The sequence below is a fragment of the Quadrisphaera setariae genome (assembly GCF_008041935.1).
Taxonomy (GTDB): Bacteria; Actinomycetota; Actinomycetes; order Actinomycetales; family Quadrisphaeraceae; genus Quadrisphaera; species Quadrisphaera setariae.
In genome coordinates this window covers 224700-282370 of record NZ_VKAC01000002.1, presented here as the reverse complement: position 1 = coordinate 282370, position 57671 = coordinate 224700, and the positions used below count along the sequence as shown (strand labels likewise).

Sequence of the window (57671 nt, the reverse complement as noted above, 5' to 3'; positions counted from 1 at the left end):
CGTCGCTGCCCGAGATGCCCGGAGGCACCCGCAACTGGGACTACCGCTTCTGCTGGCTGCGCGACGCGGCCCTCACGCTCGAGGCGCTCCTGGAGCACGGGTACACCGAGGAGGCGCGGGAGTGGCGGGGGTGGCTGCTGCGCGCCATCGCCGGAGACCCCGAGGACGTGCAGATCATGTACGCGGTGGACGGCGCGCGGGACCTGCCCGAGCGCGAGCTGGACCACCTGCCCGGCTTCGGCGGCGCGAAGCCGGTGCGGATCGGCAACGGCGCGGTCGAGCAGTACCAGGCGGACGTGCTCGGCGAGGTGATGGTGGCGCTCGACGCCGCGCGCCGCGCGGGGCTGGCGGAGGACGAGTTCTCCTGGCCGATGCAGCGCGCCCTCCTCGACTTCGTGGTGTCGCACAGCGACCGCAAGGACTCCGGCATCTGGGAGATGCGCGGGCCGGAGCAGTTCTACGTGCACTCACGGGTCATGGTGTGGGCCGCGCTGGACCGCGGCGTGCGCGCCGTGCGCGAGAGGGGCCTCGACGGGCCCGCGGAGCAGTGGGAGGTCCTGCGCGACCAGGTGCGCGACGAGGTCCTCGAGCACGGCGTCGACACCGGGACGCCCGACCGACCCGGTCGCGGCTGCTTCGTGCAGCACTACGGGACGCGCGAGGTGGACGCCTCGCTGCTGCAGCTGCCTCAGGTGGGCTTCGTCGAGCCCGACCACCCGGCGATGCTCGCCACCGTGGCCGCGATCGAGTCCGACCTCCTGCCGGACGGGCTGGTGCTGCGCTACCGCACCGAGGCGTCCTCCGACGGCCTCCCCCCCGGCGAGCACCCGTTCCTGGCCTGCTCGTTCTGGCTCGTGGAGCAGTACGCCCGCAGCGGCCGGGCCGAGGCCGGGCACGCCCTCATGCGCCGCCTGCTGGAGCTGCGCAACGACGTCGGCCTGCTCTCCGAGGAGTATGACGTGCACGGGGGCCACCAGCTGGGCAACACTCCGCAGGCGCTGTCCCACCTGGCGCTCGTGAGAGCGGCGGACGCGCTGGCCGCGGCGGACCAGCGCGCAGGACGGCCCGACGGACAGGAGCTGGAGCGCTGATGCTGGACCTGCGGACGGTCTCGGTGGGGCCGATGGACAACCGCGCCCACCTGCTGACGGACGCCGTGCCGGGAGGCAGCGGCGCCTGGCTGCTCGTCGACGCGGCGGCCGAGCCCGACCGGCTCCTGGAGCTGCTGGAGGAGGCCCTGCCGGCGGAGCGCCGGGGCCAGGGCCTGGTGGTGACGACGCACCGCCACGACGACCACACCGGCGCCCTCGTCCGCTTCGCGGCCGCCACCGGCGCCACCACCGCGGCTGGCGACGACGACGCCGACGCGCTGCCGCTGGCGCCCGACCGCCGCCTGCGCCACGGCGACGTCGTGCGCGTCGGCGAGCACGAGCTGGGCGTCACGGCCCTGCGCGGTCACACACCGGGGTCGGTGGCGCTGCTGCTGCCGGCGGGGGCGCTGCCCGGGGCCGAGGGCGAGGTGGCGCACCTGTTCACCGGTGACTCCCTGTTCCCGGGCGGGCCGGGCAGGACGTGGTCGCCGGAGGACTTCACCTCGCTCATGGACGACCTGGAGGAGCGCGTCTTCGCCGTCCTGCCCGACAGCACCGTGGTGCACCCCGGCCACGGGGAGACCACGACGCTCGGCGCCGAGAGGCCGCGCCTGGGCGAGTACCGGGCGCGCGGCTGGTGACCTCCCCCTGAGACGACCCGGCACGGTCTGAGAACGTCGTGCGCACGCAAGGGGCCGTCGTCCTCCCCCGCGGGGAGGACGACGGCCCTTGCCGGTCGTGCCGTCGACGGGGGCCGTCAGGCCCTCAGGCCTTCTCGCCCCGGCGCTCCAGCTGGCGGCTGCGCAGCAGGCTCGCCACCGTGGTGATGGCCAGGACGGCCACGATGAACACCAGCGAGACCCAGATCGGGACCTCCGGGGCCCACGGGAACGGCTCGCCGCCGTTGAGGAACGGCAGCTCGTTGGTGTGCAGCGCCTCCAGCACCAGCTTCACGCCGATGCCGCCGAGCACCACCGCCAGTCCGATGGACAGGTAGACGAGCCGGTCCAGCAGACCGCCCAGCAGGAAGTACAGCTGGCGCAGCCCCATGAGCGCGAAGAGGTTGGCGGTGAACACGATGAACGGGTCCTCGGTGAGGCCGAAGATCGCCGGGATCGAGTCGAGCGCGAACAGCAGGTCGGTGCTGCCGATGGCGAAGAACACGATGACCATCGGGGTGAACAGCTTCTTGCCGTCCACCACGGTGCGGACCTTCGCGCCGTCGTAGTGCTCGCTGAGGGGCAGCACCTTCCGCATCCGGCGGATGAGGACGTTGTCCTCGTACTCCTCGTCCTCGTCCCTGTCGAGCACCAGCTTGACCGCGGTGTAGATGAGGAACGCGCCGAAGATGTAGAACACCCAGCTGAACTGCTCGATGACCGCTGCCCCGAGCAGGATGAAGATCCCTCGCAGCACCAGCGCGATGAGGATGCCCACCATGAGGACCTTCTGCTGGTCCTCCGCGGGCACCGCGAACCTCGACATGATGATGACGAAGACGAAGAGGTTGTCGACGCTGAGCGAGTACTCGGTGATCCACCCGGCGAAGAACTCCGACGCCGGTTCGGTGCCTCCGCCGGGGATGAGGAGCATGACCACGCCGAAGACGATGGCGAGGGCCACGTAGAAGGAGACCCACAGGGCGCTCTCCTTGGTGGACGGCACGTGGGGCCGCCGCCCGACGACCAGCAGGTCGGCGAGCAGCAGCCCCACGAGCGCGATGAGAGTGCCGACCTCGAACCAGGTCGGCAGCTCCTGCACCGTCAGCCGTCCTGGCGGGTGGAGCCTGTGCCGGCTCCAGTGGTGCTGCTCATCGTGTTCCCCTCACGCTCGGAGTCCTTGCCGGCGCCCGACTGCGAGTCCTTCTTGGACTTGCGCAGGCTCAGCACCGTGGTGACTGCGAGCGCGACGACGATGAACCCTAGCGACACGGGCGTGGAGATCTCCGGGATGGCGGTGATGTGCTCGCCGCCGTTGAGGAACGGCAGCTCGTTCTCGTGCATGGCGTGGATGATCAGCTTGGCGCCGATGAAGGCGAGGATCGCGGCGAGGCCGTAGTGCAGGTACACGAGGCGGTCGAGGAGGCCGTCGATGAGGAAGTACAGCTGACGCAGGCCGAGCAGCGAGAACGCGTTGGCGGCGAAGACCAGGTAGGCCTCCTGGGTGAGGCCGAAGATGGCCGGGATCGAGTCGACGGCGAAGATCAGGTCGGCCGTCCCGATGGCGATGATCACGACGAGCATCGGGGTGACGAACCGCTTGCCGTCGATCTTCGTCGTGAACTTGTCGCCGTGGTAGTCGTCGGTGGTCGGCAGCACGCGCTTGGTGAAGCGCAGGACCGCGTTCTCCTTGAACTCCTCGTCGTGGTCGTTCTGGGCCCTCACCTGGGCGATCGCCGTGTAGATGAGGATGGCGCCGAAGATCCAGAAGATCCAGGAGAAGTTCTGGATGGCCGCGGCACCCACCGCGATGAAGATGCCGCGGAGCACGATGGCGATGGCGATGCCGATGAGCAGCACCTTCTGCTGGTACTCGCGCGGGACGCCGAAGCTGCCGAGGATCAGCACGAACACGAAGAGGTTGTCGACGCTGAGCGCCTTCTCCGTGATGTACCCGGCGAAGTACTCCCCGCCGTACTGCCCGCCGTAGAAGACGAGGATGCCCAGGCCGAAGAGCACGGCGATGCCCACGTACGCCGCGGACCAGATGGCGGCCTCGCGGATGGTCGGGGCGTGCGGCGTGCGCACGTGCCCGACGAAGTCGTACACGATCATGCCGAGGATGGCGGCGAGGGTGGCTCCCCACAGCCAGAGGGGGACGTCCATCAGAACCTCCGGTTTTCGAGCTGATGCGAAATGACCGGAGGTCTCTCCCACTGCCGGCGGTGGGCCGGTCAGCCGCAGGCCCGGGTCCCGGCACCGACCGGGATCCGTGATGACGGACCTGCGCGCAGGGATACTCCCCTCACGTTCTCTTTACCGTACCTTGAACATCCGCCCGCGGCACGCTGTGACGATCAGACGGGCGAGCCGCCCGCCCGCCGCCCGCGCGACCAGCCCGTCAGACGGTCGTGGCCCGCTGCATGCCCCGCAGCTCGCGCTTGAGGTCGCCGATCTCGTCGCGCAACCGCGCCGCCAGCTCGAACTGCAGCTCCGCGGCCGCGGCGTGCATCTGGTCGGACAGCTGCTGGATGAGGTCGGACAGCTCGGCGCCCGCCATGCCCGCGGTCGAACGGCCCTCGGCCCCCTTCGACGCCATGCCGGGGACGGGCGCCTTCCCCCGCGACTGCTGACGCCCACCACCACCGAGCAGCGCGGCCGTGTCGGCGTCCTCCCGGGCGATGAGGTCGGTGATGTCCGCGATCTTCTTGCGCAGCGGCATCGGGTCGACACCGCGCTCGCGGTTGTAGGCGATCTGCTTCTCGCGGCGGCGGTTGGTCTCGTCGATGGCCTGCTCCATCGACGGCGTCACCCGGTCCGCGTACATGTGCACCTGGCCGGAGACGTTGCGGGCCGCGCGGCCGATGGTCTGGATGAGCGAGCGCGCCGAGCGCAGGAAGCCCTCCTTGTCGGCGTCGAGGATGCTCACCAGGCTCACCTCCGGCAGGTCGAGGCCCTCGCGGAGCAGGTTGATGCCCACGAGCACGTCGTAGTCGCCCTGGCGCAGCTCGCGCAGCAGCTCCACGCGGCGCAGCGTGTCGACCTCGGAGTGCAGGTAGCGCACCCGCACGCCCTGGTCCAGCAGGTAGTCGGTGAGGTCCTCGGCCATCTTCTTGGTGAGCGTGGTGACCAGGACGCGCTCGTCCTTGGCCGCGCGCTCGCGGATCTGCCCGAGCAGGTCGTCGATCTGGCCCTTCGTGGGCCGCAGCACCACCTGCGGGTCGATGAGGCCCGTGGGGCGGATGACCTGCTCGACGAACTCCCCCCCGACGCGCGACATCTCGTAGTCGCCGGGGGTGGCCGACAGGTAGACCGTCTGCCCGATCCGCTCGAGGAACTCCTCCCACGTCAGCGGGCGGTTGTCCATGGCGGAGGGCAGGCGGAAGCCGTGGTCGACCAGGGTGCGCTTGCGGCTCATGTCGCCCTCGTACATGGCGCCGATCTGCGGCACGGTGACGTGGGACTCGTCGATGACGAGCAGGAAGTCCTCGGGGAAGTAGTCGAGCAGCGTGTGCGGGGCGGTGCCGGGAGCGCGGCCGTCGATGTGGCGGGAGTAGTTCTCGATCCCGGCGCACGTGCCGACCTGGCGCATCATCTCGATGTCGTAGGTGGTCCTCATGCGCAGCCGCTGGGCCTCGAGCAGCTTGCCCTGCGCCTCCATCTCGGCCAGGCGGGACGCCAGCTCGGCCTCGATGGTGCCGATGGCCCGCTCCATGCGCTCTGGCCCTGCGACGTAGTGCGTGGCCGGGAAGAGGTGCATCGTCTGCTCGTCGCGCAGCACCTCGCCGGTGAGGGGGTGCAGCAGGTAGAGCTTCTCGATCTCGTCACCGAACATCTCGATGCGGATCGCGTGCTCCTCGTACACCGGGATGATCTCGATCGTGTCACCCCGGACGCGGAAGGTGCCGCGGGTGAACGACAGGTCGTTGCGGGTGTACTGCATGGTGACGAACTGGCGGAGCAGGTCGTCCCGCTCGACGGTGTCCCCGACCTTCAGCGTCACCATCCTGTCGACGTACTCCTGCGGCGTGCCCAGGCCGTAGATGCACGAGACCGACGCCACCACGACGACGTCGCGGCGGGTCAGCAGCGAGTTGGTCGCCGAGTGCCTCAGCCGCTCGACCTCCTCGTTGATGGAGGAGTCCTTCTCGATGTAGGTGTCGGACTGCGGGACGTACGCCTCGGGCTGGTAGTAGTCGTAGTACGAGACGAAGTACTCGACGGCGTTGTTCGGCAGCAGCTCGCGGAACTCGTTCGCCAGCTGCGCGGCGAGGGTCTTGTTGGGCGCCAGCACCAGCGTCGGCCGCTGCAGCTGCTCGATCGTCCACGCCGTGGTCGCGGACTTGCCGGTGCCCGTGGCGCCCAGCAGCACGACGTCCTTCTCACCGGCGCGGATGCGGCGGGTGATGTCGGCGATGGCTGTCGGCTGGTCACCGGCGGGCGAGAACTCGGACTCGACGGTGAAGGGCGCGACGCGACGCTGGAGATCGGTGACCGGGCGCATGGTGACAGTCTGAACGCCGGGTCTGACATCCGCTGTTCCCAGCAGGTGCCCACCAGGTGCCCGACGATCACGACGCGCGGGACAGCACCTCGGCGATGAACTCGGTCTTGCCTGCCGCGTAGCTGTCGATGTCGCGGTGCTTCAGCGCCAGACCGCGCTTGAGCAGTGCGTACGCCTCGCGGGCGTGCGGGTCGGCGCGCAGGGCGTCGCGGAAGGCCAGCACCTCGCGCGCCTCGGGGTTGGCGGCGTCGCGCACGTGGCAGTTGACGAGCCTGCCCGGGTCGGCGTTCGCGGCGAAGGCCTTCGGCACGCGCCGGTAGGCCTCGCCCCCCTGGCCCCGGCGCGACGTCGGCTCGTCCCACCACTCCCCCGCCTCCGCCACGAGCCCGGCGGAGCGCAGGTCTGCGGCCACCTCCCGGGCCGTCGCGAGGTCCGCGCAGACGACCTGCAGGTCGATGCAGTCCTTCGCCAGCAGGCCGGGCACCGCCGTCGAGCCGGTGTGCTGCACGTCCAGCGCGCGCCCCCCCGCGGCCCGCGCGACGCGCGCCACCAGACGCTCCCCCGCCACCGCCCACGCCGGGTCCGCCGGCACGAGCACCGGGTGGTCCGGGCGCGGCGCCCGCACACCGGTGCGCAGGTGCTCCTCGAACGGCGACAGCCGCTCGACCCACAGCCCCCTCAGCTGGTCCGCCAGGTCCTCCGGGGAGCCGGAGCCGTCGAGCAGCACGTCGGACGCGGTGCGGCGGGCGTCGTCGTCGGCCTGCGCCGCGACGCGGGCGCGCGCGTCGTCGTCCGCCATCCCGCGGCCCTCCACGAGCCGGCGCAGCCGCACCCCCTCGTCCGCCATGACCGCCAGCACGAGGTGGTACCAATCCGTGCGGCGCAGCTCCACGAGCAGCGGGATGTCATGGACGACGACGGCGGTGGGGTCGGCCGCCACCGCCGCGGCCACGAGGGCCTCGGTGCGCTCCAGCACCAGGGGGTGGGTGATCGCCTCCAGCGCCCGACGCCGCTGCGGGTCCGCGAAGACCACCCGCCCCAGCGCCGGGCGGTCGAGCGCTCCGTCGGCACCCAGCACGCCCTCCCCGAACTCGGCGACGACGGCGGCGAGCCCGGGCGTGCCCGGCGCGACCACCTCCCGCGCGATGGCGTCGGCGTCGACCACCACCGCCCCCAGGTCCCGCAGCGCGGCGGCCGCCGTGCTCTTGCCCGCACCCACGCCACCGGTCAGCCCCACGAACAGCACCCGGTGACCCTACGGCGGGGACGGCCGGACACGGGCGAGGCCCCGCACCCCCTGGGAAGGGGCTGCGGGGCCTCGTCGTGCGTGAGCGAGCGCTCAGCGGTGGTCAGCCGCCGGTGAGCTTCTCGCGCAGAGCGGCCAGCGCCTCGTCGGAGGCCAGGGTGCCCTCCGCCGCGGGGCCGCTGGAGCGGCTCGAGCTGGTGGACTCCGCCGGAGCCGAGCTGGAGTAGCTCGTCGCGGCCGACTCGCCGGAGGTCGCTGCCTCGGCGTCGCGCTCGCGCGCCTCGGCGACCTGCTTGCGGTGCGCCTCCCAGCGGGCGTGGGCCTCGGCGTACTGCCGCTCCCACTCCTCGCGCTGGCGCTCGAAGCCCTCGAGCCAGTCGTTGGTCTCGGGGTCGAAGCCCTCGGGGTACTTGTAGTTCCCCGCCTCGTCGTACTCCGCGGCCATGCCGTACAGCGACGGGTCGAAGTCGTCCGACTCGGTGTCGACGCCCTGGTTCGCCTGCTTGAGCGACAGGGAGATGCGGCGGCGCTCGAGGTCGATGTCGATGACCTTGACGAAGATGTCGTCACCGACGTTGACGACCTGCTCCGGCAGCTCCACGTGGCGCTCGGCCAGCTCGGAGATGTGCACCAGGCCCTCGATGCCCTCCTCGACGCGCACGAACGCACCGAACGGGACGAGCTTGGTGACCTTGCCCGGCACGACCTGGCCGATCGCGTGGGTCCGGGCGAACTGCTGCCACGGGTCCTCCTGGGTCGCCTTCAGCGACAGGGAGACGCGCTCGCGGTCCATGTCGACGTCGAGGACCTCGACCTTGACCTCCTGGCCGACCTCGACCACCTCGGAGGGGTGGTCGATGTGCTTCCAGGACAGCTCCGAGACGTGCACCAGGCCGTCCACGCCGCCGAGGTCGACGAAGGCGCCGAAGTTGACGATCGAGGACACGACGCCCGGGCGGACCTGACCGCGCTGCAGGGTCTGCAGGAAGTTCTGGCGGACGGCCGACTGGGTCTCCTCCAGCCAGGCGCGGCGCGACAGGACCACGTTGTTGCGGTTCTTGTCGAGCTCGATGATCTTCGCCTCGAGCTGCTGGCCCACGTAGGGGGCCAGGTCGCGCACGCGGCGCATCTCGACGAGGGAGGCCGGCAGGAAGCCGCGCAGGCCGATGTCGAGGATGAGGCCGCCCTTGACGACCTCGATGACGGTGCCGGTGACGACCCCGTCCTCGTCCTTCAGCTTCTCGATCGTGCCCCAGGCGCGCTCGTACTGAGCCCGCTTCTTGGACAGGATGAGGCGGCCTTCCTTGTCCTCCTTCTGGAGGACGAGGGCCTCGACCTCGTCACCGACGCCGACGACCTCGCTGGGGTCGACGTCGTGCTTGATGGACAGCTCGCGCGAGGGGATGACGCCCTCGGTCTTGTAGCCGATGTCGAGGAGGACCTCGTCGCGGTCGACCTTGACGATGGTGCCGGAGACGATGTCCCCGTCGTTGAAGTACTTGATCGTCTCGTCGATCGCGGCGAGCAGCTCTTCGGCGGTGCCGATGTCGTTGATGGCGACCTGGGGAGCGCTCGACGTCGGGAGGGTGGCGGTCATGAAGGGGTGGGCTCCGATGCGGACAGGGAATGAGTGGTGGACGGTTGACGGGAGCGACGCTCGCGCGACCACCACGGGGAGTAGCACCGGAAAGCACACCCTCTGCACCGCAGCGGCCGGCGCTGCTGACATCGACCCCGCCCGGCGGGACCTGTGACAGCGCACGACACACCCAGCGGAGAGACTACCGGAATGAGCGGATCCCTTTCCAGCGCGGGCTACGGCCACGCCGGCAGCGACGAGAGCGTGCGCGCCAGCCGGAGCCACTGGGACGGCGCCTCCCGCACCTACCTCGAGGAGCACGGGGACACCCTGGGGACCGACGTGCTCGTCTGGGGCCCCGAGGGGCTCACCGAGGACGAGGCGCACCTGCTCGGGGACCCCGCCGACCTCGCCGGCACCGTCGTCCTCGAGGTCGGCTGCGGTGCGGGCCAGGGGTCGCGCTGGGCGGCCCGCCACGGCGCCCGGCCCGTCGGGGTGGACCTGTCCGCCGGCATGCTCGCCCGCAGCCGGGCCCTGGACGCCGCCACGGGCGCGTCGGTGCCGGTCCTGCAGGCCGACGCCGGGGCCATCCCGCTGGCCGGCGGCAGCGCCGCGGTGGCCTTCTCGGCCTACGGCGCTCTGCCCTTCACCGCCGACGCCGCCGGCGTGCTCGCCGAGGTGCACCGGGTGCTCCGGCCGGGCGGGCGGTGGACCTTCTCCGTCAGCCACCCCGTGCGGTGGGCGTTCCCGGACGACCCCGGACCCCGGGGCCTGGTGGCGGAGCGCTCCTACTTCGACAGGACTCCCTACGTGGAGCGGGACGACGACGGCGCGCTCCTGTACGCCGAGCACCACCGCACCCTCGGCGACTGGGTGCGCATGCTGCGCGCCGCCGGCTTCGGGCTGCTCGACCTGGTGGAGCCGGAGTGGAGCCACCCGGAGCAGCCCACCTGGGGCGGCTGGAGCGCGCTGCGCGGCGAGCACCTGCCCGGCACCGCCGTCTTCGTCTGCGAGCGGCTCAGCCGCTGACCGCCGGAGGGGACTCCGGGACCGCCGCGCCCACGACCGGCTCCCGGGCGGGCGGGGGCGGCAGCGGGTCCACGTGGTGGAAGGCCGCGGTCCACGCCTCCTGCGGGTGCGGCTGCGCGGTCCCAGCGCCGACGCTCAGCGTCAGTGCGCTCACCGGGTCGTCGGCCTGGGCGGCGCCAGGGCGACGGCGCCGGTGCTGGCTGCCGTCCAGGCGAGCGTGACGCACGCCGTGAGGACGAGCTGCAGCTGCGCGTGCGGGTGCAGGACGACCACCGTCATCACCGCGATGAGCACCGCGTTGAGCGGGGTGAGCGGGGTGAGCGCACCGGTGAGGATGCTGACCACCGTGACCGCCGTGCAGAGGACCACCCCTGCGACGAGGACGCTCGCCGCCGCCGTCCACGTGCGGCTCGCCCGTACGGCGATGATCGCAGCGGTGGCCGCGGTGAGCAGGACGGCGCTGGTGACCAGGCCACCGAGCGCTGCGGACAGCCCGCCGGCCTGCTGCACCTGGTCCAGCACCGCCCACGCGTTGTAGACCAGCCCGGCTGCGCAGACCACCTGCACGTCGCGCCGCAGCACCCGCTGGCCGCTGGCCCGGAAGCGCTGCTCCTGCGCGTCGTCGACGAGGACGCCGGTCCACCGCGCCACCACCGGACGACCGGCGTGCGGCTCGGAGCCGGCACCGTCGTGCGCGCGGGACTCCACGCCCCTCCACCGGCAGACCGGCCCGGCGGCGCAGCAGGCGCCGCACGCCGTCACCCGGTCGGTCCGCCACCCGTCAGGCGGCGGACCGCCTCGGCGTCAGTGACCGGCCTCGTGCCACGACGCCCCGACGCCCACCGACACGTCCAGCGGAACGGACAGCCGGGTGCGCTCCTGCACCCGCGTGCCCATCTCCTCGCGCAGCAGGGCCTCCACGGCCTCCCGCTCCCCCGGGGCGACGTCGACGACGAGCTCGTCGTGCACCTGCAGCAGCAGGCGCGAGCGCAGGTCCTGGCTGCGCAGGGCGCGCTCCACGCCGAGCATCGCCAGCTTGATGACGTCGGCGGCAGAGCCCTGGATGGGGGCGTTGAGGGCCATCCGCTCCGCGATCTCGCGGCGCTGGCGGTTGTCGCTGGTGAGGTCGGGCAGGTAGCGGCGGCGGCCGAGCACGGTCTCGGTGAACCCGGTGGCGCGAGCCTCCTCCACGACGCCGCGCAGGTAGTCGCGCACGCCGCCGAAGCGCGCGAAGTAGTCGTCCATGAGGCCGCGGGCCTCGTCGACCGGGATGGTCAGCTGGCGCGACAGCCCGAACGCCGACAGGCCGTAGGCCAGCCCGTAGGACATCGCCTTGATCTTGGCGCGCATCTCGCCGGTGACGTCGGCCGGCTCCACGCCGAAGACGCGGGCGCCGACGAAGCGGTGCAGGTCCTCCCCGGAGCGGAACGCCTCGATGAGGCCCTCATCGCCCGAGAGGTGCGCCATGATCCGCATCTCGATCTGGCTGTAGTCAGCTGTGAGCAGCACCTCGGCGTCCCTGCCGACGACGAACGCCTCCCGGATCCGACGGCCCTCGGCGGTGCGGATGGGGATGTTCTGCAGGTTCGGGTCCGTGGACGACAGGCGCCCCGTGGCCGCGATGGTCTGCTGGAACGTCGTGTGGATGCGCCCGTCGGCGGCGACGGACTTCAGCAGCCCCTCCACGGTCTGGCGCAGCCGGGAGGCGTCGCGGTGGCGCAGCAGGTGGTCGAGGAAGGGGTGGGGCTGGCGGACGTTGAGGTCGGCCAGGGCCTCGGCGTCGGTGGTGTACCCGGTCTTGGTGCGCTTGGTCTTGGGCATGCCCAGCTGCTCGAAGAGCACCACCTGCAGCTGCTTCGGCGACCCGAGGTTGATCTTCTGGCCGCCGATGGCGGCGTAGGCCTCCTCGGCGGCGTCGGCGACCACCTCGGCGAACTCGCCCTCGAGGCGCTCCAGCGCCGTCGTGTCGACCGCGATGCCGTCGGCCTCCATCTGCGCCAGCAGAGGCACCAGCGGGAGCTCGAGGTCACGCAGCAGGGCCGTGCCCCCGCGCTGCTCGACCTGCTGGGCGAGGACCTGCGACAGCTCCAGGGTCGCGGCCGCGCGCACGCACGCGAGCTGTCCCTCGTCGGGGCCGCTGGCGTCCCCGTCGAGGTCGAGCACGCCCTGCTCCTCCCCGGGGTCGGAGGAGCCCTCGTCGACGCGCAGCTCGCGCTGCAGGAACCTCACCGCGAGGTCGGCCAGGTCGTAGCTGCGCTGGTCCGGCTGGCACAGGTAGGCCGCCAGCGCCGTGTCGGCCGACAGACCCTCCAGGGGCGTGCCCCGCTCGGCGAGGGCGTGGAGGGCGGTCTTGGCGTCGTGCAGGACCTTCGGCGCGCTCTCGTCGGCCAGCCAGGCCGCGAGCGCCGACTCGGCCTCCGGCGAGAGCTCGCGCAGGTCGAACCACGCGGTGGCGCCGTCGGCGCCCGCCAGGGCCAGGCCCCACGCGTCGCCGGCACCGCCGCTCCAGCGGCCCAGCACCGCCACGCCGGAGGCGGGACCGCCGGGAGCGGCGTGGGCGGCGAGCCAGGCGGCGGCGTCCTCACCGGCGGGGCGCTCGGCGCTGACGGCGAAGCCGCCGTCCACCTCGGGCTCGTCGGCGGACAGGGTGGCGAAGAGCCGGTCGCGCAGGACGCGGAACTCCAGGCCGTCGAAGACCCGGTGCACCTCCTCGCGGTCCCACGGGCGCACGGCGAGGTCGTCGACGACGACCGGAAGCTCCAGGTCGCGCACGGGGGCGTTGAGGCGCTTGTTGCGCAGCACCTGGTCGAGGTGGTCGCGCAGGGACTGGCCCGCCTTCCCGGTCAGGGACCCGACGCCCGCCACGAGGCCCTCCAGGTCGCCGTGGGCGGTGAGCCACTTGGCGGCGGTCTTGGGGCCGACGCCGGGCACGCCCGGGAGGTTGTCGCTGCTCTCGCCGACGAGCGCGGCGAGGTCCCCGTAGCGCTCCGGGCGCACCCCGTACTTCTCCTCGACGGCCGCCGGGGTCATGCGGGCGAGGTCGGAGACGCCCTTGCGGGGGTACAGGACGGTGGTGGCGTCGTCGACGAGCTGGAACGCGTCGCGGTCTCCGGTGACCACGAGCACCTCGGCGCCCTGCGCACGGGCGGCGCCCGTGAGGGTGGCGATGACGTCGTCGGCCTCGTAGCCCTCCTTGGTCACCACGCGGATGCGCAGCGCCGCGAGGACCTCCTTGACGAGGTCGACCTGGCCGAGGAACTCGGTGGGGGTGGACGCCCGCCCCGCCTTGTACTCGGGGTACTCCTCGGTGCGGAAGGTGCGCTTGGAGACGTCGAAGGCCACCCCGACGTGCGTGGGCGCCTCGTCGCGCAGGAGGTTGATGAGCATGGAGGTGAAGCCGTAGACGGCGTTGGTGACCTGGCCGGTGGAGGTGGAGAAGTTCTCCGCGGGCAGCGCGAAGAACGCGCGGTAGGCCAGGGAGTGCCCGTCGACCAGCAGCAGGCGCGGGCGGGGTCCGTCCAGCACGGCGTCGTCGCTGGTGGCGCTGCTCGTCGTCGTCACGTCTGCCAGCCTAGGCGGGGTGACCGACAGCCCGACCACCCTGACCGGCGTCCCGGCGGACCTCGCCGGCAACGCCGTCCTGCTCACCGCGGGCACGCTCATCGAGCGGATGGGCATCCGCCTGGACCTGAGCGACCCCTCCCGGCCCACCGGCACGATGCCGGTGGAGGGCAACACCCAGCCGTACGGGCTCCTGCACGGCGGCGCCTCGGTGGTGCTCGCCGAGACCCTCGGCTCCGTGGCGGCGGCGCTGGGCGCCGGCCCCGGGCGGGTGGCGGTGGGCGTGGACATCAACGCCACCCACCACCGCGCGGTGCGCTCCGGCGTGGTCACCGGTCGGACGGAGCCGCTGCACCAGGGGCGGACCACCGCGACCTACGAGGTCGTCGTCACCGACGAGCAGGGGCGGCGCGTGTGCACGTCCCGCATCACCTGCCAGCTGAGGGACGCCCCTCCGCGCTGACCCGCTGCCGCCCCGCGCCGGCCCGGGTCAGCCGGGCGCGCGGTCCAGCTGCCGGCGGCGGCGGGCGACCAGCTCGTCGAGGGCGGCGCGACGCCGGTCGCGCCGCACGCCGGCCGCCGGGCCCGCCGCGGCGAGCCGGGAGCGGAGCACCGGCAGCGGTGCCGAGCGGACCACCATCGGCCGGGCGAAGCCCAGGCGGGCCAGAAAGCGCTGCACGTCGCGCTGGCCGGACGCGGCCGCCGCGCTGACCTCGTCGGCCCCCGCGGCCTCCGCGCACGCGGCGGCCGCGGCCACGAGCTGGTGGCCGACGCCGCGGCGGCGCCAGGCCGGGTCGACCCACAGCTGCTCGACGTGGACGACGACGGCGGGGGCGGGCAGCACGACCTGCCCGCGGCGCAGCACCGCCAGACCCACCACCTCGGGACGCTCGCCGTCGGCCGACAGCGCCAGGAGGACGTCGACGTCGGGGTGGGCCAGCAGCGCAGCGACAGCCCCGGCCGAGGCGGTCGAGCCCTCCGGGGCCTCGGCCGCGGCGGCGAGGGGCTCGCGCTGGGCGGGCACCGGTGCGGCTCCGGGGGCCGCCGCCACCGCCTCCTGGAGCAGCGAGAGGTCGACCGGGTCGGCGGGGTCCGCTCGCCGCACCGCGAAGGTCCTGCTCGCCACCGCACCCTCCAGCTCGCGCACCGCTCCGGTCCCCCGCGGGAGAGTAGCCCTGCGGCCTGGTTGGGGGCACCCGTGCGGGGCCCCTCGTGCGCCCGGGGCTCCAGCCCCGCAGACTGCTGCATCACAGCCAGGTCACGGCTCAGCCAGCACGCCCACCTGGAAGTTATGCTCGCCCGCCCCTGACGACAGGCTGTGTGCCCCCACGACGACGTGCGGTGCACCACCCGCGCCACACCCCTTGGAGGTCCGCACCGTGCGGAGAACACCCCGACGAGCAGCCCAGGTGCTCCTGGGCCTCGTGCTCGCCGCGGCAGCACTGCTGGCCGTCCTGGTCGTCGGCGTCGCCGGCGCAGCACCGGCCACAGCTGCCGCCTCGCCCTCGGCGAGCCCGTCCGCTGCCGACCCCTCGGCCAGCGCGGGTGACGGCGCCGCGGCGAGCGGGCTGTCCATCAACGTCAGGGTCCGCACCGGCGACGGTGAGGACGTGCCCGGCGCCACGGTGCAGCTGCTGCAGGGCGGCCAGCAGGTCGCCACCGCGGAGACCGACGACCGCGGCACCGCCGCGCTGGCTGCCCCCTCTCCCGGCGACTACCAGGTCAAGCTCGACGTCGCCTCCCTGCCCTCGGCGGCCAAGGGCCTGGAGCCGCGCAGCGACACCATCGCCACCACCGTGCAGGAGGGCCTGGGCCGCACCGTGGCGTTCCGCCTGTCCGAGCCCGGCAGCGACGAGGCCGCCGGCGGCGCCTCCAGCAGCCAGGTCCTGCAGCGCATCGCGACGGGCCTGCGCTTCGGCCTGGTCATCGCCCTGGGCGCCATCGGCCTGTCGCTCATCTTCGGCACGACGGGCCTGACCAACTTCGCCCACTCCGAGCTCATCACCCTCGGTGCGCTCACCACCTACCTGTACACGGCGGTCGCCGGGCTGCCGTTCCTCCTCGCCGCGGCCCTCGGGCTGGTGAGCTGCGCGGTCTTCGGCTACCTCAACGACAGGGTGCTCTGGCAGCCGCTGCGGCGCCGCGGCACCGGGCTCATCGCCATGATGATCGTGTCGATCGGCCTCTCGCTGTTCCTGCGCTACTTCTACCTCTACCTCTTCGGCGGCGGCGTGCGCACCTTCCCGGGCTACGCCGGCCAGGCGGGCGTCCAGGTGCTCCCCGGGGTGCTGCTGCGTCCGCTGGACCTGTGGACGATGGGCCTGTCCGTCGTCGTCCTGGTGGTCGTGGCCCTGGCGCTGGTGAAGACCCGTCTGGGCAAGGCCACCCGCGCGGTGGCCGACAACCCGGCCCTCGCCTCGGCCTCCGGCATCGACGTGGACAGGGTCATCCGCACCGTGTGGATCGTCGGGTCGGCCCTGGCGGGCCTGTCCGGCGTGGTGCTGGGCCTGCAGCAGGGCATCAGCTTCCAGATGGGTTTCCAGATCCTGCTGCTGGTGTTCGCGGCGGTCACCCTCGGCGGTCTCGGCACGGCGTTCGGCGCCGTGCTCGGGTCGCTCATCGTGGGGCTGTTCGTCGAGATCTCCACGCTGGTCATCCCGACGGAGCTCCAGAACCTGGGCGCGCTCGTCATCCTGATCCTCATCCTGCTCGTGCGGCCCCAGGGCATCCTCGGCCGCGCCCAGCGGATCGGCTGAGAGGCCACCATGGACATCTCCATCCTCAACAACGCCCTCGCCGCGGCGATCGGCCTCGACACCGTCATCTACGCCCTCGCGGCGCTCGGCCTGAACATCCAGTTCGGCTACGCGGGCCTGCTGAACTTCGGCCAGGCCGCGTTCGTGGCCATCGGCTCCTACGGCATCGCCAGCATCGTGAGCATCGCCGGGCTGCCCTTCTGGGTGGGCGTGCTCGTCGGCCTCCTCGGCTCGGTGGTCTTCGCGCTGCTGCTCGGCGTCCCCACGCTGCGGCTGCGAGCCGACTACCTCGCCATCGCCACCATCGCGGCCTCCGAGGTGGTGCGCCTGCTGGCGCGGTCGAACAGCCTGGGCGCCTACACCGGCGGCTCCAACGGCCTCACCGGCTTCGCCGACGACTTCTACGCCATGAACCCGTTCCCCCAGGGCACGTACGGCTTCGGCCCGTGGCAGAACAACGAGCGGACCACGTGGGTCCTGCTCGTCGGCTGGCTGCTGGTCGCGTTCGTCGCGCTGGTCACCTGGGCGCTCATGCGCAGCCCGTGGGGGCGCGTGCTCAAGGGCATCCGCGAGGACGAGGACGCCGTGCGCGCCCTCGGCAAGAACGTCTACGCGTACAAGATGCAGGCGCTCGTCCTGGGGGGCCTCGTGGGCACCCTGGCGGGCTTCGTGTTCTCGGTGGGTCGCGCGGCGGTCCAGCCCGACAACTACGCCACCGCCTTCACGTTCTTCGCCTACACCGTGCTGCTGCTCGGCGGCGCCGCCCGCGTGCTCGGCCCCGTGGTCGGCGCGGCGATCTTCTGGGTGGTGCTGTCCCTCACCGACGGCGTCCTGCGCGGCGCCATCGCCGAGGGCTGGATCCCCGACGGGCTCATGTCGACCACGCAGGTCGGCCAGGTCCGGTTCATGCTGGTGGGGCTCGCGCTCATGCTGCTCATGATCTACAGGCCGCAAGGCATCTTCGGCGACCGGAGGGAGCTGGCTCTCGATGGCCGGTGACACGACCGCCCCTGCTGCGGCAGAGGGCACTCGCAAGCAGGCCGCGACGCGCGCGCTGGCCGACGTCCCCCGCGTGCCCGGGGCTGAGAAGCCGGACCCGGTGCTCGTCGCCGACGGCGTGGTGCGCCGCTTCGGCGGCCTCGCCGCCGTGTCCGTCGACCACGTGGAGGTCCAGCGCGGTGCGATCACCGCGCTGATCGGGCCCAACGGCGCCGGCAAGACCACGTTCTTCAACCTGCTGACCGGCTTCGACAGGCCGGACGAGGGGAAGTGGTCGTTCGACGGGACGGACCTGGCGCGGGTGCCCGCCCACAAGGTGGCCCGGCGCGGCATGGTCCGCACGTTCCAGCTCACCAAGGCGCTCTCGCGCCTGACGGTGATGCAGAACATGCTGCTGGGCGCCTCCGGCCAGAAGGGCGAGAGCCTGCTGCGCGCGGCGTTCGCCGGCACCTGGCGCAGCCAGGAGAAGGCCAACACCGAGCGCGCCATGGAGCTCCTCGGACGCTTCAAGCTCGACACGAAGGCCGACGACTTCGCCGGCAGCCTCTCCGGCGGCCAGCGCAAGCTCCTCGAGATGGCCCGGGCGCTCATGAGCGACCCGCAGGTGGTCATGCTCGACGAGCCGATGGCCGGGGTGAACCCCGCGCTGACGCAGTCGCTGCTGGGCCACGTCAAGGACCTGCGCGAGCAGGGCATGACGGTGCTCTTCGTCGAGCACGACATGGACATGGTCCGCGACATCGCCGACTGGGTGGTCGTCATGGCGCAGGGCAAGGTCGTCGCGGAGGGCCCGCCGGACTCCGTCATGGCCGATCCCGCCGTCATCGAGGCCTACCTCGGCGGCCACCACGACGTCTCCCTCGCCGACGACTCCGCCGCGGAGGCGCTGGAGAGGGCCGTCGAGGCCGAGGTCGAGGCGGAGATCGCCGCCGAGCACAGCGACGACGACGCGAAGGGCGGCCGAGCATGAGCGGCGCGGGGGCCACGACCATCCAGGACCGGTCGGTGCACGTCGCCGCCGCCGAAGGGGCCGTGCTGCGCTCCGACGAGCTGGTGGCCGGGTACTTCCCCGGGGTGAACATCCTCAACGGCACCGACCTGTACTGCCACGAGGGTGAGCTGGTCGGCATCATCGGCCCCAACGGCGCCGGGAAGTCCACCTTCCTCAAGGCGCTGTTCGGCCTGGTGAAGATCCGTTCCGGGAGCGTGAGGCTCAAGGGCGAGGAGATCACCGGGCTGCGCGCCGACCGCCTCGTGCGGCAGGGCGTCGGCTTCGTGCCGCAGAACAACAACGTCTTCCCGTCGCTGACCATCGAGGAGAACCTCCAGATGGGCTGCTACCAGGCGCCGAACCGCTTCAAGGAGCGGTTCGACGTGGTCACGGAGCTGTTCCCCGCCCTCGGCACCCGGCGGGCCCAGCGCGCCGGGTCCCTGTCCGGCGGTGAGCGCCAGATGGTGGCGATGGGCCGGGCCCTCATGATGGACCCGTCGGTGCTGCTGCTCGACGAGCCCAGCGCGGGCCTGTCACCCGCCATGCAGGACGAGGTGTTCCTGCGCACCCGCCAGATCAACAAGACCGGCACGTCCGTGGTCATGGTCGAGCAGAACGCCGCGCGGTGCCTGCAGATCTGCGACCGCGCCTACGTGCTGGACCAGGGTCGCAACGCCTACACGGGCACCGGTCGCGACCTCGCGAACGACCCGAAGGTCATCGAGCTCTACCTGGGCACGCTCGCCAAGAACTGAGCAGCCCGCACCGACGACGAGGGGCGCCACCCGGCCGGGTGGCGCCCCTCGTCGTCGTCCTCCGCTCCCGGCCGCCCGTGGAGGGCTCAGGACGACGACGGACGCGCCCTGGGCCGCCCCGAGGACAGCCTCTGCCACCCGGGACCCGCCCGTGCGCCCCTGGGGCCCGCCCCGGGGGCCTCGCGGATCTGCGGGGTCGCAGGCCTCGCCCCCCGGCCACACGCAGCGAGGGCGCCGCCCCCGGGTGGGAGCGGCGCCCTCGGCGCGGTCCGGGCAGCCCATCGGCTGCCAGCGGCTACCTGCAGGTCACAGGGAGCCGGTGATGTAGTCGACGTTGGTGTACTTGTTGTCGTCGCCGTACTGGTAGATGCCGATCGTCGCCTTGGTGGGGTCACCCTTGGCGCTGAAGTCGATCGGGCCGGAGAAGCCGTCGTAGTCGATGTCCGTGCCGGCGTTCAGCAGGTCCAGGCACTCCTTGTAGGCGGTGCACTTGGTGCCGCCCTCGGAGACCTCCTGCATCTTGGAAGCGACGGCGGTGCCGCTGTCGTCCTTGGCGGCGGCCGCGGCCAGCGCCACGAGCACGGTCGCGTCGTAGGACTCGGGGGCGTAGCTGAAGTCGGTCAGCTTCGGGTCCACCTGCAGCAGCCGCTGGCGGAAGTCGTCGCTGGTCTTCGCGCCGGGCAGGGTGCCCTTGACGCCCTTCAGCGTGCCGGCCGGGAAGTCGGTCGAGTAGTCGGCCAGGTTGCCGTCGACGAAGTAGATCGGCATCTTGTCCGGGCCGATGCCCTGGGCGATCATCGCCTGGATGATCTGGACGGTCTGCTCGAAGCCGATGACCACGACGGCCTCGGGCTTGGCGGCGGACACCTCGGAGGCGATCGAGTCGAAGGTCGCGGCGTCGGGGTTGAACACCTTGTTCGCCACGATCTTGCCGCCGCCGGCCTCGAGCGACTTCTGGATGTTCGACTGCAGGCCGGAGCCGTACGGGTCGTCCAGCGTGATGGTCGCGACGTCGAGGTGGTTGTCCTGCAGGAGCAGGTCGCCCATGACGCGGCCCTGGAGCACGTCGGACGGCGCCGTGCGCCAGTAGAGGCCGCGGTCGGGGTAGTCGGTGAAGTCCGGCGAGGTGTTGGCCGGGCTGACCTGGATGACGCCGGCGCCGGTGATGGCGTCGATGACGGTCTTGGAGACGCCCGAGGAGGCGGCGCCGATGATGGCGTCGGTCTTCGCGGCGATCAGGCGGTCGACCGACTGCGAGGCGATGTTGGTGGTCGTGTCGCCGGAGTCCGTCTGGTTGTAGACGACGTCCTTGCCGTTGTAGCCACCGGCGGCGTTGATGTCGTTGAGGGCCAGCTGCACGCCGGCGAACTCCGGCGGACCGAGGAAGGCGAGGGAACCGGTCTGCGGGAGCAGCGTGCCGATGGTCAGCGTGCCGTCACCGGGCTCGACCGGGGCCTGCTCCGTGCCCGCGGTGCTGCTCGCGGAGGCGTCGGAGCTGGCCGGCGCTGCGGACGTGGCAGCGGGGTCGCTGCTGCCGCCGCCGCACGCGGCCAGGGTGAGGGAGGCGACGCCGAGCACGGCGAAGGCGCCGGCTCCGCGCAGGGATCGGATCATGGAGGTCCTCTCGGGGGTGCGGCGCTCACGTGCGGCGCCGCGCGGGTCTGGCGACCGTAAGCGCCTGCGAGCCCGCCCGAGGAGGTCCTGACCTCGGTTGTTGTGCATCCGTGACCTAGACGCGCCTCGGACGCGCGTGCGGGCGGCCTCCGAAGGTGCTGTGAATCTTGCTCAGCACCCCCGGTGACCGCCCGTCACCCGGAGCTCAGCCGCGGGTCAGCTGCTGACCTGGCTCAGCACCGCGTCGGCGACCTCGCGCATCGTCAGCCGGCGGTCCATGGAGGTCTTCTGGATCCAGCGGAACGCCTCGGGCTCGGAGAGCCCCATGCGGGTCATGAGCAGGCCCTTGGCCCGCTCGACGCGCTTGCGGGTCTCGAAGCGCTCGGTGAGGTCGGCGACCTCCTCCTCGAGGTCGGCGATCTCCTGGAAGCGGGAGACGGCGATCTCGACGGCGGGCAGCAGGTCCGCGGAGGTGAAGGGCTTGACCACGTAGGCCATGGCGCCGGCGTCACGGGCGCGGTCCACCAGCTCGCGCTGGGAGAACGCCGTCAGGAGGACGACGGGCGCCAGACGCGCCTTGCCGATGCGCTCGGCGGCGCTGATGCCGTCCAGGACGGGCATCTTCACGTCCATGACCACCAGGTCGGGCTGCAGCTCCTCGACGAGGCGGACGGCGCTCTCGCCGTCACCGGCCTCTCCGACCACGTCGTAGCCCGCCTCACGGAGGATCTCGACGACGTCGAGGCGGATGATCGCCTCGTCCTCCGCGACGACGACGCGCCGACGCGGCCCCGCGCCCGGCTCCGCCTGGGTACCCTGCTCGCTCACGACCGGTACTTTAGTGGTCGTGGAGTGGGGTCCTGACGAAGGTCGTGCCCTCACCGCCGGGTTGGTGGAACAGGCAGACACCGAGATCTCAAAAGTCTCTGCCCGAAAGGGCGTGCGGGTTCGAGTCCCGCACCCGGCACACATCCCCCGGGCGCTGTCAGTGGCCGCGTGTTCGATCACCACGTGCCCGCCCCCACGCCTTGGCCCGTCCTGCAGGAAGCAGCCCGTCTCCGCGCGGCTGGCCTGACCGACGCGCAGGTCGCGCTCCGGCTCGGCATCTGCGTGAACACGATCCGGCGGTGGCGGAGGCGCATCCGCCGTGAGGGGCTGACCAGCGCCCCGGGCCGCGCCGGATCGGCCCCTCGCCCGCGCTGCGAGAGCGGAACGCTCGACAGAGCCGCGTACGCCCACCTCCTGGGCTGGTACCTCGGCGACGGACACATCGCGCTCGCGCGCGGTACGTCGCGGCTGCTGTCCATCTACAACGACGATCGGTACCCCGCGCTGAACGACGAGGTCGAGGCGTCCATCAAGGCGGTGCAGCCGGGCACGAGCGTCTGGCGGCGCCGCCTCAAGGGCTGCAGCGCCATCAGCGCCTCGTGGCACCACTGGCCCTGCTTGCTCCCCCAGCACGGGGAGGGCCACAAGCACGACCGCCCCGTCGTGCTGGAGCCGTGGCAGCAGAACATCGTCGACGAGCACCCCGGGCGGCTGCTGCGCGGCCTGTTCCACAGCGACGGCTGCCGCGTGCAGAACTGGGCGATCGGCGCCAACGGGCAGCGCTACGAGGGGTACCCGCGCTACCTCTTCAGCAACGCCCCTGCCGACATCATCAGCATCTGCTGCGCCGCCCTCGACCGGCTGGGCGTCGCCCACACGCACCCACGGCGCGACGTGGTCTCCGTGGCGCGCAAGGCATCCGTGGCGATCCTCGACGAGCACGTCGGCCCCAAGAGCTGACCGCTCCCCCGCCGCGCGATGAGCTGCGCCCCGGAACGACGGCGAGGGGCCGGGCCCGGCGCAGCAGCTGCGCCCGACCCGGCCCCTCGCCGTCGTCGTCCTACTGGTTCTTGGCGTCGCCCACGCGGTGCACGCGGATCGCGTTGGTGGACCCGACCTTGCCCGGCAGCGAGCCGGCCACGATGACCACGGTCGAGCCGCTCTCCACGCGGTGGATCTCGAGGAGCGCCTTGTCGACCTGGGCGACCATGTCGTCGGTGGTGTCGACGAACGGCACCAGGAACGGCTCCGTGCCCCACGTCAGGGCGAGCTGGTTGCGGGTGGCCGCGTCGGGCGTGAACGCCAGCGCCGGGATCGGGGAGCGCAGGCGAGCCATGCGGCGGGCCGAGTCTCCGGAGACCGTGAAGGTGACCAGCTGGCTGGCGCCGATGTTCTCCGCGATGGCGCGCGCCGCCCAGGTCACCGCACCGCCCTGGGTGTGGGGCGTGGTGCCGAGCGGGCGGATGCGGTCGAGCGCCTCCTTCTCGGTGTTCGCGATGATCCGGGCCATCGTCTGGACCGTCTCGATGGCGAACTCGCCGACGCTGGTCTCACCGGACAGCATGAGCGCGTCAGCGCCGTCGAGGACGGCGTTGGCGACGTCGCTGGCCTCAGCGCGCGTCGGGCGCGGGGCGCTGATCATCGACTCGAGCATCTGCGTGGCCACGATGACCGGCTTGGCGTTGCGGCGGCACAGCTCGACCGCGCGCTTCTGGACGATCGGGACCTGCTCCAGCGGGAGCTCCACGCCCAGGTCGCCGCGGGCGACCATGACGCCGTCGAACGCGGCGACGATGCCGTCGAGGTCGGCGACGGCCTGCGGCTTCTCGACCTTGGCGATGACCGGGCGGCGGACGCCCACCTCGTCCATGATCGCGTGGACGTCGTGGATGTCGGCACCGGAGCGCACGAACGACAGGGCGATGAAGTCCACGCCGGTCTTGAGGGCCCAGCGCAGGTCGTCGGCGTCCTTCTCCGACAGGGCGGGCACGCTCACGGCCACACCGGGCAGGTTGATGCCCTTGTTGTTGGAGACCGGGCCCGGCACGACGACCTTCGTGCGGACGCGGGGACCGTCGACCGCGAGGACCTCCAGGCCCACGCGGCCGTCGTCGATGAGCAGCGGGTCGCCGGGGGCCACGTCACCGGCGAGGCCCTTGTAGGTGGTGGAGCAGATCTCCTTGGTGCCCGGCACGTCCTCGGTGGTGATGGTGAAGCTGTCACCGACGGCCAGCTGGTGCGGTCCGTCCGTGAAGCGACCGAGGCGGATCTTCGGGCCCTGGAGGTCGGCCAGGATCGCGACCGCGTGGCCAGCGGCGTCGCTGGCCTCGCGGACGAGGTTGTAGCGACGCAGGTGGTCGGCCTGGTCACCGTGGGACATGTTGAGGCGGGCGACGTCCATCCCGGCCTCGATGACGGCTGCCATCCGTTCCGGGGTGTCCAGTGCCGGCCCCAGCGTGCAGACGATCTTCGCGCGGCGCATGGCCCCAACCCTAGGCCCGCGCCGGGCGCTCCCGACCTCGGGGGCTGCTCGCGCGCGACACGATGTGAACGTTCACACGGCGTTCACCTGGGTCAGGAGTTGGTCATCCGGCGGCGGAACCGTGGTCCCGCCGCCGGATGACCGGTCGAGCGACGGAGCGTCAGACGACGAGCGGGCGAGCCGACGGCGTCACCGGCGCCGGCAGCGTGCTCGGGCGGCCCGTGAGGAACTCGTCGACCGCGGCAGCGCAGGCGCGCCCCTCCGCGATGGCCCACACGATGAGGCTCGCGCCCCGACCGGCGTCGCCGACCACGAACGTGCCCGGGCGTGAGGACTGCCACCCCGCGTCGCGCACGAGAGCACCGTCACGACCGACCTCGAGGCCCAGCTGCTCCACCATGGGCATCTTCTCGACGCCGGAGAAGCCCAGCGCGAGGAGCACCAGCTGCGCCGGCAGCTCGCGCTCGGACCCCTCGACCACGGTGTACGTGCGGTCGGGGTGGCGGACGACCTCGACCATGCGCAGCCCCGCCACGCCACCCTCGCCGTCGTCGACCAGCTCGGTGGTGGAGGCGGTGTAGACGCGCTCGCCGCCCTCCTCGTGGGCCGAGGAGGTGCGGAACACCAGCGGGTAGGTCGGCCAGGGCTGGTTGCCGGTGCGGTCCGGCGGCGGGGTCGGGCCGATCGCGAGCTGCGTCACCGACTTCGGGTTCTGCCGCAGCACGGTGCCGAGGCAGTCCGCGCCGGTGTCGCCGGCGCCGATGATGATGACGTCCTTGCCCTCAGCCGTCAGGCGCTTCTCGGCGGGCACGGAGTCGGGCACCGGCTGGCCCAGGGCCAGCTTGTTGCCCTGCGGCAGGAACTCCATGGCCTGGAGCACGCCGCGCAGGTCGCGCCCGGGCACGTCCAGCTCTCGCGGCTGCAGCGCCCCCACGGCCATCACGACGGCGTCGTACCGGTCGGCCAGGCGCGCGGCGTCGACGGCGCCGCCGACGTCCACCCCGGTGCGGAAGCGGGTGCCCTCCGCCTCCATCTGCTTGACGCGCCGGTCGATGTGGCGCTTCTCCATCTTGTACTCGGGCACGCCGTAGCGCATGAGCCCGCCCAGGGCGTCGTCACGCTCGTAGACGGCCACGGTGTGACCGGCGCGCGTGAGCTGCTGTGCGGCGGCCAGGCCCGCGGGGCCGGAACCGATGACGGCCACGGTCTTGCCCGTGAGGCGCTCGGGCGGCAGGGGCTGCACCCAGCCCTCGTCCCAGGCCCGCTCGATGATCGACTCCTCGACCAGCTTGATGGTCACCGGGTCCTGGTTGATCCCGAGCACGCACGCCGCCTCGCACGGGGCGGGGCACAGCTTGCCGGTGAACTCCGGGAAGTTGTTGGTGGCGTGCAGCTGCTCGATCGCCTCGCGGAAGTCACCGCGGCGCGTGAGGTCGTTCCACTCGGGGATGAGGTTCCCCAGCGGGCAGCCGTTGTGGCAGAAGGGGATGCCGCAGTCCATGCAGCGCCCCGCCTGGCGGCTGAGGACGGCCTGGTCGACGGGCTCGTAGACCTCGCGCCAGTCCTTGATGCGCACCGGCACCGGGCGGCGCGGGGCGTTCTCGCGGACGGGGGTGGTGAGGAACCCTCGGGGGTCAGCCACGGACGGCCTCCATGATCTGCTGCCAGACGTCGGCGCCGTCGGGGTCGTTCCCCTCGGCGATGGCGCGCTCGCGCAGCGCCGTGACGCGCGCGAAGTCGCGCGGGACGAGTGCGGTGAACCTGCCGAGGGCCTCGCCCGTCAGGGCGCTCCCCTCGAGCAGCGACGAGGCGACGGAGGAGCCGGTCTCCTCGACGTGGCGGGCCAGCAGCCGCGCGACGAGCTCGCGCTCGGCGTCGGTGCCCTCCGCCAGGGGGCGGGAGGTCAGCTCACCGCTGCGCAGAGCAGCGGCGTTCAGCTTCTCGGGCACGAGGTCGAGCACGTACGCCGTGCCGCCGGACATGCCTGCGCCGACGTTGCGGCCGGTCTCGCCGAGGACGACGACGACGCCTCCGGTCATGTACTCGCAGGCGTGGTCGCCCGTGCCCTCCACGACGATGGAGGCGCCGGAGTTGCGCACGGCGAACCGCTCGCCCACCCGGCCGGACAGGAACAGCTCACCGGAGGTCGCGCCGTAGCCGACGGTGTTGCCGGCGATGACGTTCTCCACGGCGCCGGCGCCGGCGAACGGCGCGGACTCGTGCGGCGTGACGACGACCCGGCCGCCGGACAGGCCCTTGCCCACGTAGTCGTTGGCGTCTCCCACGAGGCGCAGCGTGATGCCGGCCGGCAGGAACGCGCCGAAGGACTGGCCCGCAGACCCCACGAGCGTGAGGTCGATGGTCCCGTCCGGGGCGCCGTCAGGGCCGAAGCTCTTGGTGACCTCGTGGCCGAGCATCGTGCCGACGGTGCGGTTGACGTTGCGGATGGCGAAGGTGGCGCTCACCCGCTCGCCGCTGTCCAGCGCAGCCCGGCTGGCCGCGACGAGCTGGTGGTCGAGCGCCTTCTCCAGGCCGTGGTCCTGCACGGAGGTCTGGCGGCGGGCGGCGCCGTCGGCGACCTCCACGTCCGCCAGCACCGGGGACAGGTCCAGCCCGGACGCCTTCCAGTGCTCCACCGCACGGCGCACGTCGAGCGAGCCGACCTGGCCGACGGCCTCGTCGAGGCTGCGGAAGCCCAGCGCGGCGAGGTGCTCGCGCACCTCCTCGGCCAGGAACTCGAAGAACGTCACCACGAACTCCGGCTTGCCGGTGAAGCGCTCGCGCAGGACGGGGTTCTGGGTGGCCACGCCCACCGGGCAGGTGTCGAGCTGGCAGACGCGCATCATGATGCAGCCGCTGACCACGAGAGGTGCGGTGGAGAAGCCGTACTCCTCCGCGCCGAGCAGCGCCGCCACGACGACGTCGCGGCCGGTCTTGAGCTGACCGTCCACCTGCACGCTCACCCGGTCGCGCAGGCCGTTGAGCAGCAGCGTCTGCTGCGTCTCGGCCAGGCCGAGCTCCCAGGGGGCGCCCGTGTGCTTCAGCGAGGTGAGCGGTGCCGCACCGGTGCCGCCGTCGTGCCCGGAGATGAGGACGACGTCGGAGTGGGCCTTCGCCACGCCCGCCGCGACCGTGCCGACGCCGACCTCGGACACGAGCTTGGTGTGCACGCGCGCCGCGGGGTTGGCGTTCTTGAGGTCGTGGATGAGCTGGGCGAGGTCCTCGATGGAGTAGATGTCGTGGTGCGGCGGCGGCGAGATGAGGCCCACCCCCGGCGTCGCGTGACGGGTCTTCGCGATGTTCGGGTAGACCTTCGGGCCGGGCAGCTGGCCGCCCTCGCCCGGCTTCGCGCCCTGCGCCATCTTGATCTGCAGGTCGGTCGCGTGGGTGAGGTAGGCGCTGGTGACGCCGAACCGACCCGAGGCGATCTGCTTGATGGCGCTGCGGCGCTCCGGGTCGAGGAGGCGCTCGACGTCCTCGCCGCCCTCACCGGTGTTCGACTTGGCGCCGAGCTGGTTCATGGCGACGGCGAGGGTCTCGTGCGCCTCGGCGGAGATGGAGCCGTAGCTCATCGCCCCCGTGGAGAAGCGCTTGACGATCTCGCTGACCGGCTCGACCTCGTCGATCGGCACGGGCTGGCGACCGGTGGCGGCGGCGTCCCTGAACGTGAACAGGCCGCGCAGCGTCATGAGCCGCTCGGACTGGTCGTCGACGCGCTCGGTGTACTGCCGGAAGACGTCGTAGCGGCGCGAGCGGGTGGCGTGCTGGAGGCGGAACACCGTCTCCGGGTCGAACAGGTGCGGCTCCCCCTCGCGCTTCCACTGGTACTCGCCGCCCACGTCGAGGCGGCGGTGCGCCGGGGCAGCGCCCTCGACGGGGTAGGCGCGGGCGTGGCGGGCGGCCACCTCGGCCGCGATCACGTCGATGCCGACGCCGCCCAGCTGCGTGGTGGTACCGGTGAACCAGCGGTCCACCAGCTCCTGGGACAGGCCGATCGCCTCGAAGACCTGGGCGCCGCGGTAGGAGGCGACCGTGGAGATGCCCATCTTGGACATCACCTTGAGCACGCCCTTGCCGAGCGCGTAGATGAGCTTGCGGACCGCCTGCTGCGGGTCGGAGCCCTCGAGGAGCCCGTGGCGGCAGAGGTCCTCGACGGACTCCATGGCCAGGTACGGGTTGATGCAGGCCGCGCCGTAGCCGATGAGCAGCGCGACGTGGTGCACCTCGCGGACGTCTCCGGCCTCGACCACGAGGCCGACCTGCGTGCGGGTCTTCTCGCGGATGAGGTGGTGGTGGACGGCGCTGGTGAGCAGCAGCGACGGGATCGGCGCCCAGACGGCGTCGGAGTCGCGGTCGGACAGGAGCACGAAGCGCGCACCGTCGGCGATGGCGTCGGAGACCTCCGCGCAGATCTCGCGCAGGCGCCGCTCCAGCTCCTCGCCGCCCCCGGCCACGCGGTACAGCCCGCGCACGCGGTGGGTGGAGAAGCCCTCCAGCTCGCCGTCCGCGCCGATGTGGGTGATCTTGGCGAGCTCGTCGTTGTCGATCACCGGGAACGGCAGCCGCAGCTGGCGGCAGTGCGCCGGGGTCGCGTCGAGGGCGTTGGACTCCGGCCCCATCTCCACACCGAGGCTGGTGACGACCTCCTCGCGGATGGCGTCCAGCGGCGGGTTGGTGACCTGGGCGAAGAGCTGGGTGAAGTAGTCGAAGATCAGGCGCGGGCGCTCCGACAGGACGGCGATGGGCGTGTCCGTGCCCATGGAGCCCACGGGCTCGGCGCCGGCGGCGGCCATCGGCGCGAGGATCAGCCGCAGCTCCTCCTCGGTGTAGCCGAACGCCTGCTGGCGGCGGGTGACCGACGCGTGGGTGTGCAGGACGTGCTCGCGCTCGGGGAGGTCGCCGAGCTCGATGAGCCCCTCGGCCAGCCACTCCCGGTACGGGTGCTGGGCCGCGAGCTCACCCTTCACCTCGTCGTCCGGGATGATCCGGCCCGGCTCGGTGTCGGTGCCGACGTCGAGCAGGAGCATCCGGCCCGGCTGGAGCCGGCCCTTGCTCACCACGCGCTCGGGGGCGATGTCGAGCACGCCCACCTCGCTGGCCAGCACGACCAGCCCGTCCTCGGTGACCCAGTAGCGCGAGGGGCGCAGGCCGTTGCGGTCGAGCACCGCGCCGATGAGGCGGCCGTCGGTGAACGTCACCGCGGCAGGGCCGTCCCAGGGCTCCATGAAGCTGGCGTGGAAGGCGTAGAAGGCCCGCCGGGCCTCGTCCATCTGGGCGTGGTTCTCCCACGCCTCGGGGATCATCATGAGGACGGCGTGCGGCAGCGACCGCCCCGTGAGGTGCAGGAGCTCCAGCACCTCGTCGAAGGACGCCGAGTCGCTGGCGCCCGGGGTGCAGATGGGGAACAGGCGGGACAGGTCACCGTCGATGAGGGGGGTGGCCAGCTGGCTCTCGCGCGCCCGCATCCAGTTGCGGTTGCCTCGTACCGTGTTGATCTCGCCGTTGTGGGCGATGTAGCGGAACGGGTGCGCCAGCGGCCAGCTGGGGAAGGTGTTGGTGGAGAAGCGCGAGTGCACGATCGCCAGCTGCGTGGCCAGGCGGCGGTCGGACAGGTCCGGGAAGAACGGCTCGAGCTGCCCGGTGGTGAGCATGCCCTTGTAGACGAGGGTGCGGCTGCTCAGGGAGGCGAAGTACACGTCGAGCTCGCGCTCCGCGCGCTTGCGCAGCACGAAGGCGAGGCGGTCGAGCTCGATGCCGCTGACTCCCTGCTGCGACCCGTTGCCGGCCACCACGAGGTGGCGGAAGCGGGGCATGCAGGAGCGGGCGGTGTGGCCCACGAGCGATGCCGTCACGGGCACCTCGCGCCAGCCCACGACGCGCAGCCCCTCCTCGGCGGCGGTCGCGGCGATCTCAGCCTTGGCGATCGCCTCCTCGGCGTCGTCGTCGGGCAGGAACCCCAGGCCCACCGCGTACTGGCCGGCCGGGGGCAGCTCCACGCCCGGCGGCTCGGCCTGCTCGGCCCAGACCGCGCGCAGGAAGGCGTCGGGCACCTGCAGGAGGATGCCGGCGCCGTCGCCGCTGTCGACCTCGGCGCCGACGGCGCCGCGGTGGTCGAGGTTGCGCAGCGCGGTGAGCGCCTGCTCCACCACCTCGTGGGTGGCTCCCGACCGGAGGTTGGCCACGAAGGCCACGCCGCAGGCGTCCTTCTCCGCGGCGGGGTCGTACAGGCCCTGCGCACCGGGCTGCGCGGAGAAGCGCTGCAGTGCGCGGGAGGTGTCGCGCGTGGGGGCCATGGTGACCGTCCTCGGGGCTGGCCGGCGGGCAGAGCCCGCCGGGTGTGGTCTCGGGGCTGGCGGCAGTGCTGCTGCTGATCGACTGGTGGTGAGTGGCTCGTCGAGCGGGGACGGCGCTGGCCCGGCACGCTGACATGGACGATAGCACCGGCGGGGGACACCTCCGGTGCTCGCGATCGTGACTGCTATCTCACATCGCGAGACGCGACGTCCCGTCCACCGGACGGTTCTCCCTCGTCGACGCCACTGGCGCCGTCGGCGGTCACAGCGCCGCCCTTGCTGCGGACCGGCGCGGCGACGGCACCAGCCGGGTCGAGGTCCTCGCCAGCGGCGGCTGCCTGGGCGTCCCGGTACCCCGCGGAGCGAGCCGGCACGAGCACGGAGGGCTCGACGCCGGGGTGCCGGCGAGCGCTCACCACGAACGCCACGACGCCGGCCAGGCCGACGACGAGGCACGTCCAGATGTTGAGCCGGAGCCCGAGGACCTGCTCGGCCGGGTCGATGCGCAGCGCCTCGATCCAGACGCGCCCCAGCGTGTAGAGGACGACGTAGCCGAAGAAGACCCGGCCGTGGCCGAGCTTGAACCGGCGCTGGGCCCAGATGAGGACGACCGCCGCGGCGACGTTCCACAGCGCCTCGTACAGGAACGTCGGGTGGTAGGTGGCGACGTCCTCGTAACCGGGCTCGCGGTGCTCCGGGCTGATCTCCAGCGCCCAGGGCAGCGTGGTGGGCCGACCGTAGAGCTCCTGGTTGAACCAGTTGCCGAAGCGGCCCACGGCCTGCGCGACCAGCAGGCCCGGGGCGAGGGTGTCGGCGTAGGAGGAGAAGCGGGCGCCGACGGCGCGGCACCCGATCCAGGCGCCGACGGCACCCAGCGCGATGGCGCCCCAGATGCCCAGGCCGCCGTTCCAGATGTAGAAGGCCGCGACGGGGTCACCGCCCTGGCCGAAGTACGCCTCCGGCGAGGAGACCACGTGGTACAAGCGGCCGCCGACGATCCCGAAGGGGACCGCCCACAGGGCGATGTCGGCGATCTGGCCGGGCAGTCCACCGCGGGCGCGCCACCGGCGGTCCGTCAGCCACACCGCCAGCGCGATGCCGGCGAGGATGCAGAAGGCGTAGGCGCGCAGCGGCACGGGGCCGAGGTGCCACACCCCCTGGGACGGGCTGGGGATGTACGCCAGGACGTCCGCGGCCAGCACGGCGCTCACCACGCGGTCACCCGCGGGCGCCGGCGACGCCGGCGGCCAGGTCGCGCACGACGCGCTCCAGACCGGCGACGCCGTCGTCGGACAGCGCGCGCACGAGGGCGGAGCCCACGATCACCCCGTCGGCGTAGGCGCCGACCTCGGCGGCCTGCTCCCCCGTCGAGACTCCCAGGCCCACGCAGACCCGCTCGGCGCCGGCCCCGCGCGCGGCGGCGACGAGGCCCTCGGCGGCCGATCCGACCGAGGTCCGGGCACCGGTGACGCCCATGGTGGACGCGGCGTAGGTCCACCCGCGGCAAGCAGCGGCGGTGGAGGCCAGGCGTGCCGGCGTCGACGAGGGCGCGACCAGGAAGACGCGCTCCAGCCCGTGCTCGTCGCTGGCGGCGATCCAGTCCCCCGCCTCGTCGGGCACGAGGTCGGGGGTGATGAGACCGGCCCCACCGGCGGAGGCCAGGTCGCGGGCGAAGGCGGCGACGCCGTACCGCAGCACGGGCGCCCAGTAGCTCATGACGAGCACCGGGGCGCGCTCGCCGTCGGGGGCGGAGGCGAGCTGCTCCACCGACTCCAGCACGTGGCGGATGCGCGTGCCCCCGCGCAGCGCCGTCTCCGCGGCGGCCTGGATGACCGGCCCGTCCATGACGGGGTCGGAGTAGGGCAGCCCCAGCTCGATGACGTCGAGGCCCGCGGCCACGGAGGCCCGCAGGGCGTCGACGCAGCCGGCGCGGTCGGGGAAGCCGGCCGGCAGGTAGCCGACCAGGGCCGAGCGACCGGCGGCGCGGGCGGCGTCGAGCGCCGAGGCGCTGCTGAGGCCGGCCGGGACGGGCGCGGTGGTGTCAGCGCCGGCGCTCGCCGCGGGCAGGTCCGTGGTGCTCACCAGCCGTTCGCCTCCGTCTGCTCCACGGGCCCGCTGACCCGCTCCGCCTCGGAGGCCACGAGGTCGGCGTCGCTGACCAGCCCGAAGTACCGGGCGGCGGTGTCCACGTCCTTGTCACCCCGGCCGGACAGGTTGACGAGGACGACTCCCTCCGGGCCCAGCTCCCGGCCCGCGCGCAGGGCGCCGGCGAGGGCGTGGGCGCTCTCGATGGCGGGGATGATCCCCTCGGTGCGGCACAGCAGGCGGAACGCCTCCATGGCCTCGTCGTCGGTGACCGGCTCGTAGCGGGCGCGCCCGATCGAGGCCAGGTGGGCGTGCTCGGGCCCCACGCCGGGGTAGTCGAGCCCGGCGGAGATCGAGTGGCTGTCCAGGGTCTGGCCGTCCTCGTCCTGGAGGATCATCGAGCGGGCCCCGTGGAGCACGCCGGAGACGCCACCGGTGATGGACGCTGCGTGGCGGCCGGTCTCGACGCCGTCACCCGCGGCCTCCAGCCCGAGCAGCTGGACCTGCGGGTCGTCGAGGAACGCGTGGAAGATGCCGATGGCGTTGGAGCCACCGCCCACGCAGGCCGCCACGAGGTCGGGCAGGCGCCCGACGCGCTCGAGCACCTGGGCGCGGGCCTCCACGCCGATGGTGCGGTGGAAGTCGCGGACCATGGCCGGGAACGGGTGCGGGCCGGCCACCGTGCCGAGCACGTAGTGGGTGTCGTCGACGTGGGCGACCCAGTCGCGGAAGGCCTCGTTGAGGGCGTCCTTGAGGGTGGCGGTGCCGGTGCTGACCGGGACCACCTCGGCGCCCAGCAGGCGCATGCGGGCCACGTTGAGCGCCTGGCGGCGGGTGTCGACCTCGCCCATGTAGACCGTGCACTCAAGGCCCATGAGCGCCGCGGCGGTGGCGGTGGCCACGCCGTGCTGTCCCGCGCCGGTCTCGGCGATGACGCGCTTCTTGCCCATGCGGACCGTCAGCAGCGCCTGCCCGAGGACGTTGTTGATCTTGTGGGAGCCCGTGTGGTTGAGGTCCTCCCGCTTGAGCAGCACGCGCGCGCCGCCCGCGTGCTCCGCGAAGCGGGGCACCTCGGTGAGGATGCTCGGCCGGCCGGTGTACTCGCGCTGCAGCCGGTCGAGCTCGGCCGCGAAGGCCGGGTCGGCCGCGGCGCGGGAGTACTCCTCGTCGAGCTCGTCCAGCGCCGCGATGAGCGCCTCGGGCACGAAGCGCCCACCGAACTCGCCGAAGTACGGGCCGCGGTCGCCGACGCGCTCGAAGAGCAGCTGCTCCGGCGACGGGGTCGGCGACGCCGACACGGGGGCGCTCACGGCTTGCCGCTGCGCGAGACCGCGCGCAGCGACGGGTGGGAGCCGGCGGCGACCAGGTCGGCCACGGCCGTGCGGGGGTCGCGACCGGTGACCAGGGCCTCGCCCACGAGCACCGCGTCGGCGCCGGCGCGGGCGTGCTCGACCACGTCGTGCGCGGAGCGCACGCCGGACTCGGCGACGCTGACCACGGAGTCGGGGATGCGGTGCGCGCAGCGGGCGAAGGTGGTCGGGTCGACCTCGAGGGTCTTGAGGTTGCGGGCGTTGACGCCGATGAGCTTCGCCCCGGCGGCCACGGCGCGGTCGACCTCGTCCTCGTCGTGCGCCTCGACCAGCGCGCACATGCCGAGGGAGTGGATCCGCTCCACGAGGGAGACGAGCGCCTCCTGCTCGAGGGCGGCCACGATGAGGAGCACCAGGTCCGCACCGGCCGCGCGGGCCTCCCAGACCTGGTAGCTCGAGACCACGAAGTCCTTGCGGAGCACCGGCACGTCGACGGCGGCGCGCACCGCGCGCAGGTCGTCGAGGCTGCCACCGAAGCGGCGGCGCTCGGTCAGCACGCTGATGGCGCTGGCCCCTCCCGCCTCGTACTCCTTGGCCAGGGCCGCAGGGTCCTCGATGGGCGCCAGGGCGCCCTTGCTCGGGCTCGACCGCTTGACCTCGGCGATGACGGTCACCTGCCCGCGCTCGTCACCACCGGGCCGCAGCGCCTCCAGGGCGTTGCGCGCCGACGGCGCACGGCGCGCGGCTTCCTTCAGCTCGTCCAGCGACGTGGCGGCCTGGCGCTCGGCCAGGTCCTCCCGGACGCCGGCGAGGATGTCCTCCAGCACGCTCACAGGGCCAGGGTAGTCGTCGTCGGAGACACCTCCGTCCGCTCGCCCCCGGGGGCCCCGAGCAGGTGCTCGACCGGGTGCTCGAGGGAGCACTCGTCCGGGTGCTGATCGAGAGGCGCGCTGCCGCATGATCGCTACGGTTGCCGGGGAAGGCCGCCCGCCAGCGGCGCGCACCAGACGAGGAGGCCCCCGTGAGCACCCAGGACCCCTACGGCACGTCGGACCAGCCGCAGCGCACCGGATCGAGCCCCGCGTCGGGCTCGCAGCCGTCGTGGCAGCAGTCCGCCCCCTCCGGTCCGTCCGGTGAGGGCTACCCCGCCGGCCCCCAGCAGGGCGGCTACCAGCAGCCCGCTCCGTACACGGACGGGCCCGGCTCCCAGGGCGGCTACCCGGCTCACTCGGGCCAGGGCGGCTACGACCGGCCCGCGCCCAAGAACGGCATCGGGATCGCCGCGCTCATCCTCGGCATCCTCGCGATCATCACGGGCTTCTTCGTCATCGGCGGCCTGCTGGGCCTGGTGGCGATCGTGCTGGGCTTCATCGGCAGCGGACGCGCCAAGCGCGGCCTGGCCACCAACCGGGGCATGGCCATCACCGGGATCGTCCTGGGCGCCATCGGCATCGTCCTGACCGTGGCCGTGGTCGCCTTCGGCGCGTTCATCGGTTCGCAGGTGCAGGACTGCTCCCAGCTCGCCGCCTCGGGCGCGTCCGAGCAGCAGGTCCAGCAGTGCATCGCCGACCAGCTCGGCGTGGAGGCTCCCAGCAACTGACGACCCGCCCGGGACCGGCTTCGCCACCCCGGCAGCACGAGGGCCCGGTCACCAGGATCTCCCTGGTGACCGGGCCCTCGTGCTCGGGCGGGGTCGCGCGTCAGCGCACCGGGGTCGGCTTGCCGTGCTGCTGCGGGTGCTGCTTCTGGCCCTTGCCGGCGCGGCCGAGCGCCCAGCCGACGGGCAGCCCGAGCAGCATCACGACGATGCCCACCCAGAAGAGCCACACCATCGCCAGGACCATGGCGACGGAGGCGATGGCCGAGCCGAGCAGGCCCAGGCCGGCGCCGGTCCAGCCGGCGACGGAGTGGCCGTGGTCGATGTGCTCCTCGACCTCCTCGCGGCGGGCCTGCACGATCGGGTTGCTGTCGGCGTCGGTGCTCATCTCGCTCCTCGTGCTGCGGGCGGGTCCTGCGCCAGCTGGCTGCGGCTCCGGTCCGGGACGTCGACCGTCATTCTGCCCGGTCCTGCCGCGCAGCGGCGGACGACCCGTCGGCGCGCCCGCCGCCGGCGTCGGGGTCGGGACCGTCGGTGGGGTCCTCGCCCCTGCTGAGCCCGTCCCACAGGCCGGCGCGGCTCGGTGCGGCGGACCTTCGCGCGGCCGCGGCGCTGGGCGCCTCGAAGCGCTCCGAGCTGCCCCAGGAGCGCCCCGCCGCCAGGGCCAGCGCCCCGGAGGCAGCGACGCCCAGTGCGGGGAGCAGCGCCACCAGGGGCCACGCGGTGGTGCGGGCGCCGTCGACCTCGCCCACGCCCGTGGCCGCTCGCGCCGCGCTGACGGCCGCCCCGACGGGGTCGAGGAGCAGCGCGGCGGCGGCCGCCGCGGCGGACAGGCCCGCCAGCACCAGCAGGACGCCTGCGGCGGCGCGACCGGCACGGCGCAGCGTGGACAGCGCGAGGGAGCCGGCCACCGCCACGACACCCACCGCGGGCACGGCAGCCGCTGCCGCGCGACCGGTCACGGGAACGTCCGGGGCGCTGCCACCGGGTCCCACGGGCAGGGACGCCAGCACCCACGGCTGCGTGCTCACCGCCAGCAGGAGACCCCCGGCCACGAGGCCGAGCAGGACGACGGGCGCCCGGCCCCGCAGGCGCCGCCGACCCGAGCGCTGGCCCGACTGCTGGCCCGGTCGCTCGGGCCGCCCCCCGACGGGCCGCTGGGCCTCCTCAGGCACCGGACAGCGGCCTCAGCGCACCGGCGCGGGCGACGGCGGCGAGCACCGCGGCCGCCTTGGCGCGGGTCTCGGCCTCCTCGCTGGCCGGCACCGAGTCGGCCACCACGCCCGCGCCCGCCTGGACGCGGGCCACGCCGTCCCGCAGCACCGCGCTGCGGATGGTGATGGCCATGTCGAGGTCCCCCGCGACGTCGAAGTACCCGGCCGTCCCGCCGTACAGGCCGCGGCGCACCGGCTCGAGCTCGTCGATGAGGGCCAGCGCGCGCGGCTTCGGAGCCCCGGACAGCGTGCCCGCGGGGAAGGTCGACTGGAGGACGTCGAACGCCGTCCGCCCCTCGCGCACCTCCCCCGTGACGGTGCTGACCAGGTGCATGACGTGGCTGTAGCGCCACACCTCCATGAACTCGACCACCTCGACCGTGCCCGGCCGGCACACGCGGGCCAGGTCGTTGCGGGCGAGGTCGACGAGCATGAGGTGCTCGGCGCGCTCCTTGGCGTCCGCGAGGAGGTCGGCCGCGAGCGCCGTGTCCTGCTCGGGGGTGGCGCCGCGGGGGCGGGTGCCGGCGATGGGGTGGGTCATGGCCCGTCCGCCCTCGACCTTGACGAGGGACTCCGGGCTGGAGCCGACGACGTCGAACCGGCCGCCGTCCGGGTCCTCGAAGCGGAAGAGGTACATGTACGGGCTGGGGTTGGTGGCCCGCAGCGCCCGGTAGACGTCGAGGGCGTCGGCGGCGCAGTCGACCTCGAAGGTCTGCGAGGGCACCACCTGGAACACCTCGCCGTCGCGGATGGCGACCTTGGCGGCGTCGACGGCGGCCTCGTACTCCGCGGCGGTGGAGGTGCGGCGGGGCTGAGCGGCGGCGGCCTCGGCGGCGGCGGCCGGGTCGAGGGTGGAGACCGTGGAGGGCGCCGGCTCGGCCAGCCTGGCGGCCATCGCGTCGAGGCGGGCGACGGCGTCGGCCCAGGCCTCGTCGACGCGCTCGTCGGTGCCGTCGAGGTTGACGGCGTTGGCGACGAGCAGCACGGAGGAGTCGGCGTGGTCGACCACGGCGAGGTCGGTGGCCAGGCACAGGGCCAGCTCGGGCGGCTCGGTGCCCTGCGCGCGGGGGGGGCTGGGGAGCTTCTCCCAGCGGCGCACGACGTCCCAGCCGAGCACGCCGACCAGTCCGCCCGTCAGGGGCGGCAGGCCGGGCAGGCGGGGCGTGCGCAGGGCGGCGAGGGTCTCGCGGACGGCGACGAGCGGGTCGCCGTCCAGCGGGACGCCGGCCGGCGGGGTCCCGAGCCAGCGGGCCTGCCCGCCGGACTCCGTGAGGACGGCGGCGGAGCGGGCGCCGACGATGGAGTAGCGGGACCAGACGCCGCCGTGGTCGGCGGACTCCAGCAGGAAGGTGCCGGTCTGCTCGCCGGCGAGCTTGCGGTAGACCCCGACGGGCGTCTCGGCGTCGGCCAGCAGGCGGCGGACGACGGGGATGACGCGCCGGTCGCGAGCGAGCTGGCGGAACGTCGGCAGGTCGGGCCAGGTGGCGCCGATCGTCAGGTCGGGTGCGGGCGCAGCGGCGGGCTCGTCGGCGGTGGCGCTCGTCGTCGTCGGGCTCTCAGCGGTGGTCACGAGGTCGGCTCCTCGGTGAGCAGGGGGCGGGCGTCGAAGCAGGTGCGGTCCCCGGTGTGGCACGCGCCGCCGCTCTGGTCGACGGTGACGAGCACGGCGTCTCCGTCGCAGTCGAGGCTCACGCTGCGCACGCGCTGGACGGCTCCGGAGGTGTCGCCCTTGCGCCAGTACTCGGAGCGGCTGCGGCTCCAGAACCAGCTGCGGCCGGTCGTGAGGGTGCGGTGGAGCGCCTCGTCGTCCATCCAGCCGACCATGAGCACCTCGCGGGTGTCGTGGGCCTGGACGACGGCGGCCACGAGGCCGGCGGCGTCGCGCTTCAGCTGGGAGGCGACGGCGGGGTCGAGCGGGGAGCCGGTGGTCTCACCGGTGGTGGCGCTGCTCACGCGGGTCATCATCCCAGCCGGCGTGGCAGCCCGGTCCGCACCGGAGCGCGGACCAGCGGGCCGGGTGCGCGCGGCGGTGCCAGGGTGGCCGGGTGAGCGAGCAGCAGGAGATGCCGACGGCCCGTCCGAACGCCGCGCTGACGGCGGACGTCGTGGCGCTGCACCGCTGGGGCGGGGTGGACAGGGTGCTGCTGGTGCGGCGCGGGTCGGAGCCCTTCGCGGGGCGGTGGGCGCTGCCCGGCGGGTTCGTGGACGCGCACGAGGATCCGCAGGTCGCCGCCCTGCGGGAGCTGGCGGAGGAGACGGGGCTGGACCTCGCCGGCGTCGCGCTGCGGGAGCTGGGCGTGTACGGGGCGCCCGGGCGCGACCCGCGCGGGCGCGTGGTCAGCAGCGCGTGGTGGGTGCGCCTGCCCGAGGGCAGCGCACCGGAGGAGGTGGCCGGCGGGGACGACGCCGCCGAGGCGTCCTGGGTGCCCGTGGCCGAGGTGCTGGGCGACGCAGCTGCCGAGGGCGACGACGGCGGGCGCGGCGGCGAGCGGCTGGCCTTCGACCACGGGAGCGTCCTGCGGGACGCCCTGGCGCGCGACGCCGCAGCGTCTCCCGCGCGCGCGATCGCCGTGCGCTTCGACCTGCCGGACGCAGCGGCCCTCGCGGCGTTCGACGAGCTGGTGGCGGACGTGCTGCCGGGGTTCGCCGCCGACGAGCCGGGGACGCTCACCTACGTGGTGCACGCGGTGGAGGGCGAGCCGCTGGCCCGGGTCTTCTTCGAGGAGTACGCCGAGGGCGGGCACGCCGCCCACGAGGCCCGGCCGGCCACGGCGGCGTTCCTGGACCGGGTGCGCGAGCTGACCGGCGGCGCCATCCGGGCCGAGCTGCTCGTGCCGGTCGGTGCCGTGCGTCCGTGAGGTCGGCGCGCCACCGCGGAGACCGGGGTGGCGTGTTCGGGTGGGACTGACTCGAAGTGGTGTTAGTGTCTCGCTGACCTGAAGCCGTCAGCGAGGAGGAGCGCGTGAGCGCGTCGCTCGACCTCGCCGTCTCCACGGTGATCCTGGCGCTGCTGCCGGGCACCAGCGCCGGCTGCGGTGACGAGACGCCCCAGCTGCACCTCCCCCTCGTCCGGCGCACCTGTGAGCCCTTCGACGGGCGGTGGGCGCTGCCCGGCGGGTGGGTCACCCCGGACGAGCGGCTCAGCTCCGCGGCCCGCCGCACCCTGGCCGAGACCACGGGGCTGCGCCCCAGCTACATCGAGCAGCTCTACACGTTCGGTGCCCCGCACCGCTCCCCCACGGGACGCGTGGTGTCGGTGGTCTACACCGCCCTGGTCCGCGCCCCCGAGGCCGCCGCGGTGGAGGTGGGCCAGAACGTGCGCTGGGCCCCCGCCGACCGGCTGCCGGAGACCGTCGGCGAGCTCGCCTTCGACCACGCCGAGATCGTCGACTACGCGCTGTGGCGGCTGCGGACCAAGGTCGGCTACGCCGCCATCGCCCAGCACTTCCTCGGTGAGACGTTCACCCTCGCCGAGCTGCGCGGGGTGCACGAAGCGGTGCTCGGCAAGAGCCTCGACCCCGCCAACTTCCGCCGCAGCGTGGCCGCCTCCGGAGCCGTGGAGGCCACCGACGAGGTCCGCGCCGGCGCCGCCCACCGCCCCGCCCGCCTCTACCGCGCCGTGCTGCCCCCCGGAGGGGCGACCGGCGGCTACCCGCCCTGGCAGTCACGTCCCGAGCTCGGCTGAACCCACCCAGTCCGGAGGAACAGAAGACATGGTCTCCGTCGCCGTCACCCTCGGCCGCTCCGCGCCCGCCGGCGCTCCCGGCGCCAGCAGCGCATCCGTGAGCTCCTGCGACGCCCGGCTCGCCGGCGAGCCGTTCGCCCTGGACGCGATGCCCGGCCTGCCCGCGCCCGCCCCGGAGTACGGCCCGGGCGCCTCGGTGGTCGACACCGCACCCGCGCACACGCCGGTGCAGCAGCAGATCCCCGAGCGCTACCGGCGCATGCAGGCCGACGAGGTCCACGCCCGCGTCCGCGCCGCCAAGGCCGAGCTCGGCAGCTCCGTCGTGGTCCTGGGGCACCACTACCAGCGCGACGAGGTCATCGAGCACGCCGACGTCACCGGAGACTCCTTCCTCCTGGCGCGGCGCAGCCTGGAGCGGCCGGAGGCGAAGTACGTCGTCTTCTGCGGCGTGCACTTCATGGCCGAGACCGCCGACCTGCTCACCCGGCTCGACCAGGCCGTGGTGCTGCCCAACCTGGCCGCGGGCTGCTCCATGGCCGACATGGCCGACCTCGACTCCGTGCAGGACTGCTGGGACCAGCTCGAGGCCGCGATCGGCCGCCCCCTCGACGTGCCCGGCGAGGACGGCCTGGTCGAGGTCGTGCCCGTCACCTACATGAACTCCTCCGCGGCGATCAAGGCGTTCTGCGGGGAGCACGGCGGCATCGTCTGCACCTCCTCCAACGCGACCGCGGTGCTCACCTGGGCGTTCGCCCGCGGCCGCCGGGTGCTCTTCGTGCCCGACCAGCACCTGGGCCGCAACACCGCGAAGGCCATGGGCGTGCCGGCCGACCTCATGCCCCTGTGGGACCCCCGCAAGCCGATGGGCGGCAACAGCGTCCAGGCCCTCGTGGACTCCCGCGTGCTGCTGTGGCGCGGCTGGTGCTCGGTGCACCAGCGCTTCACCACCGCGCAGATCGACGCCGCCCGCGCCGCCGACCCGTCCGTGCAGGTGGTCGTGCACCCCGAGTGCCCGCAGGCCGTGGTCGACGCCGCGGACCAGGCCGGCTCCACCGAGTTCATCATCAAGGCGGTGGAGGCGGCCCCGGCCGGGTCCTCGCTGGCCATCGGCACCGAGATCAACCTCGTGCGGCGCCTCGCCGACGCCCACCCCGACAAGACCATCACCTGCCTGGACCCGGTGATCTGCCCCTGCTCGACGATGTACCGGATCCACCCCGGCTACCTCGCGTGGGTGCTGGAGTCGCTCGCTGAGCGAGAGCGAGGGAGGTCCGCCGGGATTCCCGAGGCCGAGCTGGGCCCGGTCGTGAACCGCGTCGTGGTCGACGACGAGTCCGCCGCCCACGCGCGCACCGCGCTGGAGCGCATGCTGGCGGTGGTCCCGTGACCAGCCCGACGGTGACGCCCGAGCCCACGGCGCTGGACGAGCAGCGGCTCGACGTCGACGTGCTCGTCGTCGGGTCGGGCATCGCCGGGCTGACGACGGCGCTCGAGGTGCTGCGCCTGGCGCCCGGCGCTCGCGTGGCCGTGGCGACCAAGGCGTCGCTCGGCGACGGCGCGACGAGCTGGGCGCAGGGCGGCATCGCCGCGGTGCTCGCCGACGACCAGCCGGTCGGCGCTGATGCGGTCTCCCTCCACGTGGCCGACACGCTCGCCGCGGGCGACGGCCTGTGCGCTCCCGACGCCGTCACCGTGCTGTGCGGCGCCGGCGCGGACGCCGTCACCGCCCTGGAGCGGTACGGGCTGGTGCTCGACCGCCGCGCCGACGGCACCCGCGCCCGGGGCCTGGAGGCCGCGCACTCGCGACCCCGGATCGTCCACGCGGGCGGGGACACCACGGGCGCCCACGTCGCGGCCGCGCTCGGCGCCGCGGTGCGCGCCTCGCGCGCCGCGCTGCTGGAGCGGACGGCGCTGGTGGCGCTGACCACCGCGGCGGGCCCGGGCACGGCCGTGACCGGCGCCCGGTTGCGCGGCCCCGGCGGCGAGGACGTGCTGGTCGGCACTCGCGCCGTCGTCCTCGCCACCGGCGGGCACGCGCAGGTGTACGCGCACACCACCACGCCAGCCGTCGCCACCGGAGACGGCCTCGCCGCCGCCGTCCGCGCCGGGGCGGTGGCCCGCGACGTCGAGATGGTCCAGTTCCACCCCACCGCCGGCGCGGGCCGCGACGGCCGGACCTTCCTCGTCTCCGAGGCCGTGCGCGGCGAGGGCGCGGTGCTGCTCGACGCCACCGGGCGGCGGTTCTGCGACGAGCTGGCCCCCCGCGACGTGGTCGCCCGCGCCTGCGCCGCCGCCATGGCCGCCCAGGGCGGCACGCCCGTCCTGCTCGACGCGAGGGGCGTCGACGGGCTGCGGACGCGGTTCCCCGGCATCGACGCCCTGACGCGCGCCGCCGGGCTGGACTGGACCCGCGAGCCCGTGCCGGTGACGCCCGCCGCGCACTACGCCATGGGCGGTGTGCTCACCGACCTCGACGGGCGCTCCACGCTGCCGGGCCTGTGGGCGGTCGGCGAGGTCGCCTCGACCGGCGTGCACGGCGCCAACCGCCTGGCCTCGAACTCGCTGCTGGAGGGCGCGGTCTTCGGGGCGCGCGCGGCAGCCTCGATCGTCGCCGGGGCGACCGGGGCTGCGGACGCGCCGGCCGCCGCTGCGGTCGACGCCGACGAGGTGCTCCTCGACGTCGACCTGCCGGCGGGGACCCTGCCGCGCGAGGAGCTGCAGGAGCACGTCTGGGAGCACGCCGGGCTGCTGCGCGACCGCGCTGGCCTGGAGCTGCTGACCAAGACCCTCGCCGGCGCTGCGGCACCCGGCGAGCGCACCGACGGGGAGGACCTGACGACCCCGGAGGCACCCGGAGACCTTCCCGGCTCGGCCGCGCCTCCCGGTCGGCGCGGTGTCGCCTCGGTCGCGGCGCTCGAGGACCGCGCGCTCACCGACGTCGCCGCCCTGCTCGCCGCCGGTGCGCTGGCCCGCGAGGAGAGCCGCGGCGCGCACGCCCGCTCCGACCACCCCGGGCGGCGCGACCCCGCGCGGCACGTGCTGCTGCGCGCCACCACCGGAGGTGCCGCGTGACGGGGTCGGTCGCAGGCGCGCTGGCCGACGTCGTCACCCGCGCCCTCGCCGAGGACGCTCCCTGGGGCGACCTGACCAGCGAGTCGCTGCTCGCGGACCGTCCCGGCGGCCTGGTGACCACGACCGCCGTGCTGCGCGCCCGCCAGGAGGGCGTGCTCGCCGGCCTGGGGGCGTTCGCCGAGGCCCTGTCCCAGGCGTCGCGCCTGGTGGACGCCCCGCACGACGGGCCTGGGGCCGTCGTCGTCGAGCTCCTCGCCTCCGACGGCGACCGCATCGCCCCGGAGCAGGTGCTCGCCCGCGCGGAGGGCAGCGCGCTGGCCGTGCTGCGCGCCGAGCGCATCGCGCTGAACCTCGTGCAGCACCTGTCGGGGATCGCGACGGCCACGGCCGAGCACGTGGAGCTGGTCGCGGCCGCCGGCGCGGCCGCCCGCGTCGCCGACACCCGCAAGACCACCCCGGGCCTGCGGGCGCTGGAGCGCCACGCCGTCCGGTGCGGCGGCGGGTCGAACCACCGGTGGTCGCTGTCCGACGCGGTGCTGGTCAAGGACAACCACCTCGCACTGGTCGGCGGTGACGTCACCACGGCGCTCGCCGCCGTGCGCGCGCGGGTGCCGCACACCACCTTCGTCGAGGTGGAGGTCGACAGGCTGGACCAGCTGCCCGCGGTGCTCGCCGCCGGCGTGGACGGGGTGCTGCTCGACAACTTCTCCCTGGACGACCTGCGCACGGGCGTGGCCGCGGTGCGCGAGCACGAGCGGGCCCACGGCGGGCGGGTGCTCGTCGAGGCCAGCGGCGGCGTGCGGCGCGAGACCATCGGCGCCATCGCGGCGACCGGGGTCGACCTCGTGTCGGTGGGCGGTCTCACGCAGGCGTCGGCCGCGCTCGACGTCGGGCTCGACGTCGGCGCCGACGCCGAGGTGGCCCCGGTCCGCACCCGCACGGGCTGACGCGGACGGCCAGGACGACGCAGGTGACGCACTACCTCGACCACGCCGCCACCTCCCCACCCACGCGGGAGGTGCTCGAGGCCGTCTGGCCGTACCTCGTGCAGGTGACCGCCAACCCGGCGTCCGTGCACACCCCGGGCCAGCAGGCGAAGGAGGGGCTGGAGCGCGCGCGGGCGACCGCGGCCTCGGCCCTCGGGTGCCGGCCGGGAGAGGTGGTCCTCACGTCCGGCGGGACGGAGTCCGACGGGCTCGCCGTGCTCGGGATCGCCCCCGCGGTGGTGGCGGCGCGCGGGCGCGAGCGGCACCTCGTGACCACCGCCGTCGAGCACTCCGCCGTGCTCGAGCCGGCGCGCGAGCTGGAGCGGCGCGGGTGGCGCGTCGACGTCGTCGGGGTCGACGGCGAGGGCCGCGTCGACCTGCCCGCCCTGTCCGAGCTGGTCACCGAGCGCACCGCGCTGGTGTCGGTCATGCACGCGAACAACGAGGTCGGCACGGTGCAGCCGCTGGCCGGGGTCTCGCAGCTGTGCGCGGAGCGCGGGGTGGCGCTGCACGTCGACGCCGTCCAGAGCGCCGGGGTGCTGGACCTGCGCGACCTCTGGTCCCTGGGTGCCCCGGCCGGCGGGGTGGCGGCGGTGAGCGTCTCGGCGCACAAGCTGGGCGGGCTGCGCGGGTCGGGCCTGCTGGCGGTGCGGTCCGGCACACCGCTGGAGCCGGTGGCCCTCGGCGGCGGCCAGGAGCGGGGACGGCGCTCGGGCACGGTGGACGTGGCCTCCGCCGTGGGCCTGGCGACGGCGCTGTCCGCCGCCGCCGCGCGGCGCGAGCACGAGGTGGCGCGGCTGGCGGGGCTGCGCGACCGGCTGGTGGCCGGGGTGCTGGAGGTGGGGTCGCAGGCGGGCGTCACCGTGCGGCTGACCGGCGCCGCACCGGGCCCGGAGCGGCTGCCCGGGCACGCGTCGTTCGTGCTGCCGGGCCTGTCCGGCGAGGTGGTGCTGGCGGAGCTCGACCTGGCGGGCGTGGCGTGCTCGTCGGGGTCGGCGTGCTCCGCGGACAGCGACGACGCCTCCCACGTGCTCCTCGCGATGGGGCTGTCCGACGACGCCGCGCGCACCTCGGTCCGTGCCACGCTCGGCTGGAGCTCCACCGACGCCGACGTCGACGCGCTCCTCGACGCCCTGCCCACGGCCCTGACACGATCGCGGTTGTGAGCTCCGGTCCTCCTCCCCGCGGTCCCGTCGTGCCCGCGGTCGCCCTGGGCGTGCTGGCCCTGGTCATCGCGCTCGTGCTGGTCGTCGCAGTGCTCGCCCCCGGCGTCGGCTACCTCGTCGTCGGCGTGACCCTGCCGCTGCGGCTGCTGGGCCTGCTCGCGGGACTGGTCGCCATCGTCTTCGGCGTGGTGGTGCTGCGAGCGGCGAGCCGGGGTGCCGGTGGTCGCGGCACCGGCGTCACCGCGCTGGCGCTGGGGCTGCTCGCCGTGGTGGGGGTGGTGGTGGCGGTCCCCGTGGTGGTGGGGTCCGAGGCACGCGCCTTCCAGCAGCGCCAGCAGGCCGCAGCGAGCGCCGGCCCGGACCGGCCGGCGGAGCAGGACGTCAGGGTGGACCGCTGCGCGCCGGTGCCGAGCGGCTACGCCGCCTACCTGTCCATCACCAACTCCACCGACACCCGCGTGCGGTACGACGTGACGGTGGAGGTGCTCGACGGCTCGGGGGCCTCGCGCGGCTTCCTGGTGTCGGCAGACCAGAGCGGCGTCGACCCCGGTGCGACGGCCCAGCAGGTGGTGGAGGGGTCTGTCGGCCTCGGGACGGACGGCAGCTGCCGGGTCTTCTCCGCATCACGCGGACCTGCCTGACATCAGACCGGGTGAGCGCCGTCACACCTCACGGGGTTGGATGGGGGCATGGAGTTCAGGAAGCTCGGACGCAGCGGTCTCAAGATCTCGGAGATCACCTACGGCAACTGGCTGACCCACGGCTCGCAGGTCGAGAACGACGTCGCCACGCGGTGCGTGCGCGCCGCGCTCGACGCGGGCATCTCGACCTTCGACACCGCGGACGTGTACGCCAACGGCGCCGCCGAGGTCGTGCTCGGCGAGGCGCTCAAGGGCGAGCGGCGCGAGTCCCTCGAGGTCTTCACCAAGGTGTACTGGCCCGTCGGCCCCAAGGGGAAGAACGACGTCGGCCTGTCGCGCAAGCACGTCCTCGAGGGCATCGACAACAGCCTCGAGCGGCTGGGCATGGACTACGTCGACCTCTACCAGGCGCACCGCTACGACCACGAGACGCCGCTGGAGGAGACCATCTCCGCCTTCGCGGACGTGGTGGCCGCGGGCAAGGCGCTCTACATCGGCGTCTCGGAGTGGACCGCGGACCAGATCCGCGCCGGCCAGGCGCTGGCCACGCAGGCGGGCTTCCGCCTGGTGTCCAACCAGCCGCAGTACTCGGCGCTGTACCGGGTCATCGAAGGGCAGGTCGTGCCGACCTCGCGCGAGCTGGGCCTGTCGCAGATCGTCTTCTCCCCCGTCGCGCAGGGCGTGCTGACGGGCAAGTACCTGCCCGGGCAGCAGCCGCCGGAGGGCAGCCGCGCCACCGACACCAAGGGCGGGCAGCAGATGATCTCGCGCTGGATGCGCGACGACGTGCTCGCCGCCGTCCAGGAGCTCAAGCCCGTCGCGGCTGACCTCGGCCTGTCGATGGCCGCTCTGGCCGTGGCGTGGGTGCTGCAGAACGACAACGTGGCAGCGGCGATCATCGGCGCCTCTCGCCCCGAGCAGGTCACCGACAACGTCAAGGCCTCCGGCGTGCGCCTGCCCGCCGAGGTCATGACGAAGATCGACGACCTGCTCGGTGGCGTGGTGGCCTCCGACCCGGCGCTGACCGCGGCGAGCGCGCCCTACCTGCGACCCGCCTGACCGCCAGCGACGCCTGAGCGCCCCTCCGTCTCGCACTTTCCGCGGCAAGTGCGAGACGGAGGGTCCTTCTTGTCGCACTCTCCGCGGCAAGTGCGACAAGAGCGTGAAGCGTGCTCGCCGAGGAACGTGCGGAGAGGGCCGGACGTCAGACGTGCTGGGCGGTCCAGGCGGCGTGCAGCCGCGAGTACGGCCCTCCGGCACGGGCCAGGTCCGAGGCCGGTCCCACCTCGACCAGGCGTCCCGCATCGACCACCACCACGACGTCGGCCGCCTCCGCGGTCGAGAGGCGGTGCGCGATGGCCACCGACGTGCGCCCGCTGAGCACGTGCTCCAGCGCGCGCTGCAGCCGCACTTCGGTGGCGGGGTCGACGGAGGAGGTCGCCTCGTCCAGGACGAGCAGGTCGGGGTCGGCCAGGTGCGCCCGCGCCAGCGCCACCAGCTGCCGCTCCCCCGCGCTGAGCCTCTCGCCGCGCTGCCCGACCGGGGTGTCGAGCCCGTCCGGCAGCTGCTCCAGCCATCGCTGGAGCCCCAGCTCGGCCAGCGCCTCCCGCACGTCGGCGTCGGTGGCGCCGGGCCGGCCGAGGCGGATGTTCTCCCCCACGGTGGTGTCGAAGAGGAAGCCCTCCTGCGGGACGGCGACCACGCGGCGGTGCAGCGAGGCCTCGGGCACCCGGCGGGCGTCGACGCCGGAGAGCAGCACGCGACCGGCGTCGGGGTCGACCAGGCGCGTGACCAGCCGGGCCAGCGTTGTCTTGCCCGACCCCGTCTCCCCCACCACGGCGATGCGCGAGCCGGCCGGCAGCACGAGGTCGACGTCGGACAGCACCCGGCGGGAGGTGCCGGGGTAGGTGTAGCCGACGCCCTCCAGCCGCACCTCGACGGGTCCAGCCGGCAGCTCCACCGCGTCGGAGGGCGACGGGTCGGGCACCACGACGGGGGTGTCGATGAGCTCGACCACGCGCCGCCACCCGGCGAGGGCGTTCTGCAGCTCGTTGAGCACCTCGGTGGCCGCCTGCACGGGCATGACGAACAGCCCGATGATGAAGAGGAAGGCCAGGAGGCGGCCGAGCGTGATGTCGCCGTCGACCCCGAGCAGCGTCCCGGCCACCACGACGAGCGCGAGCACCAGCCCGGAGACGAAGACGCCGACGGAGAAGGTCGAGGCGGTGGCCACCTGCGCCCTGACGGCCTGCCTGCGGTGCGCCTCGACGGCGGCGTCGACGGAGCGCCAGCTGCGGGCGGAGGCGGCGTGCGCGCGGATGACGTCCGCGCCCACCACGGTCTCCGAGACCGCCCCGAGCAGCTCGCCCATGCGCAGCCGCACCTGCTGGTAGGCGCGGGTGACGGGCCGCTGCAGCCGCGAGCGGAACACGAGCACCGGCACGAAGCACGCCAGCACGAGCAGCGCCAGCTGCCAGGAGTAGACGAACATCAGCACCGTCGCGAGGAGCAGCTGCCCGACGGCGAGCACCAGCACCACCATGCCGGTCTGCAGGAACGTCGAGATGGTGTCGACGTCGCTGGTCACCCGGCTGACGAGCGACCCTCGCCGCTCACCGCTCTGCGTGAGCACGGCCAGCCGGTGCACGTGCGCGAACGCCCGGGTGCGCAGGCTGGCCAGCCCGGCCTCGGTGGCCCGGAAGAGCCGGTAGTTCACCAGCCACGACGTGCCCATCGTCAGCAGGACGACGACGGCGGCAGCCGCGGTGATGAGCGCGACGCGCCCGGCGTCGACGCCTCCGGGCGCCCGGACGCCGGAGTCGATGGTCTGCTGCACCGCGACGGGCACGACGATGCGGCCCAGGGTGGTGACGCTGGCGAAGACCAGCGTCAGACCCAGCCCCTGGGCGACCTCGGGCGCCAGCTCGCGGGCACGGGCGATGACGCCCTGGGGCTTCGACGCGGTCGTGGCGGCGGCCTGGACTCGAGCGGTGGCGGTGCTCACGAGGTGCTCCCTCCTCCGGTGCCCGTGCTGCTGGCCGAGCTGGTGACCGAGCTTCTGGCGGCCGCCCGCTCGCGTGCGGCGCGGGCGTAGGCGGAGACGAGGTCCCGGTAGCCCTCGTCGCGCTCGAGCAGCTCGGCCGCGGTGCCCCGGTCGACCACCCGGCCGCGCTCGAGGTGGACGACCTCGTCGGCGAGGGCGATGGTCGCCGGGCGGGAGGCGACCACCACCACGGTGGTGCCGAGCCCGGAGGCGCCGAGCCCGTCGAGGACGGCCCGCTCGACGGCCGGGTCGAGCGCGGAGGTCGCGTCGTCGAGGACGAGCAGCCGCGGGCGGCGCACGAGGGCCCGGGCGAGCGCCAGCCGCTGGCGCTGACCTCCGGACAGCGACGCACCGCGCTCCCCCACCCGCGTGTCGAGCCCCTCGGGCAGCGCGGCGACGAAGCCGTCGGCCTGGGCCAGGCGCAGCGCTGCCCAGACGTCCTCGTCGCTGACCCGGCGGGAGGTGGGCGCCCCCGCGTCGGCGCTCGGGCCTGCGCCGGCGTCGAGGCCCTCCTCCAGGCCGAGCGCGACGTTGCCGCGCACGGTGTCGTCGAAGACGAACGTCGACTGCGGCACCAGCGCCGCGACCCCCGCCAGCTCGCCCTCGGCGAGCTCGCGCACGTCGACGCCGTCGAGGAGCACCTGCCCTGACGTCGGGTCGACCAGGCGGACCAGGAGTCCTGCCAGCGTCGACTTGCCGGAGCCGGTGCCGCCGACGAGCGCGGTGGTGGTGCCGGGGGTGACGTCGAGGTCCACGCCGCTGAGCACCGGGCGGGGCGGGCGCGGAGCCCTCGCCGGCCGGGCCGCCGAGCCGGCGTCGCCGGCGTCGTCGTCCTCGTCGTCGGGGTCGGGGACGGGCACCGGGTGGTGGTGCTCCAGGCCCCTGGTCGAGGGGGCGGCCGGGTCGGCCACCCGAGCGGCGCGTCGCGCGCCCCACGGGGTGGCGGCGCTCTCTCGCAGGACCGCCTGGAGGCGCGCGTCGCCGGCGACGGTGCGCGGCAGCTCGGCCAGGGTCCAGCCGATGGCGCGCACCGGGAAGGCGAGCAGGCTGAGCATGTAGGCGACCTGGACGATGTCGCCGACGTCGGCCGCGCCGCCCGCCGCGCGGGCCGCGCCGACGGCCAGGACGAGCAGGGTGCCGAGCTGCGGCAGCGCCTCGATGACGGGGTCGAACGCGCCGCGGGTGCGTCCGGCGGCGACGTTGGCGTCGCGCAGGCGCCCGGACTCCTCGGCGAAGCGGGCGACCTCGCCGCCGGCCAGCCCCAGGGTCTTGACCACGAGGGCCCCCTCGAAGCTCTCGTGGGCGACCGCGGAGACCTCTCCGCGCAGGCGCTGCACGCGGCGCACCTTGGGCGACATCGCCCGCGAGTACGCGGCGTTGGCCACCACGAGCGCCGGGACCACCACCAGCCCGATGCCGCCGAGCACCGGGTCCGCGGCGACCATCGCCGCCCCGGCCACCGCGATGAGGACGACGACGCCCAGCGCGAACGGCAGGATGGCCATGGCCTGCCACGTCGCCTCGACGTCGGAGGCGGCGGTGGCCAGCAGCCGGCCCGCGGGGTGCGCGTGGTGCCAGCTCAGCGGGAGGTCGAGGTAGCGGCGGACCAGCGCGCGGCGGTAGCGGGCCTGCAGGGCGTACATGGTGGCGCCGGCGAGGATGCGGCGGACCAGCACACCGCCGACCGTCACGACGGTGATGGCGAGCAGGGCCGCTCCGGCGAGCCAGACGTCACCGGTGGTCACGCGCTCCGCGGACCCGGGGGTGAGAGCGGGGACGACGACGCGCTCGGTGACGCGCCCCACCATCCAGCCGCTGCCGGCGGTGCCGACGCCGTAGACGACGCTGCCGAGGACCGCCCAGGCGAAGAGGCGGCGCTCCTCCCGGGCGCCGCGCGCGAGGACCACAAGACCGGGCAGGAACGTGCCCCTGGGTGTGGCGGGGGGACTCACAGGCGACTCACTCGATGTATCGAAACACGAGCCACCGACAGCCGCCCGCACGGCGCACCCCGCGGTGCCGGCGGGCGCGGGTCGCGGCAGGATGATCCGGTGACCGGGCCCGACCGCGCGCACCTCGCCGACCTGCTGCTGGAGGCCGGCCCCGACGCGCCGACGCTGTGCGAGGGGTGGAACGCCCGAGAGCTGGCTGTGCACCTCGTCGTGCGCGACGGCCGGCCCGACGCCTTCGTGCCGCGGCAGCTCGGCGAGCGCCTGGGTGAACGGGCCGAGCGCGTCACCGTCCTGCGCCGCGCCGTGGAGCACGCCGACGCCGTGGAGGGCCGGCTGCGGGCGCTGCCCTTCTCCGAGCTGGTGGAGCGCTTCCGGTCGGGGCCACCGCGCTGGACGCCGCAGGCGCTGCCCCAGGTCGAGGCGCTGGCCAACGGCCTGGAGTTCTACGTGCACGGCCAGGACGTGCGCCGCGCCGCGCCGGGCTGGGACCCGTCCGACCCGGCCGCCGCCGAGGAGCTGCGCCCCGGTCAGCGCGAGGCGCTGTGGCGCAGCCTCAAGGGTCTCGCTCGGCTCGTCTACCGGCGCGCCTCCGTGGGTGTGGTGCTCGCCGTCCCGGCGGGCCCGCAGCTCGTGGCGGTGCGGCGCGAACGCCAGGTCGTGGTGACCGGCGAGGTCGAGGAGCTGGTGCTGCACGCCACCGGCCGCCGCGGGGCGGCGCGGGTGGAGCTCAGCGGCCCCGAGGACGCCGTGGCGGCGTTCTCGGGCGTGGTCCAGCAGATGTGACCCACCCCCTCCGTGATCATGGGAGTTGCGAACACGACCACCCGTGATCATGGGCGTTGTGCGCACGGCTGCACACAGCGCCCATGATCACGGGTGTGGAGTCGTGTGGGGTCAGGCGCGGGCGAGCGGCGGGTCGGCGGGCAGCACGTGCTCGCCGGTGCGGTCCGTCGACAGGCACAGGGAGCAGACGACGGCCGAGTGCGCCGCACAGGCCGCCACGTCGGGGCGCTCGAAGCCCTGGTGGCAGACGTGGCAGGTCATGACCTCGCCGGACGGGTTGCCGTCGTCGTCGAGCATCGGAGCGTCGATGCCGTCGTCGGAGCGCCGCAGGTAGAAGCGACCCTTCGTGGCGACGGCCAGCACCGGGGGCAGCACCACGGCGAGCACCACGGCCACCAGCGGGCTGAACGGTGCCAGCCCGGCACCGAGGCCGCCGAAGAAGCAGACGATGGAGACGCCGGCCGCCGCGAGCATCGAGACGAAGCCCACGGGGTTGATGTCGTAGAGCATCCCGCGGCGGAACTCCGGCTGCTTCGGCGAGAGCCCGAGCACGTACTTGTTGACCGCGATGTCCACGGCGACGACGACGATCCACGCGATCCCGCAGTTGGCGTAGAAGCCGAGGATCGTGTTGAGGAAGTCGAACATGTTGAGCTCCATCAGCGCGAGCGCGATGGCCAGGTTGACGCCCACGAAGACCAGGCGCCCCGGGTAGCGCCGGGTGAGGCGCGTGAAGGAGTTGGTCCACGCCAGGGAGCCGGAGTAGGCGTTCGTGACGTTGATCTTCACCTGGCTGATGACCACGAGGACGACGGCGAGGGCCACCGCGGCCCACGCGGGCATCCAGTCGCGGTAGATCTCGAGGAACTGGTGCACGGGCTGGTTGGCGATGGCGGCGCCGCCGTCCGTCGCGCTGGCCAGGATGTAGACCGCGAGGAAGAGCCCCACCACCTGCTTCGCCGCGCCGAACAGCACCCAGCCGGGGCCGGCGAGCAGCACCGCGGCCCACCAGCGGCGGCGGTTCTCGGCCGTCTTGGGCGGCATGAAGCGCAGGTAGTCGATCTGCTCGGCGATCTGCGCGATGAGCGACAGGCAGACGCCCGCCGCGAGCATCACGGCGCCGAAGCTGGGCGTGCCGTTCCCGGACTCGCCCTGGTACTCGAAGAACGCACCCACCGACTCGGGGTGGCTGACGATGAGGTACCCGAACGGCGCGACCATGAGGACGAGCCACAGCGGCGTCGTCCACAGCTGCAGGGTGCTCAGCACCTTCATGCCGTAGACCACCAGCGGGAAGATCACGATCGTCGAGACGGCGTACCCGAGCCACAGCGGCACCCCGAGGCCCAGCTGCAGGCCCTGCGCCATGATCGAGCCCTCGAGGGCGAAGAAGATGAAGGTGAACGTCGCGAAGATGACGTTCGTGACCACCGAGCCGTAGTAGCCGAAGCCGGAGCCGCGGGTGATGAGGTCGAGGTCGAGGTTGTAGCGCGCGGCGTAGTACGCCAGCGGGAACCCGGTGGCCAGCACGACGAGGGCGAAGACGCCGATCCCCCACAGCGCGTTGGTGGTGCCGTAGGAGATGCCGATGTTCGCGCCGATGGCGAAGTCGGCGAGGTAGGCGATGCCGCCCAGGGCCGAGACGGCGACGACGCCGGTGGACCAGCGCCGGTAGGAGCGCGGGGCGAAGCGGAGGGTGTAGTCCTCCAGCGTCTCGCCGGCGGCGTGGGCGACGCTGAGGTCGCCGGGGCCGTCGGGGGTGGGCGTGGCCCCCGTCTGGGCGGGGACGCGCGCGGACGACGCCGTCGCGCGGTGGGTGTCCTGGGTCACGAACGGCGACCGTAGGGCTGCCGTGTTACCGAGAGGTCACCCCGCGTTTCAACCTCGATCACCCTGCGTGATCATGGGTGGTCGACCACCGCGCTGTGTCAGCGGACGGGGTGACCGGCTGCCGCCAGGGACGCCTTCACGTCGCCGACGGTCATCTGCCCGAAGTGGAAGACGCTCGCGGCGAGCACCGCGTCGGCGCCGGCCGCCACCGCCGGCGCGAAGTGCTCCACCGCACCGGCACCGCCGCTGGCGATGACGGGAACGCCGACCCGGGCGCGCACCGCGGTCAGCATCTCCAGGTCGAAACCGGCCTTGGTGCCGTCGGCGTCCATGGAGTTGAGCAGCAGCTCGCCCGCGCCCAGCCCAGCGACGCGCTCGGCCCACTCGACGGCGTCGATGCCCGTGCCGCGGCGTCCGCCGTGCGTGGTGACCTCGAAGCCCGACGGCGTGGGCGGTCCGCCCTCCGGGGTGCGCCGCGCGTCGAGGCTCACCACCAGCACCTGGTTGCCGAACCGCTGGGCGATCTCACGCACCAGCTCCGGGCGGGCGATGGCCGCGGTGTTGACGCCCACCTTGTCGGCGCCGGCGCGCAGCAGCCTGTCGACGTCGTCGGGGGTGCGGACCCCGCCTCCCACGGTGAGCGGGATGAAGACCTGCTCGGCGGTGCGACGGACCACGTCGTAGGTGGTCTCGCGGTCCCCGGAGGAGGCGGTGACGTCCAGGAACACCAGCTCGTCAGCGCCCTGCGCGTCGTAGCGGGCCGCCAGCTCCACGGGGTCACCGGCGTCGCGCAGCTCGCGGAAGTTGACGCCCTTGACCACGCGGCCGGCGTCGACGTCGAGGCAGGGGATCACGCGCACGGCCAGGCTCACGTCGGCCCAGCCTAGGCGCCCCCGGCACGCGGCTAGGGTCGCCCGGTGCCGGAGCACCTGACCGCCGGAGCGGCCGAGGCCGCCGCCGACCTCGTGCTCGGGCGCGCCGCCGGGCCGGGCGGCGTGCGCGTGCTCGCCGTCGACGGCCCCAGCGGCTCCGGCAAGACCACCCTGGCCGGCGCCGTCGCGGAGCTCCTGCGCGAGCGCGGGGTGAGCACCTCCGAGGTGCACATGGACGACCTCTACCCGGGGTGGGACGGGCTCGCAGAGTCCGTCGGCCTGGTCACCACCCAGGTGCTCGAACCGCTGACCGCCGGCGCGCCGGCGCAGTTCCGCCGCTGGGACTGGGTGGCGCACCGCTGGGCGGAGCAGGTGCCGGTGCCCGCGGCGGACGTCGTCGTCGTCGAGGGGGTGGGGTGCGGGTCCCGTCCGTGCGCGCCGCACCTGACCGCCCTGGTGTGGGTGGAGGCCGACGACGACGAGCGCATGCGGCGCGGCATCGAGCGCGACGGCGAGGCGTACCGGCCCCACTGGGAGCGCTGGGCGGTGCAGGAGCGAGCGCTGTTCACCGCGGAGGGCACCCGGGACCGCGCGGACCTCGTGCTGCGCACGTGAGGCACCCCTCCCGGGCAGGATGGTGCCGGTGAGCCGGTTGGAGCTGCGGGCGCGCGTGGACCGGCTGCGCTCGTACGCGCCGCACGTGGTGCTGTGCGCCGTCGGCGCTGGGCTCGCCTACCTGCTGGCGCGGCACCTCCTGGGCCACGAGCAGCCGATCTTCGCGCCCATCGCCGCGGTGCTGGGCCTGGGCGTCTCCTACGGGCAGCGCCTGCGGCGCGTGGGCGAGGTGGTGGTCGGCGTCGCCATCGGCGTGCTCGTGGGTGACCTCATGGTGCGCGCGTTCGGCACCGGCGCCTGGCAGATCGCGCTCGTGGTCGGGCTGGGGATGTCGGTGGCGATCCTGTTGCGCGCCGGCACCCTCATGATCAACCAGATCGCGATCCAGGGCGTCTTCGTGACGCTGTACGCCCAGACCACCACCGGCGCGATCGTCGGTCGGTGGACCGACGCCGCCACCGGCGGGGTGGTGGCGCTGCTGCTGGCCACGCTCGTGCCGCGCCGCCAGCTGCGCCGGCCGGTGGTGCTGGCGCAGGAGGTGCTCGCCACCGTGGCGGACCTGCTGCTGGAGGCGTCCTCGGCGGCGCGCGACGGAGACGTGGAGCGCGGCCGGGACGCCCTCGCCCACGCCCGCGGTACCCAGGAGCGGCTCGACAGGCTGCGCGCCGCCGCCGCCGAGGGGCTCGACGTGGCACGGCTGACGCCGTTCCGTCGCCACCACGCCGTGCGCGCGCAGACCGTGCAGGCCCTGGCGGTGCCGCTGGACCGGGCCGTGCGCAACGTCCGCGTGCTGTCCCGACGCCTGGCGGTGGCCACGGAGCGGATGGAGGTGGTGCCCGAGGAGCTGCTCGCGCTGGTCGACGAGCTGGCGGCAGCGGTGCTGCGCCTGTCCGAGGACCTGGGCGCGGGGCGGCCGCTGGACGGCGCCGTGGACGCGCTGGCGGCCGTGGGCCTGGCGTCGGTGGTGGTGCCGCGCTCGTCGTTGTCGGCCGACGTGGTGCTGGCGCAGGTCCGCTCGGCGACCGTGGACCTGCTCATGGTGGCCGGTCTGGACGACGCGTCGGCCCGGGAGAAGGTGCCGGCGCGCGCCGGGGAGCGCTTCGGCTGACGCGGAGGGCTGGCACGCCCTCGCCAGTCCGGCCCAGCGGTTGGCGTGACGCCGCCAGGGAGAAGTGAGAACAGGCGATGTCGTCACCATCACTCAGCGGCAGAAGTGAAGGTAACGTCCGAGTGTGCCTTCAGGTCGAGCCGCGAACACCGGCGCTTGGCCGGCGCTCGGCAGCCGGGAGGTGCCGTGGATGCCGACCCTCCCGCCCGACCTCGTGCCGCGCTCGATCCGCGAGCGCCACCGGGGGCCGTACGCAGCGGCGGTGGTGCCGTTCATCGCGGGAGCCACGCCTGCGGTCTCATCGGTGGCAGCGGCACTGGCGGAAGAGGCGGCCGCCGAGGTGGCGCGCTTCGATGCGGAGCAGGCGAGCGCGCCCGCAGAGTCCGACGGCGGCGGCCCTGGGCCGCTGCCGTTCTTGCTGCTGCGCAGCGAGTCTGCGTCGTCGTCGCAGATCGAGGGGCTGACGTCGGGGGCGCGGGCGATCGCGGTGGCTGAGCTCGGGAGAAGCGCCACCCGGAACGCTGAGCTCGTGCTCGGCAACGTGCGGTCGATGCAGGCGGCGCTCGCCCTGGCCGACGAGCTCACCGCCGAGGGGCTGCTGGCGATGCAGCGGGCGCTGCTGGAGGCGAGCGCGCCGTCGATCGCGGGGCGGTGGCGCAGCGAGCAGGTGTGGATCGGCGGGGACACGTACGGGCCGCACGGGGCGGAGTTCGTGCCGCCCCACCACGAGGATGTGCCCGCCCTCATCGACGACCTCGTCGCGTTCAGCAGCCGCGGTGACGTGCAGGTGCTCGTGCACGCGGCGCTGGCGCACGCGCAGTTCGAGACCATCCACCCGTTCGCGGACGGCAACGGCCGCACCGGGCGGGCGCTGGTGCACGCGCTGCTGCGGGGGCGGGGGCTCGCGCGGCGAGTGACGGTGCCTGTGTCGGCCGGGCTGCTCACCGACGTCGGCGGGTACTTCGACGCGCTCACCGCGTACCGCGGCGGTGAGGTGGACCCGATCGTCGAGGTCATGTCCCGGAGCGCGCTGGCCGCGGTGGTCAACGGGCGGCAGCTGGCCGCGGAACTGCGGACGGTGCGGGCGCGGTGGGACGACGTGGTGGTGGCTCGCCGAGACTCCGCCGCGTGGCGCCTGGCCGACCTGTTGCTGCGGCAGCCGGTGGTCGACAGCGCGACCATCGCCCGCGAGCTGGGGGTCTCGGCCGCCAACGCTGCCCGGCCGCTGGCGCCGCTGGTGGAGGCGGGCGTGGTGCGCGAGACGACGGGGCGCGATCGCGGCCGGCTGTGGCAGGCCGACGAGGTGCTGGCGGCGCTGGACGCGT

General features: G+C 73.9%; 48 protein-coding genes and 1 tRNA gene (2 of these 49 cut by a window edge). 23 read left to right on the top strand and 26 right to left on the bottom strand.

The features are described from left to right. Positions 1 to 1091: the 3' portion of a glycoside hydrolase family 15 protein gene (locus FMM08_RS04555; RefSeq protein ID WP_222710441.1), read on the top strand. Its footprint begins 760 nt before the window's first position; the window shows 1091 of its 1851 coding nt (coding positions 761–1851); its start codon lies beyond the left edge, outside the window; its stop codon occupies positions 1089 to 1091. Next, entirely contained in the window at positions 1091 to 1732 is a 642-nt protein-coding gene (locus FMM08_RS04550) for an MBL fold metallo-hydrolase (RefSeq protein ID WP_147925147.1), read from the top strand. Before FMM08_RS04555 ends, FMM08_RS04550 begins: the two co-directional genes overlap by 1 nt. Positions 1733 to 1856: 124 nt before the next feature. On the opposite strand, the gene FMM08_RS04545 is transcribed toward FMM08_RS04550, so the two are convergent. From FMM08_RS04545 to rpsA, 5 genes are all read right to left on the bottom strand, one after another. Next, complete coding sequence (locus FMM08_RS04545) at positions 1857 to 2852, bottom strand: TerC/Alx family metal homeostasis membrane protein (RefSeq protein ID WP_147925146.1); 996 nt, start codon at positions 2850 to 2852, stop codon at positions 1857 to 1859. 2 nt (positions 2853 to 2854) lie between these two features. Next, positions 2855 to 3916, bottom strand: a complete 1062-nt coding sequence (locus FMM08_RS04540; protein WP_147925145.1) for a TerC family protein — start codon at positions 3914 to 3916, stop codon at positions 2855 to 2857. Between the two features lie 235 nt (positions 3917 to 4151). Continuing rightward, a complete protein-coding gene (gene uvrB, locus FMM08_RS04535) occupies positions 4152 to 6254 on the bottom strand; it encodes an excinuclease ABC subunit UvrB (protein WP_147925144.1) in 2103 nt (700 codons plus the stop codon). Positions 6255 to 6321: 67 nt separating this feature from the next. Further along, positions 6322 to 7500, bottom strand: coding sequence for a dephospho-CoA kinase (gene coaE / locus FMM08_RS04530; RefSeq protein ID WP_147925143.1), 1179 nt, complete (start codon positions 7498 to 7500; stop codon positions 6322 to 6324). Between the two features lie 103 nt (positions 7501 to 7603). Beyond that, positions 7604 to 9097 (bottom strand): 30S ribosomal protein S1, encoded by a 1494-nt coding sequence (rpsA, locus tag FMM08_RS04525; protein WP_147925142.1) that lies wholly within the window; start codon positions 9095 to 9097, stop codon positions 7604 to 7606. Positions 9098 to 9289: 192 nt separating this feature from the next. Here rpsA and FMM08_RS04520 point away from each other — a divergent pair, with 192 nt between their 5' ends. Then, positions 9290 to 10108 (top strand): class I SAM-dependent methyltransferase, encoded by an 819-nt coding sequence (locus FMM08_RS04520; protein WP_147925141.1) that lies wholly within the window; start codon positions 9290 to 9292, stop codon positions 10106 to 10108. Here the strand turns inward: FMM08_RS04520 and FMM08_RS22845 are convergent. The 3 genes from FMM08_RS22845 to polA form a co-directional block, all read right to left on the bottom strand. Beyond that, positions 10098 to 10262, bottom strand: a complete 165-nt coding sequence (locus tag FMM08_RS22845; protein ID WP_187279539.1) for a hypothetical protein — start codon at positions 10260 to 10262, stop codon at positions 10098 to 10100. The genes FMM08_RS04520 and FMM08_RS22845 overlap by 11 nt on opposite strands. Next, complete coding sequence (locus FMM08_RS04515) at positions 10259 to 10816, bottom strand: hypothetical protein (protein WP_147925140.1); 558 nt, start codon at positions 10814 to 10816, stop codon at positions 10259 to 10261. Before FMM08_RS04515 ends, FMM08_RS22845 begins: the two co-directional genes overlap by 4 nt. A gap of 96 nt (positions 10817 to 10912) precedes the next feature. Then, complete coding sequence (gene polA, locus FMM08_RS04510; RefSeq protein ID WP_255472040.1) at positions 10913 to 13669, bottom strand: DNA polymerase I; 2757 nt, start codon at positions 13667 to 13669, stop codon at positions 10913 to 10915. A 19-nt stretch (positions 13670 to 13688) separates the two neighbouring features. Between polA and FMM08_RS04505 the strand changes: the two genes are divergently transcribed. Next, positions 13689 to 14132, top strand: coding sequence for a hotdog fold thioesterase (locus FMM08_RS04505; RefSeq protein ID WP_255472039.1), 444 nt, complete (start codon positions 13689 to 13691; stop codon positions 14130 to 14132). A gap of 27 nt (positions 14133 to 14159) precedes the next feature. Here the strand turns inward: FMM08_RS04505 and FMM08_RS04500 are convergent, their stop codons facing one another. Then, entirely contained in the window at positions 14160 to 14795 is a 636-nt protein-coding gene (locus FMM08_RS04500) for a GNAT family N-acetyltransferase (protein ID WP_222710400.1), read from the bottom strand. A 283-nt stretch (positions 14796 to 15078) separates the two neighbouring features. On the opposite strand from FMM08_RS04500, the gene FMM08_RS04495 reads away from it, so the two are divergent. Genes FMM08_RS04495 through FMM08_RS04480 form a run of 4 tightly spaced genes read left to right on the top strand, consistent with a single transcriptional unit; the run spans position 15079 to position 19170 of the window. Further along, positions 15079 to 16425, top strand: a complete 1347-nt coding sequence (locus FMM08_RS04495; protein WP_222710399.1) for a branched-chain amino acid ABC transporter permease — start codon at positions 15079 to 15081, stop codon at positions 16423 to 16425. Between the two features lie 9 nt (positions 16426 to 16434). Further along, positions 16435 to 17424 carry a branched-chain amino acid ABC transporter permease gene (locus FMM08_RS04490; RefSeq protein WP_147925138.1) on the top strand — a complete coding sequence of 330 codons (990 nt, stop codon included), beginning with the start codon at positions 16435 to 16437 and terminating at the stop codon, positions 17422 to 17424. Beyond that, positions 17414 to 18394: an ABC transporter ATP-binding protein gene (locus FMM08_RS04485; protein ID WP_147925137.1), complete on the top strand. Its 981-nt coding sequence runs from the start codon at positions 17414 to 17416 to the stop codon at positions 18392 to 18394. Before FMM08_RS04490 ends, FMM08_RS04485 begins: the two co-directional genes overlap by 11 nt. Continuing rightward, positions 18391 to 19170, top strand: a complete 780-nt coding sequence (locus FMM08_RS04480) for an ABC transporter ATP-binding protein (protein WP_147925136.1) — start codon at positions 18391 to 18393, stop codon at positions 19168 to 19170. The genes FMM08_RS04485 and FMM08_RS04480 overlap by 4 nt, the downstream gene beginning before the upstream one ends. A gap of 306 nt (positions 19171 to 19476) precedes the next feature. Here FMM08_RS04480 and FMM08_RS04475 read toward each other — a convergent pair whose 3' ends face one another. Continuing rightward, positions 19477 to 20784, bottom strand: coding sequence for an ABC transporter substrate-binding protein (locus FMM08_RS04475; RefSeq protein ID WP_147925135.1), 1308 nt, complete (start codon positions 20782 to 20784; stop codon positions 19477 to 19479). 216 nt (positions 20785 to 21000) lie between these two features. Continuing rightward, positions 21001 to 21612, bottom strand: coding sequence for an ANTAR domain-containing response regulator (locus FMM08_RS04470; RefSeq protein ID WP_222710398.1), 612 nt, complete (start codon positions 21610 to 21612; stop codon positions 21001 to 21003). Between the two features lie 55 nt (positions 21613 to 21667). Here FMM08_RS04470 and FMM08_RS04465 point away from each other — a divergent pair. After that, positions 21668 to 21751: transfer RNA gene (locus tag FMM08_RS04465), tRNA-Leu, on the top strand. 44 nt (positions 21752 to 21795) lie between these two features. Then, on the top strand, positions 21796 to 22572 hold the full coding sequence (locus FMM08_RS04460; protein ID WP_222710397.1) for a helix-turn-helix domain-containing protein: 777 nt from the start codon (positions 21796 to 21798) through the stop codon (positions 22570 to 22572). Positions 22573 to 22672: 100 nt separating this feature from the next. On the opposite strand, the gene pyk is transcribed toward FMM08_RS04460, so the two are convergent. The 7 genes from pyk to trpC all read right to left on the bottom strand — a co-directional run bounded on the left by pyk (position 22673) and on the right by trpC (position 34615). After that, a complete protein-coding gene (pyk, locus tag FMM08_RS04455; RefSeq protein ID WP_147925133.1) occupies positions 22673 to 24094 on the bottom strand; it encodes a pyruvate kinase in 1422 nt (473 codons plus the stop codon). A 160-nt stretch (positions 24095 to 24254) separates the two neighbouring features. Then, positions 24255 to 25736: a glutamate synthase subunit beta gene (locus FMM08_RS04450; RefSeq protein ID WP_147925132.1), complete on the bottom strand. Its 1482-nt coding sequence runs from the start codon at positions 25734 to 25736 to the stop codon at positions 24255 to 24257. Continuing rightward, the gene (gene gltB, locus FMM08_RS04445; RefSeq protein ID WP_147925131.1) at positions 25729 to 30387 is read right to left on the bottom strand and encodes a glutamate synthase large subunit; all 4659 of its coding nucleotides are present in this window, start codon (positions 30385 to 30387) and stop codon (positions 25729 to 25731) included. The genes FMM08_RS04450 and gltB overlap by 8 nt, the downstream gene beginning before the upstream one ends. Positions 30388 to 30572: 185 nt before the next feature. Further along, a complete protein-coding gene (gene lgt, locus FMM08_RS04440) occupies positions 30573 to 31598 on the bottom strand; it encodes a prolipoprotein diacylglyceryl transferase (RefSeq protein WP_147925314.1) in 1026 nt (341 codons plus the stop codon). A gap of 7 nt (positions 31599 to 31605) precedes the next feature. Next, the gene (gene trpA, locus FMM08_RS04435; RefSeq protein WP_255472035.1) at positions 31606 to 32469 is read right to left on the bottom strand and encodes a tryptophan synthase subunit alpha; all 864 of its coding nucleotides are present in this window, start codon (positions 32467 to 32469) and stop codon (positions 31606 to 31608) included. Further along, complete coding sequence (gene trpB, locus FMM08_RS04430) at positions 32466 to 33737, bottom strand: tryptophan synthase subunit beta (protein ID WP_147925312.1); 1272 nt, start codon at positions 33735 to 33737, stop codon at positions 32466 to 32468. The genes trpA and trpB overlap by 4 nt, the downstream gene beginning before the upstream one ends. 41 nt (positions 33738 to 33778) lie before the next feature. Beyond that, positions 33779 to 34615: an indole-3-glycerol phosphate synthase TrpC gene (gene trpC, locus FMM08_RS04425; protein WP_147925130.1), complete on the bottom strand. Its 837-nt coding sequence runs from the start codon at positions 34613 to 34615 to the stop codon at positions 33779 to 33781. A 188-nt stretch (positions 34616 to 34803) separates the two neighbouring features. Between trpC and FMM08_RS04420 the strand changes: the two genes are divergently transcribed. Then, complete coding sequence (locus FMM08_RS04420) at positions 34804 to 35382, top strand: DUF4190 domain-containing protein (RefSeq protein ID WP_147925129.1); 579 nt, start codon at positions 34804 to 34806, stop codon at positions 35380 to 35382. A gap of 100 nt (positions 35383 to 35482) precedes the next feature. Here the strand turns inward: FMM08_RS04420 and FMM08_RS04415 are convergent, their stop codons facing one another. The 4 genes from FMM08_RS04415 to hisI all read right to left on the bottom strand — a co-directional run bounded on the left by FMM08_RS04415 (position 35483) and on the right by hisI (position 38555). Continuing rightward, positions 35483 to 35767: an HGxxPAAW family protein gene (locus FMM08_RS04415; RefSeq protein ID WP_147925128.1), complete on the bottom strand. Its 285-nt coding sequence runs from the start codon at positions 35765 to 35767 to the stop codon at positions 35483 to 35485. Between the two features lie 67 nt (positions 35768 to 35834). Continuing rightward, positions 35835 to 36554 (bottom strand): Trp biosynthesis-associated membrane protein, encoded by a 720-nt coding sequence (locus tag FMM08_RS04410; RefSeq protein WP_147925127.1) that lies wholly within the window; start codon positions 36552 to 36554, stop codon positions 35835 to 35837. Continuing rightward, on the bottom strand, positions 36547 to 38091 hold the full coding sequence (locus FMM08_RS04405; protein ID WP_222710439.1) for an anthranilate synthase component I: 1545 nt from the start codon (positions 38089 to 38091) through the stop codon (positions 36547 to 36549). Before FMM08_RS04405 ends, FMM08_RS04410 begins: the two co-directional genes overlap by 8 nt. Positions 38092 to 38159: 68 nt before the next feature. Continuing rightward, positions 38160 to 38555, bottom strand: a complete 396-nt coding sequence (gene hisI, locus FMM08_RS04400; protein WP_147925125.1) for a phosphoribosyl-AMP cyclohydrolase — start codon at positions 38553 to 38555, stop codon at positions 38160 to 38162. An 83-nt stretch (positions 38556 to 38638) separates the two neighbouring features. Between hisI and FMM08_RS22840 the strand changes: the two genes are divergently transcribed. The 8 genes from FMM08_RS22840 to FMM08_RS04360 all read left to right on the top strand — a co-directional run bounded on the left by FMM08_RS22840 (position 38639) and on the right by FMM08_RS04360 (position 47202). After that, positions 38639 to 39451: an NUDIX domain-containing protein gene (locus FMM08_RS22840; protein ID WP_222710396.1), complete on the top strand. Its 813-nt coding sequence runs from the start codon at positions 38639 to 38641 to the stop codon at positions 39449 to 39451. A 104-nt stretch (positions 39452 to 39555) separates the two neighbouring features. Beyond that, complete coding sequence (locus tag FMM08_RS04390) at positions 39556 to 40278, top strand: NUDIX hydrolase (RefSeq protein ID WP_147925124.1); 723 nt, start codon at positions 39556 to 39558, stop codon at positions 40276 to 40278. Positions 40279 to 40306: 28 nt separating this feature from the next. Then, complete coding sequence (gene nadA, locus FMM08_RS04385) at positions 40307 to 41665, top strand: quinolinate synthase NadA (protein ID WP_147925123.1); 1359 nt, start codon at positions 40307 to 40309, stop codon at positions 41663 to 41665. Continuing rightward, positions 41662 to 43350 (top strand): L-aspartate oxidase, encoded by a 1689-nt coding sequence (gene nadB / locus FMM08_RS04380; protein ID WP_222710395.1) that lies wholly within the window; start codon positions 41662 to 41664, stop codon positions 43348 to 43350. The genes nadA and nadB overlap by 4 nt, the downstream gene beginning before the upstream one ends. After that, the gene (gene nadC, locus FMM08_RS04375) at positions 43347 to 44297 is read left to right on the top strand and encodes a carboxylating nicotinate-nucleotide diphosphorylase (protein WP_147925122.1); all 951 of its coding nucleotides are present in this window, start codon (positions 43347 to 43349) and stop codon (positions 44295 to 44297) included. Before nadB ends, nadC begins: the two co-directional genes overlap by 4 nt. Positions 44298 to 44320: 23 nt before the next feature. Next, on the top strand, positions 44321 to 45502 hold the full coding sequence (locus FMM08_RS04370; protein ID WP_147925121.1) for a cysteine desulfurase family protein: 1182 nt from the start codon (positions 44321 to 44323) through the stop codon (positions 45500 to 45502). Then, a complete protein-coding gene (locus FMM08_RS04365; RefSeq protein ID WP_147925120.1) occupies positions 45499 to 46143 on the top strand; it encodes a hypothetical protein in 645 nt (214 codons plus the stop codon). The genes FMM08_RS04370 and FMM08_RS04365 overlap by 4 nt, the downstream gene beginning before the upstream one ends. A 48-nt stretch (positions 46144 to 46191) precedes the next feature. Beyond that, a complete protein-coding gene (locus FMM08_RS04360) occupies positions 46192 to 47202 on the top strand; it encodes an aldo/keto reductase family protein (RefSeq protein WP_147925119.1) in 1011 nt (336 codons plus the stop codon). Between the two features lie 145 nt (positions 47203 to 47347). Here FMM08_RS04360 and FMM08_RS04355 read toward each other — a convergent pair whose 3' ends face one another. Together FMM08_RS04355 and FMM08_RS04350 are read right to left on the bottom strand one after the other, a co-directional pair. Beyond that, complete coding sequence (locus FMM08_RS04355; protein ID WP_147925118.1) at positions 47348 to 49147, bottom strand: ABC transporter ATP-binding protein; 1800 nt, start codon at positions 49145 to 49147, stop codon at positions 47348 to 47350. Then, on the bottom strand, positions 49144 to 51138 hold the full coding sequence (locus tag FMM08_RS04350; RefSeq protein WP_147925117.1) for an ABC transporter ATP-binding protein: 1995 nt from the start codon (positions 51136 to 51138) through the stop codon (positions 49144 to 49146). Before FMM08_RS04350 ends, FMM08_RS04355 begins: the two co-directional genes overlap by 4 nt. A 99-nt stretch (positions 51139 to 51237) precedes the next feature. On the opposite strand from FMM08_RS04350, the gene FMM08_RS04345 reads away from it, so the two are divergent. Continuing rightward, positions 51238 to 51921 carry a TIGR03085 family metal-binding protein gene (locus FMM08_RS04345; protein ID WP_147925116.1) on the top strand — a complete coding sequence of 228 codons (684 nt, stop codon included), beginning with the start codon at positions 51238 to 51240 and terminating at the stop codon, positions 51919 to 51921. Positions 51922 to 52032: 111 nt separating this feature from the next. Here the strand turns inward: FMM08_RS04345 and FMM08_RS04340 are convergent, their stop codons facing one another. Then, the gene (locus FMM08_RS04340) at positions 52033 to 53631 is read right to left on the bottom strand and encodes a purine-cytosine permease family protein (protein WP_147925310.1); all 1599 of its coding nucleotides are present in this window, start codon (positions 53629 to 53631) and stop codon (positions 52033 to 52035) included. Positions 53632 to 53849: 218 nt separating this feature from the next. Continuing rightward, a complete protein-coding gene (gene hisF / locus FMM08_RS04335; RefSeq protein WP_147925115.1) occupies positions 53850 to 54623 on the bottom strand; it encodes an imidazole glycerol phosphate synthase subunit HisF in 774 nt (257 codons plus the stop codon). Between the two features lie 45 nt (positions 54624 to 54668). On the opposite strand from hisF, the gene FMM08_RS04330 reads away from it, so the two are divergent. From FMM08_RS04330 to FMM08_RS04320, 3 genes are all read left to right on the top strand, one after another. Beyond that, the gene (locus FMM08_RS04330) at positions 54669 to 55238 is read left to right on the top strand and encodes an AAA family ATPase (protein WP_147925114.1); all 570 of its coding nucleotides are present in this window, start codon (positions 54669 to 54671) and stop codon (positions 55236 to 55238) included. Positions 55239 to 55266: 28 nt separating this feature from the next. After that, positions 55267 to 56346: an FUSC family protein gene (locus FMM08_RS04325; protein ID WP_187279538.1), complete on the top strand. Its 1080-nt coding sequence runs from the start codon at positions 55267 to 55269 to the stop codon at positions 56344 to 56346. Positions 56347 to 56536: 190 nt separating this feature from the next. After that, on the top strand, positions 56537 to 57671 hold the 5' portion of the coding sequence (locus tag FMM08_RS04320) for a Fic family protein (RefSeq protein WP_147925112.1). Its footprint extends 35 nt past the window's final position; the window shows 1135 of its 1170 coding nt (coding positions 1–1135); it begins with the start codon at positions 56537 to 56539; the stop codon falls past the right edge of the window.

Excerpts from the sequence above, each read along its gene's own strand:
- nadA (WP_147925123.1), top strand. The coding sequence starts at position 40,307 with ATGGTCTCCGTCGCCGTCACCCTCGGCCGCTCCGCGCCCGCCGGCGCT.
- FMM08_RS04415 (WP_147925128.1), bottom strand. The coding sequence starts at position 35,767 with ATGAGCACCGACGCCGACAGCAACCCGATCGTGCAGGCCCGCCGCGAG.
- FMM08_RS04490 (WP_147925138.1), top strand. The coding sequence starts at position 16,435 with ATGGACATCTCCATCCTCAACAACGCCCTCGCCGCGGCGATCGGCCTC.
- gltB (WP_147925131.1), bottom strand. The coding sequence starts at position 30,387 with ATGGCCCCCACGCGCGACACCTCCCGCGCACTGCAGCGCTTCTCCGCG.
- FMM08_RS04520 (WP_147925141.1), top strand. The coding sequence starts at position 9,290 with ATGAGCGGATCCCTTTCCAGCGCGGGCTACGGCCACGCCGGCAGCGAC.
- uvrB (WP_147925144.1), bottom strand. The coding sequence starts at position 6,254 with ATGCGCCCGGTCACCGATCTCCAGCGTCGCGTCGCGCCCTTCACCGTC.
- rpsA (WP_147925142.1), bottom strand. The coding sequence starts at position 9,097 with ATGACCGCCACCCTCCCGACGTCGAGCGCTCCCCAGGTCGCCATCAAC.
- hisI (WP_147925125.1), bottom strand. The coding sequence starts at position 38,555 with ATGACCCGCGTGAGCAGCGCCACCACCGGTGAGACCACCGGCTCCCCG.
- FMM08_RS04550 (WP_147925147.1), top strand. The coding sequence starts at position 1,091 with ATGCTGGACCTGCGGACGGTCTCGGTGGGGCCGATGGACAACCGCGCC.
- FMM08_RS04540 (WP_147925145.1), bottom strand. The coding sequence starts at position 3,916 with ATGGACGTCCCCCTCTGGCTGTGGGGAGCCACCCTCGCCGCCATCCTC.
- FMM08_RS04475 (WP_147925135.1), bottom strand. The coding sequence starts at position 20,784 with ATGATCCGATCCCTGCGCGGAGCCGGCGCCTTCGCCGTGCTCGGCGTC.
- FMM08_RS04480 (WP_147925136.1), top strand. The coding sequence starts at position 18,391 with ATGAGCGGCGCGGGGGCCACGACCATCCAGGACCGGTCGGTGCACGTC.
- FMM08_RS04485 (WP_147925137.1), top strand. The coding sequence starts at position 17,414 with ATGGCCGGTGACACGACCGCCCCTGCTGCGGCAGAGGGCACTCGCAAG.
- pyk (WP_147925133.1), bottom strand. The coding sequence starts at position 24,094 with ATGCGCCGCGCGAAGATCGTCTGCACGCTGGGGCCGGCACTGGACACC.
- FMM08_RS04360 (WP_147925119.1), top strand. The coding sequence starts at position 46,192 with ATGGAGTTCAGGAAGCTCGGACGCAGCGGTCTCAAGATCTCGGAGATC.